The sequence below is a fragment of the Lysinibacillus sp. 10T31 genome, assembly GCF_056394365.1.
Genome location: NZ_JBFTHS010000038.1, coordinates 1 through 46,439, shown reverse-complemented (window position 1 = coordinate 46,439; position 46,439 = coordinate 1). Strand labels below are relative to the sequence as shown.

Sequence of the window (46,439 nt, the reverse complement as noted above, 5' to 3'; positions counted from 1 at the left end):
ACAACAAGCGATTGAGGATTATATCCAGTTTTACAATAACGATAGATACCAAGAACGATTAAACGGCTTAAGCCCATTAGAATACAGGGCTAAAGCCGCTTAAAAGCTTTTTATTATTTCCACTGTCTACTTGACAGGGAGCAGTTCAGTCGTTACTTGGAGGGGATAAATAATTCTACGCTCTTTAATTTTCACTGAACTGGGCGATTCCAACGTAGCTGATATCTGAACATTTCCTTTTTCGTGTCCTTATTTAATAATAAAAACTCATCTCCTGCTTGAATCGCATAGTAGTTCTCTAATGTACGAACACCCGGATTTTTTTGCTCAGCATTAACAACACCTATATTTTCTTCCCAAATAATGCGATGGTTTTTCATGTCATATGATAATACGATACTGTCTGCACTTTCTCGCTTCGTTTGTCGATAAGATACAATGGCTGTTTGTTGTTGCAGATCAACATCTAATACAGCCGGCTCTAAATTCTTGTATACTTGTATGGCAGGTTCAGCTAATACATTGCTACTAAATTCTCGAACTTCATCATAATCCTCCAACGCTTGATTGTGCGAGGCAAAATAGCCTGGAATAACAGATTCTATGAAAAATTTTGCAGAAAGGTATTTTTCCGCTTTGTTATCTTCAATTAATTTTTTGCCATCAAAGCGATAAAATTTCCCATCGACACCCTCAAAATAAAGATTATTGTCCAACGAAACTATATTGTGAGAACCTATATCTAAAACATCTATTAACTGTTTATGCTTTTCCGTAAATTCTTTTTCAGAGAGCTTTTCTTTTCCCGTTTGCATATCTAATAATGAAAGTTTCCCGTACTCACCGTCACGATGATGAACAAGAAGTCCCCCCATAAAATTGCCAATCAGTGTCTCTTTACTTGAAGAATATTTGGACCACTGTTTTTCACCTGTTTGCAAATTAATTGCTACAATTTGATGATGTGAAATAATTTGCGTAATCCCATTACTTGTACCGTTATTTTCAGATCCTTCAACCATTTGGACAGCAATTTTCTGTGCATCATCTGTATATATAGGTGATTCGGAATTGATTGGGAAGCTTCGACCAGCTAAACCAAAAACAATCATCAAAAGATTACCTAAAAAAGCGTACAGGATAAAAGTTATAACAAGAGCAAAATTTAGTCGGCGTTTGAACAAAGCATATAATAATAATAAAAGCCCCACGCCAATGACAATGCCTAAAATGATATCGTGGATAAACCAGCCATTAAAACGCCATGAATCTATATACCGTTGAAAAAATTGTCCAATTCTCCTCCTCCTCATCTAAAAAATCCGTAACATCCGCCGGAGGCTTTATCTTCATTCAGTTGATGTTTGGACACCCTGAAAAGAAACCACATCCTCATTCATCTCACCACTTTAAGAGGTAGGAGTCTTCTACTGAATGAAGATATATTGGCTGTCACGTTTAGCTAAAATCAGAATAAAGGACATAGCGACCACACTCTAAGCATTGAAATAAATACCCTTGATGATGCCCATCATTCACTAGTGATTTTGACAACTCCTCAGTAGAAAACCTAGTATAATTTTCAAATTGTTCTGTAATGCCCAACTCCACTAACTCACTCCAGCCAACATAGCCAATAAATGCACAATAATCTGAGCAATGAGCCACCCAATCATTCCCTTGCCAACTTACATAACCAGGCGTTCTACACATTACTTCCTCAGTAAAATCTGAATTGACAACATTCTCATTATTGATTAGATATTGCTGAAAAGAGCCATCGTATTTTTTAGCAGCTGCACCACTATGTATACATGTAGGACAGAGATAATCAACCTCTTCAATAGCATAAATACTTCCAGTATAATAAACATCTACTTCCTGTTCGCAGCAATCACAAGTTACATCTTCTTCCGCTTCAAAGATTTTAGATTTTAATGGGTCTGGCAAATACTTAAATTTAGGTATTATTGTTTTAATTATTTTCGCCTCTCGAATTTTACAAGGATACAAAGGCTTCACACAATTCGGATTATCTATGTAATATTTTATTGATCCAAATTTTTTCTGATCTTTCTTGTTTCCTAAATCCATAACCAAGGTGAAAATCTTATAGGCATCCGAATACATTCTAAGCATACAATAGATGTCTACGAGTATCCTAAAATTACCTTCTGTTTGCTCTTGACGTTTCACTTTTTCCTTAAACTCATGCATTTGATTAATACTGAGTGGATCAGAAGGATTGAACTTTCTTCTTTGTTCATGCCATTCTTTTAAAATAGTCATATATTACCTCCTTCTATAAATTTAATTTTGGTTACATTATAAAAGAATAATCTTTTATGACTTTACAAATCTCCACGTTATATTGCTTATACCATTTTTCTTTTCCGAATTGCTGTGCTACCAGATGTTTTGAATTTTCTTTCCATGCCTGAATGGCCTCTAGTGACTCCCAATAGGATACCGTAATTCCCTTCCCTTCAGCATTTCTAGCACTTTCAACACGAAGAAAACCAGGTTGCTTTTGTGCTAGTTCGTCCATCACTTCTGCCATCTTGGCATAGCCTTCTCCATCCTCGTCTGTTTTTTGTGATGTAAAAATTACGGCATAGTATGTTTTCATAACTATTTACTCCCACCTTTTTATGTATTATTGTAAACGATAAATACTTATACGAAAATCGAAATATGGAATGCAGAAAGGATTGTGACAAATGGGTATTAATCCAAACATGGCTGAAATCGCTTCGCTTCTTGGAGAAACTTCAAGAGCTACGATGCTTGCTAGTATGATGGATGGTCGTTTTCATACTGCCAGTGAATTAGCTTATATGGCAGCCATTAAGCCCCAGACTGCTAGCTTTCATCTTGCAAAGTTAGTAGATGGTAAACTTGTTAAAGTAGAGAAACAAGGTCGTCATCGATATTTTCAATTAGCAGACGAAGAAATTGCTCATTTACTCGAATCCTTCTTAGCGATTTCTCCTCCCCCTGAAGTACGTTCTTTAAAACAATCTAGCCAAATGAAATTATTACAGGGTGCAAGAACTTGCTATGACCATTTAGCTGGTAAACTAGGTGTTCAATTAACAGATTCATTGGTTAACGCGGGTTATTTACAACTGGAGGAAAAACAGTTTCTTATAACCTCTGAAGGCACACAATTTTTCACCAATTTCGGTCTTGATTTAGCCGAATTAAAAAGAAAGCGTCGATCATTTTCCCCTGCATGTTTGGATTGGAGTGAACGACGTTATCATCTAGCTGGTGCTCTTGGTCAAGGGATCCTTGCACATTTATTAAGTTTGGGATGGGTGACTCGTGTCCCGTCTATTCGTGCCATTAAAGTGACTGAAAAAGGACGGGCTGGCTTTAAAGAAGTTTTTCAGCTAGATGTCTAAACTAGCACAGTGCTCTGCCTTCTTTTCGCGGACAGTCTATACTCGACTCTCCGCGGATATTTTTTTAGCGTTCGTTGTAAAATTACGGTTCACTAAGTAAATACCAGCAATAATAAACAGCCCTCCTACAACTAGCGATGGTTTTAGTGGTTCATTTAATAGTATCCAACCTGTTATCACGCCGAAAAAAGGAGCTAAAAACAAAAAGGCACTCGTTTTTCCAGGATCACTATTTTGTAAAAGATAGTACCAGCCAGCAAATTGAACAATTGACGAGAAAATGCTAAGCCATAATAAAATGAATACTGAATGAATATTCACAGTAAAAAATGGTTGTTCTAACACGAAACTTGCCAATAAAAGTAGTAAACCACCAAAAAGCATTTGATAGGCTGATAGCACCCACGTATCAAATAAAACTCCCCACTTTTTAGCTAGTAATGTTGCAATTGCCCAAAAAACAGCTGAAAGAATACCAAAAAGAATGCCGATTTTCCCATCAATTTGCATACCCATTGTAATGGTAACACCAATTAACCCCAAGAAAACACCACACCATTGATACAATCGGTAACGAGCTTTCGTAAATATTGTAGCAAATATGACTACAAGCAACGGATTCGTAAATGTTAGAATAGAGGATTCACTTGCCGTAATTGTCCGTAAGCTTAAAAAAATACAGCCCATTACACCAGCAGTTTGAAATGCTCCAATCGTTAAAATTTTCATCCAGCCTTCTTTTGAAGTCGGATGAGGTCTTTTTAACGCTAACACGACGACAGCCATCATTATTCCTGCCAGTATAAAGCGGAGTGCAGCCAATAACAGTGGAGATGCATAAGGCAATCCCAATTTAACAATGGCAAATGAAGATCCCATTAAAAATGTCGTTAAAACTAACAATGCTGTAAATTTATAAATATTCATTAATTGTCCCCCTATTTCTGTATTTAAGAACATTATAGATTGGAAAAACTTCAACTCTTATCGAAGTATGGAATACATATATTCGAGGAAGGAACTTTTTTCAGTTTCATTTCATTTTTTTATGCTTATACTTAGTTGAATATAGTAAATAGGAGGAAGCTGCCTTGAAAATATTACTAGCAGAAGACGATGCACGATTAAGAAGAAATATCGTTCATATTTTAAAGAAAGAATTTCACCATGTGACAGAAGCGGAGAATGGCCAGGAAGCGCTAGACTATACGCTTACAGAACAATACGATCTTGTTATTTTAGATTGGATGATGCCGTACCTTAGTGGAATTCAAGTGTGCCAACAGCTACGAAACACTGGATTCAATGGTAGTATTTTAATGCTAACAGCGAAGGACGACACAGAGGACATCATTAAAGGTCTTGATAGTGGTGCAGATGATTACATAGTAAAGCCATTTAAAATAGAGGAACTGTTAGCAAGGATTCGCGCATTACTACGAAGAAAAGATAAAGTGATAGAACAGGTCATCCAGATCGATCAATTACAGTTGAATGTAGATTCCCGAGTGTTTTTGTACAATAATGAAGTAATTGATCTTACTAAAAATGAATTTTTACTGTTAGAGTATTTATTTATCAATAAAGGTCGTGTACTAACTAGAGAACAAATTTGTATTTATATATGGGGCTACGATTACGATGTTTCGAATAATTCCTTAGATGCTTTAGTCAAACTTGTACGAAAAAAAATTGATGATAGTCAATCCAAATCACGTATTCAAAATGTCAGAGGTATTGGCTATAAACTGAGGGAAGACTAATGTTTCATAAAACGAAAAAAAAATTATCCTTTTTGTATGCAACGCTTTATTTTTTGTTATTTTCACTATTCGTTATTGTTCTATATTTTTCACTCGTAAAATTAATGGAAAATCAACAAATAAACGAATTAGAAGACTTTTATGTTAGGCAAGAGCACGATTTCTTTGAACATGTACATGCCAACACTAAAACTTTAAGCTATGATCCAAATCGCAGTTTTTTTTACTATATTTATACAAAGGATCATAAGTTTGTCCATGGTGACGAATCTTACAAGGGACTGAAAAATCAGATTGAAAAAGCGTTTGGGAATAGAAATCCAGATGAGGAGCTCATTCAGCATTATGAATGGCAAGAAGAGCATTTTCTACTTCTAAAAAAGCCAATTTTCAATGACGATACAGTAGCAGGTTATATAATCGTTGGTAAATCTGTGACGTCACAGCATCATTTTTTCCAAATGACAAAGTATTTACTAATAGTATTAACTTGTATTTCAACAGTCTTAATTGGTCTGCTAGCCTATTATATGGCTGGTAAAGCGATGGTACCTATTCAATGGTCATTCGATAAACAAAAAAAATTCGTATCCGATGCATCCCATGAATTACGAACACCATTAAGTATTTTTTATAGTTCACTGGAAATCTTAGAATTGGAAGAAGAAAAGCAATTAAGCCCTTTTGGAAAGGAATTAATTGCGGATTTAAAAGATGAGGCTGAAATAATGAAAGAGCTCATAGAGAAACTGCTGTTCTTAGCAAGACACGATCAGCAGCAGGTCTCCATTCAAAAAGAAAGCATACCATTATCAACTTTACTCCAAAAAGTGAGTACGAAATTCCAAAGGGTTATGCCTCCTGACATCCAATTTTCTACTGAAATCCAAGAAAACATCGAGCTGCTTGGTGATGCTTCAAAGATACAAGAGCTGCTCTATATTCTTTTAGACAATGCGATAAGATATACAAATAGTGGAGTAATAACGCTTGCGCTTTTAAAAAATAAAGAATCTGTAAAAATTACTGTTGCTGATAGTGGCGTTGGTATGACTGAGCAGGAATTGCCTTTAGTGTTTGAGCGATTCTACCGAAGTGATGCTGCTCGTCAACGAAATGGCACAGGTTTAGGTCTTTCTATAGCAAAAGCAATAGTGGAGCAACATGATGGGAAAATTTACGCGACAAGTAAAGTAGATCAAGGCACTACATTTCATATTGAATTCCCTATTTAAATATAAAGGAATCGGGGCTTTTAACGACAACCCCGATTCCTTTTAATTATTGTGTGACGGTGAAATATTTACTCTTTTCATGAACTGGCTTATTGTTCTCGCTACCAGCGCTAACATCGTAATTCCCCCAGAAACTATATAAAACATGATAATTAACGTATTTTCTGTATCCGTTCCTATTAACACTCCATGAACAAGTGATAATGCCCATGCTGGTAACACAAGAAAGTGTAGCTTTTTCCATAACGAGCGATTCATTGTTCGAATCCATAAATCCGATGTCATGATTACCATTAAAAATAAATAAAATGCTATTGTTCCAAGTGCCGATGGTAGAGACTGATATTTAGCTGAGAACGGAATTAAAATCCCAGTTATACTATAAGGCTCATAATGATCGATTAACAGCACTAACATATGCGCGATTACGGTAATTAATCCTAGCCATCCCGCATTTTGATGTATATGATAAATTAAATTTTTATGAGATCTGACAAATGATGATTTTCTCAACAAACCAAATATTATAGAAATTGTAAAGTAAAAATACGCTAAAAACCCTAATAATCGAATCCATTCCCACGTACTGATGATCATTTATTTCACCCCCGTCATTCTCCAATTTGCTACTCGCCCTTCTTTAACAATGAAACGGGCACTTTGTTGACAATTATTTTCGAACCATCGCTGCAATTCACCTTCATCCATAAGAAAGCACAGTTTGGCACCAACCTCTGCATCACATAGTGAGGACGTTACGACTGAAGCTTGTAAGACTTCTGTATTGGCGATTTCACCTGTTTGTCCGTTTAATAAATGATGTTTCTTCATGGATCCTTGCATCCAGCTTCGATAAACTCGATTGGATGTAGCGATAGCACCTGTTTTCATTTTAATAGAGCTAATTTCCTTGTCGATATCCCAGGCATCTGCAACGCCAATAGTCCAAGTTTTTTCCCCAGAAGACCACATTTTCATATCCCCTCCCCCGTCTATTAGTCCGAAATCGGGAGATACCTCTTCTTCAAGCCACTTCGCCAATTTTTCAATGGCATACCCTTTGGCAAATCCACCTAAATCAATTTCCTGCTGAGCTACCTTCATTACTTGTTCATCGCCTAGAAATTGAAATGGTTGATTAGCAATAAGAGGTTTGTTCTGAAATACCTTGCTTTTAGCTGCATCAAATGGGAAAGATTGATTGTAGCCATGCTGTTCTAATTGGCGTTTAAGATACGGTGAAAATAAACCGTTAGAAAGTTGATAATATTGATTTGCTTGCATTAAACAATCATACAGTAACGAATTAATGCGTAGCGTTTCTCCAATTTTCAAATCATTTAGTTGTGATAATTCATTATTCGCTTGAAATCTTGACCATTCTTTTGCTACGTATTGAAGCCATTTCTCCGCTTTTTCTTTCCATACAAAATGAACACCTTTTGGCATAGCAATAAAAAATTCTGTGTTCATTATTTGTAAAGTTAGTGTATCCACACGACCAACTCCATTAAGTTCTTTTCGTTTTGCGCTCACTTTTGACAGCAGGTTGACTTGTAATTTCAAAGTTTGTCCAATCCAGCTGTACTAGTTCTTTTTCTTTTTCCGTCATATTTTTCTGATCTACTTCCTGAATATTATTTGTGCGTGTAGTTTCGGCCTCTGTTGGGCTGTTAATTTGGGTTAATATCACTGCAGATAAAAGTATCCCTGACGCCCCTAATACCCATTTTGCCTTTTTCGGATCTTTCATAGTGCTTCCCCCTAATTTGTAATTGGCTGGCATACAAATGTTTGATTATTTTCTTGCCACTCTGCTATATAGCCTAAGCCATTCGTTATTGTACTAATAGGTACATATAATTCTTCATTCATGTAAAATACTTGTGCAGGAGATGGTGTTTTCACATTGTTATCATAAACAACGTTAGTTCCAGCCCGGTAAATTAATTCATTTGCTTCATTTTGGATATATAAAATTTTACTTTCTTTATAAAATGTTGCTTTCGCTCCTAAAACCTGTGCTACAGCTTTTCCAGGTACAAAAAATTCCCCGTCTTTTGGTACAATAAAAAAGCTTTGCTCCTTATTTGTACCCTCTACCTTTAACGTGACTTTTTGAGAGTTTGTAAAAGGTAGCACTTCTTTAACTGCAGCAACTGTTCGTGTCCATATATTCCAAGTACCTTTTGCACTTACAGTGTCTTGAAAGTAGTAAGTTTCACCTTCTTCTTCATCATCATAGTAATATTTCTCATCGTCATCATCATCGTCGTCTTTATAGTCCTTATATTCTTTATACTTTTCATGTTTTTTATCTTCATGTTCGTGATCATCTGCATATACGACTACGTCATTCGTTATAAAACCTGCCAATATGAGAACTACAACAAGACTAATTTTTTTCATTTTCATCTACACTACTCCTTTCCTTTGACTTCATTGTAGGTTTCAAAAATGATACAAGACTGAATTTTTCAAACAAATTTTTACATATAATAAAAAGCCATTTCTACTGACAGATTCCTCTGCTTAGAAATAGCTTAGTTCATAGATTTTTTATTCTTTTATATCCATTATCTTGGTAAAAACTTTTCTACAATTATAAAAATCGGAGTAACATTTGATATACTCTTTACATTCACTTTAAATTACTAAGAACCAATTTTGAAAGGAAAATATGTCTTAAATGAAGGTTAACATTAAAATTATTGAAAAACTTAAAGAAGAATCATGTACATTCAACATTCACAAAGTAACGTCTTTTATCCAAGATATCGTATCAACTCTTGAAAAAAGTTCCGACAACTATTTACTAGCGAAGTCTATATCAAAAAACGAACAAGAAAAAATTCCTTATTCCAATATATTTTATTTAGAATATCTTGAACGAAAAATATTCATTTATACAACGGATACTATTTTTGAAACAAAAAGCCCTTTATATAAATTGGAACATGATCTTCCCAATAACTTCATCAGAATCTCAAAAACGATCATGATCAATATTCATTTTTTAAATAAATTTTCGGTTAAACCTAACGGTAATCTTGAAGCAATTCTCTCGAATGATGAGAAAGTAATTGTGTCAAGAAAATATGTATCTTCGTTGAAAAAGACACTAACAAGATATTCCAAAAGTCCACTTATGTATTGATTTTCACCACATATGTTTAGACGTATTTCTTTATTCCCTCTTTGATGCCATTATGAATAACATCAAAGGAGGCAATAAAGAATGTATAACATTATTAAAGAAGTACTTTTAGGAACGCCGCTATGGGTGTGGGTATTATTATTTATTTTAATAAAACGAGGTATCGCTATTTCCCAGGAAAGGCCAATCAATTTATCTAAAATGTTTTTAGTTCCTTTCCTATTTATGATATGGGGATTTGAAAAAATGATCTCTCAATTTTCACACTTAGAATTTTGTTTGATTAGCTATTTCTTTTTCATATTTCCTGGAACTTTAATTGGTTATTTGTTGTACAAAAAATATCAAATGTTCTTCAAACAGGAATCACTAATCATCAGAAAGAAGTGCTATCTTCCATTAATCATTATTCTAATAAACTTTTTAGTGAAGTATCTCTTAAATGTAACTTTAGGTATTTCACCATTATTTTATAATGACCTTTCATTTAATATCATTTTTTCTGCCATAAACGGACTATCTATCGGACTTTTCTTCGGGGGAATTCTTTATACCTATTATGTACAAAAAGAATTAAACAAACCTATCTTATTTTGAGAGGAAGACATTTCGTTGCAATTAAAAAATAGACTATTTTCAGGTTTAGGCACTGGTGCATTTATTTATATGATAGTTTTACTATCGAGAAAAAATATCGTTTCTTCAGAAGCTGAGATTATTAGTGTGTTCATAATTTCAGCCTGCGCAGGTATTTTTACAATCATTTTTGACATTGAAAAAATGAACTATTTGTTTGCTTTAGTCATCCATTTTATCATGATGTTTCTAGTAGTCTTTTCTATATCTTTCTATAACAAGTGGACCGATCATTTTCTAAGCATAGATTTTCTTGGTGGGTTTTTATTACTCTACTTGTTTGCTTGGATCATAACACTTACTAAGACTAAAAAAGAGGCGAATGAACTCAATACCTTACTAAATCAAATACGAAATTTTTAAAGCATTGGGTCACATTTAGTCAAGTGACCCTTTAATACCCTATCAGCAAACGGATTTATACGTTATTATTTTTCAGCATATTTTTTATTAGGTCAATTAAGCTTCATTAAAACTTCCTTTAATGATTTTTTTCTTATTCGGAACTTTCACCCAATAAGTGAAGCATCGTAATAACAATTCAACGGGCCCCATTTTAAAATACTTTAACCATACTATACTAAAAGTAATTAAAATAGCGTGGATTATGAAGCACACTATTAATGAATTGATAGGTGTAACACCAATTAGGAAGCTAAATACAATTAGTAAGGCACTTTGTGCAAGATAATTTGTTAAAGACATTTGTCCATAAAATTTTAATGGAGATAATATCATTTTTGCCCTATCCCATTGTAAAATAATAAGGAAACTGCTCATCATCATAAAAGCAACTGTATAATCTTCTAGCATTTCAGTTCCTGAAAGAGGAATGTCAATTGACATCTTTATATAAAATAAAGATACGTAAGTACAAATATTAACTATTAAAAAAATCGAAATATACTTTAATTTCCCACGGATATTTTCAAAAAATTTAAATTGCCCCATCGTAAAACCTAGCATCATCAGTGCAAACCATTTACTTATGTTGGACAGTAATTCTAACCATGCTATTCTCTCACCATAAAACGGTTGACAAAAAGCTGTAACTATAGAAAAGGCTATTAGTGTAATAGTTACTATGAAGTTGTTCCATTTACTTCTTTTAAAAAATATTGCCATAAACAGGCCAAGTACTGCATACACCATTAATACATCGTTTATCCCTGGCGGTGCATATAATGTATGAATCAGTCCTAGTACAAATAAAAGACCGATTCTGCGGAAATACAAAAGGTATCTATTGTTTATTTTTTGTTTGGATCGATTCATAAAAAGATAACACCCAAATCCAAATAAGAAGAATAAAATAGGGTAAAATTTCCTGTTGAATATAGAATAAAATACATAGTGTAATTCATTATAATTGGACAAATAACTCATAACCTGAAAGCTATTCACAAGAAGTACCCCCAACAAGGCAAACCCTCGTAAGTAATCCATAGTGTCTATTCTTGCATACGTATTTAGTTTATTCATTCAGCATCTCCTAATAGAAAATTATATTTTTTAGCATTAATACATAAAAAAGCTACTATTTTTTTCATTTTGCCAGCTCCTTATTTTTAATACTTTAAACATAAACGTTATCTCTTGATAAATGAATGACTGTTCTCTTACAATATGACATTTAATCTTACTAAATTGTAAAATTACTGTAGAAGGTCTTTTATGTTTTGATTTGATCAGGAAAAACTGAGGCATGTATTTAAGATTTTGCTTTCCCAAATATCAAAAAAGTCATCCTTTCTAATCAAGTTAAATTAGAAAAGATGACTTTTTTTATGAATCTTTCGTTTTAGATAAACTTTAATGTTTCAAGCAAATAGTCATCGCTAGTAGACATCCCGCTATTTTTCACCCTAAAATAAGTACAGTTTTAAAAGAACTTTCATTCTTCTTGAATCAACATCTTCTTACATTCTAAAATTTTATGAAGGTAATTGTAAATTTTGTATAGGTATTTTTCTCACTTTCAACTTTAATTAAGGCTTGATGCGCTTCAACAATCGCTTTAGTTAACGCCAAGCCAATTCCTGTTGAATCATGTTTTTTAGAACTACTTGCTTTGTAGAATCGATTAAAGATATGCGGCAATTCCTCAACTGCTATCCCCTCTCCGAAATCTTGAATCACAAGCTCCGTATAAATGGGGTTATCTTTGAGTTGAAGTGTAATTTTTTCACCCTGTTTGGAATGCTCAATCGCATTCTTTAGCAAGTTCATCAAAGCTTCTTGCATCCATAATTTATCGTGAACAACTACTATTTCCTCCGGCTCGTCCCAGTCAATTGACAAATCCTTTTCATTGATCATAGTTTCCAAACGATTCAAAACTTCATTAATGGTCTCCACAAAGTTTAAAGGTTCTTTATCAAATGAAATAGCTCTAGCATCAATTTTCGCTACTTTTAACAAGTTTTGAATCAAGACATTCATTCTGCTAATTTGAACTTCATTATTTTGCAATAATTGAACTTGCTGCTGACGGGGTAAGTCTTCATTCAATAACAATTCATTGTAGATGGATATAGTCGAAAGTGGTGTTTTTAATTGATGGGATATGTCTTGTAATATTTGACCTAAAAACTTCTTCTCTTCAAGCAAATCACTCATGCTTTTTCTAATAATATCTTTCATGGAACGCAAAGAAACTACTAGTTTGGCAATATCGCCTTCTTTATTTTCATTTATTGTAGCCGAGTAATCCCCTTCGATTATTTTTTTGGCAGTCGAAGTAAGTTGTTTGATTTTATTGAAGAAAATAGTGTATTGTATGTAATTTGCCAAAAACAATAGACAACCGAAAATAATCAACCCTAAAAAAATTGATTGATTATGGCTAAAAATATGGTTATTTAAAAGCGGAAAAAGCTCTGTCTCCAAATCCTCATATACTCCATATTGTCTAAAGATTTCTCTTCCTTTTTCCTGATACTCATTGGAATCAGATGAATTGCTTGTTAAGACTTTCATAATTTCTGCTTCATTCTCAGGATTTTGTTCAACCAATCTAGCGGTAATTTCTCCCCAGGTTGTAATAGAATCACTTTTTAAATGATCGTAAAATAGTTGATGTGTCATATACTGATAGATTATAAATAGAAAAAATAAAGCGAACATTACGATCATATAGCCTTTTATCTCAGTATTTTTTATCATATTACTGTCTGCACACATCCTTATCCCAACGATATCCTAGTCCTCTTTGGGTAATGATAAACTGTGGATTTTTTGGGTTATCTTCAATTTTGTCTCTTAAACGCATTATATATACAGATAACGTATTTTCATCAAAGAAAACTTCATCACCTTCCGTGATTTTCTGAAGAATTTCATCCCTTTTTAATACTTTGTAAGCATTTTGCATAAAAGTTAACAGAAGTTTATATTCTAAATTCGTTAATGGGACAAGTTCTTGATTTTTATAAACCTTGACTTGATTCATATCAATTTTTATATTCTCAGATGTTAAAATCACTGAAGCTTCTTCTAACTTAGTTTGTTTACGCAATTGCACTTTTACTCTCGACATAAGTTCTCTAACTCGAAAAGGTTTTGTTATATAATCGTCCCCACCAATATCTAGTCCCATTACTACATTTGCTTCTTCATCAAGTGCGGTTAAGAAAATAATAGACATGGCATCGTTTTGTTTTTTAAAGTGCATGCATAGATCGTAGCCATTTCCGTCTGGAAGGTTGATATCTAATATAGCTAATTTAAAAATATTGTGATCAAACTGGTTTTTCGCTTCTTTTACACTTGAGGCTCTAATCACCTCATACCCTTCATTTTTCAATGAAAACTCGATGGCTAAACCAAGAGCCTCATCATCTTCAACCAGCAATATTTTATTCAAATATATCCTCTCCTTCCTCTCACTCTATATTAGCAGTTAGTCCCAAATCAGAATAGCCTGACTATAAATAGCCAGGCCCTTTGTATTATTCTTCCCTTATCGTATCTATAATATTATCTTTATTGATTCTTCTTAACGGTAGCAAAACAGATAAATAACTAATTAACAAAGCGGCAGCAAACGTAATGAAACAAGCTTCATACGGAATCGTCCATGCAACCTTCAAGACACCGGAAGCAGCCAAATAAATAATGTATGAAAGTATACAACCGAAGAAAATGCCCTGCAAGCTTCCAGAAAAACCGTAAATCAATGCTTCATAGATAATCATTTTTTTCAAATCTCTTTGAGACATGCCTATGGATTTTAATGCAGCCAGTTCTTTTCGTCTAATCATGATGCTTATAGTAATCGTATTGAGGATATTTAAACTACCAATTAAAGCTATGACCACAATAAAAGCATAGACAAGAATTTTGACCACGAGAACGGATTCCTTCTTGACTTTATTCTCTTCAAAGTGATTAATGACTGTAATGGAGTGTTTATTTCCAATAGTCTTCTGGATGTCCTCTACAGTCGCGAGAGATTGAGCTGTATCCTTCAATACAATTTTAAAACTTAAGTCCTGTTCGGAAACTTCGGATACATTTTGAATTAACTTTAACTGATCCATAATTTGCAGGTTCTCAGAAAATGCTTGATTGTCATTTGGCAGATAGATTGTCAGATCCGATTTAGTGGAAGGATCGTTCATGAAATTGGATGAAAATGCGATATTCATCAGCGATGAAAAAGTAATAAACAATACACTGCTTATAATAATTGATAAAATGGTAACGAAATAACGATTTTTATTTCTTTTTACTTTTTTCAAGGCCATGCTCAATGGGAAAGATAAAGGCTTTCTCAGAGCGGCATTCTTTTGTTTTTTGATTGCCTCTTTTTTAATTGACAGTCTGCTGCTGATTGCTAGCAATGGAGATATTTTGCCTGCAAAAAAAGCAGGGTAATAACTAGACGCTAAAACAGTTATCAGGGTAAGAAACGAACTGATTAAAATTATCTTCCAATCGACATTGAATGTCGAAATATCCTGACCATTTTCTAATACAATCAAGAAAATAGTTTGGAGAATAGCAAGTGCCAATAAGCTGCATACAATTCCAATTGGTATAGCGATGACAGCCAGCACAATAGCTTCTTTCATAACAATTTGTCTAATTTGCTTTCGCGTAGCGCCGATGCTTCTCAACAAGCCAAACTGCTTCATCCGTTCTACGACACTGATTTGAAAAGCGTTATAAATAACAACAATTGTAGAAATGACAACTATACTGACAACAAGAACAAGAATGGCCAGGAGCGATTGATCCGATTCCGGTTTCAAAGCTCGAATCAATTGAGTATTAATATCAATGTTATTGTCTTCAGTCATTGATTTTAGTACGTCTAAAACCTCGTTAAAGTCTGCTTTCTCATTAATTTCAATTAATATCCTTCCTTCTCCAATAGCAAACTCACTTTTATATGTTAATAATCGGCCCTCTTTATTTTTCTGTGTAAACTCACTATTATTTAGTAAACCAACCAGTTGATATGTTTTTCCATCCAGTTCAAATGAATCACCGATTTGAAGATCTTTTTTAATATAAGGAAGTACCCAGGAATCGACAGCTGCCTCATGGTCATTGGTTGGTAATTTGCCATCAAGAAGGCTATAGGATAAAAATTTCAAGGCGTGATGATCCGCGAAATTCATTTGCACAGAAACATCTCCAACTGGAACGATGTCTCCCCGAGACATTAGACCAAACGATTCAATTTGAGGATTAAATTTGATTTTATTTAATAGCTCTTCATCGTAATTTGAAATACCAACATGAAAAGAAACTCCGCTTAACTTCTTGGCATTCTCAATTTGGGTAAGTTGTGATCCTTTCATAAAGAGGCCAATCGTTGAAATTAACGCTACAGAGAGTATGATTCCAACCAAGGTCAAAATGGTTCGTTTCATATTCTTCTTTAAATACCTGATACCTAATTGCTGATAACTATGAATCAAAATCATTGTCCCCCAGTCTGTATCTCAGTCAGTCGCTGATCAGAAATGATTTTACCGTCTTGTATTGTGATGATCCGATCTGAAGCCGATGCTATCGATAGATCGTGAGTAATCATTACAATGGTTTGATTGTATTTTTTTGCCGTGAATCTTAATAAATCCATAACTTCTTTCGTATTTCGAGTATCCAAATTACCAGTGGGCTCATCAGCAAGAATCAAATGCGGACGATTAATAAGCGCCCTGCCAATTGAAACCCGTTGCTGTTGCCCTCCAGATAGCTCGGAAGGCAAGTGATTCAGACGTTCTTGAAGCCCCAGGATATTAACAATCTCATTTAGATATTCCATATCTATAGATTCACTATCCAATAATGTAGGTAAAGCAATATTTTCCTGGACATTTAATACTGGTATCAAATTAAAGAATTGAAAAATAAACCCGACTTTTCTTCTTCTGAATATGGAAAGCTCATCATCTGTATATTTATAAATATCACTGTCCCCAATGAACACCTTTCCCGAACTTGGGTGATCCAACCCACCTAAAATATGTAGTAGTGTACTTTTTCCAGAACCAGAAGCACCGACAATTGAGACAAACTCACCTTGCTGAATAGAAAGATCAATCCCTTTTAATGCATCTACCCTGTTAGTACCTTCCCCATAACTTTTCACTACATTTTCCATACGTACAACTTCCATATGATCCTTCCTCTCCTCAATCAATTATGCCTCGGAATAATTGTAGCTGAAGCTTTGCTTTCGCTACATAAAACATTTGCCGCTGTCGCTAAAGATAAACAATTCGTCCAGAATCGGCTTTGTGCTCGCACAAAGATACTCCTTTCCGATTCTGTGACATCCGCCGGAGGCTTTAACTTCTTTCTGTAGCTAACGCTTCGCTTTCGCTACACAAAACATTTGTACCTGCCGCTTCGCTTTCGCTACACAAAACATTTGTAGCTGCCGCTTCGCTTTCGCTACCAAAACATTTGTACCTGCCGCTTCGCTTTCGCTACACAAAACATTTGTAGCTGCCGCTTCGCTTTCGCTACCAAAACATTTGTAGCTGCCGCTTCGCTTTCGCTACCAAAACATTTGTACCTGCCGCTTCGCTTTCGGTACAAAAGACAATTGCTGAAAGAAGTTAATCTTGTATGTCTACAAAATTTACTTTGCCTTCGCTATCTGGATAGACGCTCTCTATTTCTTTGAAAACTTGGTTTGTCTTTTCTTTATCTTTATAATCGAATTTACTACCACTATTTAACTGAAACAATGTGAGCATAGACTCAGAATCGGCTAATTCATCATAAGTTTGGTCATTTAGAATAACAAGATCCTTGGGAATATATCCGATCCATGCTTGATGTTTGACATAATGTACAGGTATCATTTGTCCATTCAAATCTATTTGGTGAAATTCCATAACCCCATCGCTAAAAGAATAGAACAAATTCAGTGAACCGGGTAATTCTTTAATTTCCTGAACAGGTTCTGAAATGATAGACGTACTGTTTGGATCTTTTCTTGCTCTAATAATTCCTTTCTGAACTAATTGTTCAGCAGTAGACTTGTTAATAACTACATACTTAAAATTTGATTCACCTTTTTTTGTTACTATGAACTTCATTTTGTAGTCAACTGTTTGTTTAGTTATATCTTTATACAACTGCTTAACTGTATTTACTTCTTTTTCTGTACCGATAACTAATATTCCATTGACTGATTGTGGTGGACCTTCAATAAAACGTTTTACTCCAAATCCTATACCAATAAAAATGGCGATAACTAAAACTAAGCCAATAATTTTTTTCATTTTATTTCTCCTTATTTACTTGATGTCTAAATTATAGACTAGATATTCTTTATATTTGAATGACTGTTGTCTAACTATTTATTCTCTTTTCTTACTCTTTAGTAAGAATAAACATTTTGCAGGAGGAATTAAGATTGAAAGAGCTTTTGTAGATACTAACATCCTTAAGTCACTAAAAAGTATAATTAATATCCAAACATAAAAGGCATAGTTCGTATCATTTTATTCGATAAAGAGTTTCCTTCATCCTTTATTTAAGGGGAAATGCAAAAAACTCCATTTTGAAAAAAATTGAGTCAAAATGGAGTTTTATTAAATTTTTATAGACGGTACGACTTCATTTTCAATTCAAGATGGCGGGTAGAGGTCGTGTAAAAGCAGAAGAGATTAAGGGACACCCCCCTTTATCACAAGGAAAGTGAGTTTTATAAGATGATGCAACAACTTAATCTAATAAATCTAATTTCCCTCTTATATATTTCGCCCGTGCTTCAATATAATCCAATATATACTCTGGTTCCTTATCAAATAAATGGATATCGTCTTTTTTATAAGGATCTTTTTGAATATAAGGTCTTATTAAATTATGCATACCTTGTATTTTCGGTTTCAAATAGTCTACATTAAATTGGTTGTTTAAAATAACTTTTAACAAGTTTTGGTATTGACTTCGAAATGTTTTTACATCGAGAATTCTTGCGGTAAGCGTATTAAATCCTTCGATTCGTAAATAGTCTTCCTCCATCACTTTCCCGTTTACATCCCTTCCCCATGTTGCATCATAATCCCACGGGATGACTTCGAATTGCCTAGTTTCGCAATTTTGGTATAATGCGTAATTATGAACAAAACCATCAAAATTTTGGGTGAAAACAGCGCCAGCCAACCAGCTAAGATACTTATTAATATTGAGGTATTTCACAATTTTATTTTCAAATTCTGCCTTTGAAATGGTATTAATTTCAATAATCATTTTTTGTAAATGAAATTCATCTTGTTCTGTCCCATATTTTAGTTCATAGCCAGCTTTAAGTGATTTCTTTATTCCTTTATCAAGATCACTCATCAACGAAAAGTTAGCATCGCCATCAATCGCATAGAATATAGGTCCTTGCGGTAGTTGTCGATTCTTAAGGAAATACTCATCCACTGATTCTAATTCCAAATAAAGCCCCTCATTTTTCCCATTCAATTTCATATTTACAAATTGGGACTTTGGCGATAAACACCCTATTTCATTGAAAAAATCAAGCGATAGTTTATTTCTTAATTGAGAAGGATCTTTATATTCTGCGTTGATATGAATTTCTTTGGTATTTCTATACGTACTTGGCTTAATAAACGAAATGTGATACGACTTTTTTCGGAAATCCCGGATATGGGAGCCACGATAGGCGATATCAATATCATACTTTCTTTTGTTAATCATTAGCTTGGCAGCGATAGGATCGTCACACCATATATCTTTCCGAAGTTCACTTAAATCTAAAGGATGAATAAAAAGATGATATTCAGGTATTATTATGCCGTTATCCACGCGAATTCTTTCCTTTCATTTTTAAATTATTCGTATTAAAACAAAATGTAAGATTCCACAAAAAGATATAGAGTTTATATTTTCCTTTCGAAAACTATGTGATTGACTCTAACACCTTTAGTGCAACCTCATATATTACGATTAGGGAAAGAAATGTGCAGAGGCATGGGTTTGATTCTTTTTGAAAAAGGAATCTACCTTCTTTCTCTAATAAAGATGAAAGGAGGTTTGGAATATGTTATATATTCAAAAAGCAGTGGAAGTGGCTAACAATTCAGGGTTAGGTCACTTCATGCATCAGGATCCTATTAGTAACGAACGATGCACGAGCAGGAGACGTCGTACTTCGCGAAACCAACGACGCACAAGCAGATTACGTCGTACTTCGCGAATCCAGCGACGCACGAGCAGATTACGTCGTACTTCACGAAACCAACGGCGCACGAGCAGATTACGTCGTACTTCGCGAATCCAGCGACGCACAAGCAGATTACGTCGTACTTCACGAAACCAGCGACGCACGAGCAGATTACGTCGTACTTCACGAAACCAGCGACGCACGAGCAGATTACGTCGTACTTCACGAAACCAACGACGCACGAGCAGATTACGTCGTACTTCACGAAACCAACGACGCACGAGCAGAAACTTTTGGAATGACTTATTTTTTTAAAAACTTCAGGTGATTTTCCGCTCTCTGAAGAGTATGACACTTAATGTTATTCAATGGACTATTTAGTCGTCTGTATAAAAAGTTAACTAGTTCTTACTAGTTAACTTTTTATATGTTATTCCTATCGAAGTCCAAGATTGAAAGAAAAGTGAAAGGGACAGCTAGGGGTCCGTCTGATCTTTTCTTTTATGTATTTTTTTCGTGATGAATTGTTATCGTTGTGTATTACATAGCCTCTATCAGAATTGTTTAACCGTCACGGGATCCTTCTATTCCTTTGTATCTAGGAAAACCGAGAAACATTTGATGTCCTATATTAAAATGCAGTGCATTTAACACTTTTCATCTCCATTCTGAGGATTTAGTAAAGGATATGTTTAATTAATGAAGAGGCTTAGACTAAGACCCATATTTGAGATCTTTGAATGGTTTGCATGTAATGATTTTGGAATGTTCCGAAAATCGCTACCTATATAACTACTCTCCAATTGGCATCTAGAATCAAGTATTCATTACCATGTCTGTTGTTATGTAACTAAAAATGTATGCGATTTCGATTATAGTTGAAAATTCTTCCTGAACGCAGGTGCATCATTCCTGTAATAAATAAAACTAAAGAAGATATGCATATAGAAGAAATAAATATTAAGATTGTGAATTATTACACTTAAACTCCCATGAAAAAACTTTTTCTGTGGTGAAGTGCTTATTTTTGCAAGTTGCTTTAGGCAATACACAACAAAAGAGCCTGAGTCGATTCAACCTCAGGCGCTTAACATAAATAAAAGAGTTTTAATACATAGCATCTGTCTTTGCGAATTTATCTAGAACCAAATTTAGAATCCTTTTAATGATAAAAAGCTGTGGCAATTTCAAGTGCTTTTAGTGGCTCTTTGATTGAATCCAGCGTATAGACAAGTTTTCCGTCCTGCCAAACAATTGTATTTCCTGATTTATAAACATCTAAGCGCGCAAAACCATTTTGTTTTGGAATAGGAAGCATATGTGTTTCTAAAAATTGGACTGCCTGTTTAGCAAGCTTCACACCTGCTTCTGGATTGTCTGTTCGTGTATGTGTCGCTAATGCCCATCTTCCCTCATTCCAACCAGTCCATAACGAACCCACTCCAGCATCCTGATAACCTTTAATGTTATAGCCAAGATCAACCTCTTGACCACCATTTTGACTAAAGTTCTGATATGAAATTTGCTCATTTGCTTCTTTAGCATTCGGATATTGTTTTACTACTAGTCTTGCAATAATCGTAGCTGTCTGTGAATTGTTAAGCTTCTTATCATTGATTGGCAAAACCTCTTTACTTTCAAAAAATAATACTTCAACTTGATTAGCTTCTTTCTTCGTTGTTGCCGTTAAAAATGTACCATTTGTTATCGGAAGCCCTTTTGGTAAAATTATAGGTAAATTAGTTTTAAGCTGGTCCTTAATATCTTTTAATGCCCCAGCCTGTGTATTAGATGCTACTGTGTCTCCCATATTTGTTTTGGGCGGTTTCTGCTGATTTTCTTGTGATTGAGGTTCTTCATCTTGTGGCTTGTTTGGCACATTAGATTGTTGTTCTTCTTGTGACTTGTTCGGCACAGGTTCTTCTTTATCAGTGCAAGCACTTAATATACTAAAACTTAAAAGCATGAAGGTGAAAAGTACTTTTTTCATGGCATTGGCTCCCTTTATTTTTTTCCTATCCTTAATCAACTGTAACTTTTTGTTATTTAAGCCCATTAATTCAGGCATATCGTAATCCTTATCCTTTGCGGTAAGAAAATCCATTTATCTTTCATTTTCAAGCCACGAAGAGCAGCTTTGACATTGATTAATCGGTAAAATCCCGAAGTTGTTAGAATTCATTACAATTCACATATCTACCTCCTAAAATTACGATTCGGTTAGTAGACGAGAATTCACAAAAATAGTTTCATCGTTTTTCAAAAAAATCCAATATAAGGTATTGATTGCTACCATAAAGTTATTGAGTTCTTTAGTTACTGAAAGAAGTTAAAACTAAACCTATCATTTTTTCATTTGATTTCCCCTCTTATACCTTGATGTCTGAATTATAAACGAGTTTTCCTTTACAGGTGAATGACAATTGTCTAACTATTTATTATTCTATTCTTACTTTTTCGTGAGAATAGAGATTTACGGCTTGCCTTTAGAATTAACTAAATTTCTCCATGATCAGTTAGCGAGCAGTTGAAGTCGTTAGGTACATAAGCAAGGTTGTAAAAAACATAGTGAAAGCGCCTAAGGTAATCCTCTTAGAAAAAGTCGATCCTTGCTCCATGTAAACAATTCATATTGAACTATTCAAATAACCATTAGGATTTTATGACTCTATCCTGTTACAATATCATCTTAGTTTCTCCCTCCCTAAACAAAAAGGTCGCAACCGTGTAGAGAATGTCTCCCTTCACCATGTTGCGACCTTGAAAGTACTTTATTTAATCAATGAAAATAGAAATGCGTTCACCCTTTGACAATTTTTCACTAGGTTTAATGATTTGATCATTTAATTGAATCGTTCCATTTTCAATTTTCTTTATGATCTGTGCTCGACTCCAATCCTCAATTTGGATTGCAAGCACTTTATCAATTCGATGTTTTCCAATCACATCATCTAATACAATGTGTATCACCTTTATCCCTTGTTCTACTAAGCTGATCATCGGAATCGTTGATAATATTGAAGATTCTTCTTTCTGCTCTTCAACTTCAGCAACATGCTCTGAGAACGTTTTATAAATAGTTAACTTCTTGTTCCACGTATGATTTTTTTCGCATTTATAAATTGCATATTGGTATATATTTTTTCCGTTTGCGTTATGCCTTCGTACATTTGTGTCCGTAAAAACAGATAATTTCCCACACATTTTGCAGTGCTTCTTGACAGTTCGTTCTGGTATTTGAGAAAGCTTCCAGCGGAAAGTAATATTTAACATTAATCCTTCACCTCTTAAGATAAAGGTACGCAAGCATCTATTTGGATATCTCGCAGTACAATGTAAAATTTATTGTATAAATAAAAAAGGAGATCCTATACAAGGACCTCCTGACGCATTGAGACTACAGGGTTGCTCGGTTCCTTCGTAATGATAAAAATGGGCATACTTCCCCCTTGAAAAAAAACATTGTTTTTTTGAGGGCAATGCTATCCAATTTATTGAATCATTACAAAGTAAATGTTGGCATACGTGTTCTCCTGTATCCTTTCCATCCAAATAGAGTTATTCCAACATTATCACATACTTACATTTAAATGCAATTCAATTATTTGCCACGCCATGAACAAATCATACCACTTTGAAAAAAGGGTGATTTTTCTTGATACATAAGAAAAATCACCCTTTTCTAGTGAAATTCGTTGTTGCCTAGATAAGCACTTTATAAAAGGAGTAACCCATCCTAACAAAAAAAATTTAAAATTGGATAATTACCTCATTCTCTTTCTACAACTATACAAATGATAGACATATAAAGGTTATTATGGAGGCTGTGGTGGCAATAGCGGCAATGTGACGATAGTAAGCACCTAACATTTTATTCTTATTAATGTAAACCTATTTGAACATTTTTCTAAGACATCCTAAGATAAATATCGCAATTCATTTTGACAACTTTACATATTATAAATTATAGAAGGGAGGGTCATTAAAATGTCTGGTTATTATGGTAGTGGCAATGGCTCAGCATTTGCGCTAATTGTTGTTCTATTCATTCTTCTAATTATTGTCGGCGCTAGTTTCATGAGAACTTATTAATACCAATACCGCCTCCGATGCTCATAACTATTAGGAAAATACAAACTTATCCTTCCCTCCAAAAACATAACAAGGGTCACAATCCACCGGTGACCCTTTTAATATTTCCTCTATCTATGTCATACTCAACTTTTAAAGGCGTCATAAAAAGCCACACCATTGATATGCTACAAAATACTATTCTTCCTATTTATAATTAGAAAGAATAGTATTTTTATTTATCTATTAGTAATTACACACTAATGCCGCGGATTTAAGCATATTATTATGCTTATTAATTACTTTTCATTATTTCTGTTCTTTTTTTATAATCTACTGAAAGCTTAATTGACTGGGCTTAAGAAAATGCCGAAATTGTTACAATAGCTATTGTAACTCCTAATGCGCCTATCCAGGTAACTGAAGATAGTACGTCTCTCACAACAAAATACCTCTGAACCAGCAGCCATTGCCAATTGGTTGACTGATTATTCTAAGATTTAGTAGCTAACTCAAAGTACCAAAACACATAAAAGCCTAGCAAATTATGCTAGGCAGCCACCATTTATTCTTCCTCTTCAAGCAAGATAACGCTTTCCAAATTATTGACAAATCTCCTTAATACTTTTGCTAATTCATTATTTATTTCACCGGCCTGATACCATTCATTTATAAGATTTCTTTGTGCTTCAATGGCTATTAGAGCTAAGTATTCTTTTTGTTCTTCTTGCTCTGAAGAATCCATTTTATAAGATGAATATTGCAAGTGACGATAATAGATTTCCACTTTTTGCGCAATATCTGAAGAATATTCATTCGTTTCTTGAACATGCTTGATAATTGATGATGTCACATAATCTTTTAAATCTTTCTTTACTTTATTAATTTGTTCTACAACATTGGCTGGTAGTTTGCTCATCTTCCGTTCACGTAAAAAATGACGTAAACGACGTTTTAACAAAGTAATTGTTCGATTATTTAACATATCTTTTCTTTCTTTAAGAATATAATCAATTTCCTGTTGAATTGATTCGTTTAATCCAAGTTCAGTCATATATTGCTTCGTATAAATTATTTCTAATTCCATCCCAATTTTTCTAGCTTCCAACATTTGTTGCCTGTATGCTTGAAATGCTTCCTCTGACTGTTTTCGCTCAACATTCATTAACATTGCGTTATATTGATTCATTAACTTTAGAGCTATAGCAGCATTTTCTTCAACTGTTTCACGTTGAATACTACGAATCGCATGTTTTAACATTTCTCTTTTTTCATTCATTATATTTGGCTGATGGGCTTTTTCTTGATCATTTAATAAAGGTAAAAATATGGTTGCTATTATCAAGGTGAATAAAATAACACCTGCAGCTAAAAAGATAAGTAATTGACGACCTGGAAATAATTCTCCTTGATTTGTTACTAGCGGTAATGATAATATACCTACCATCGTGATCGTACCTCGAACGCCAACTAGTGTTGTCACAATATGATCTTTAATGGTCACTGTTTCTTCGTTCTTAAATATTTTTTTATCTACTATATGAAAGAACATCACCCATACAAAACGGATGACTAACACCATCAAACCAATTCCTAGCACATATAAAATCAGGATACTATTGTGAATTTCCTCGCTTACTAGTATAGAATTTGTGGCAGAAGGTAACATCAGCCCTAACAAAAGGAAAATAACACCATTCAATGTAAAAGTCAAAATTGACCAAACATGTTCTGTAACAACTTGTTCTTGTGCAATGAAGTTTTCGGTCTTTTCTTTAACAATTGCCGCAATAATTCCACCTGTTACAACTGTAATTACCCCTGATGCATGAAACACTTCTTCTGCTATTAAATATAAAATAAATGGTGTTAGAACTTGTAGCAAGACATAAAATGTTGAATCCACTATTCCTATATGGCGAAGATGAAGTCGTATCCAAAATATTGCTAATGCACCTAAAATCCCTATAAGTAAACCAACAAAAAACATATAAAGAAAATCACTTGTTGCTGTTTTCAATGAAAAATAACCGGTTACAATCGCCGCTACTGAATATTTAAACGCGATTAACCCCGATGCATCATTGATTAAAGATTCCCCGCGAACTAAATTCATTATACGATCTGGAATATGAACTCTTTTGGCGATGCCATTTACCGCCACTGGGTCAGTAGGCGATAAAATAGCCATTAAAGCAAAGGCAGCCGCTAAAGGAATCGACGGAATCATCCAGTGCACAAAGAGTCCACCAACAATAGTCGTTAATAATACTAATACAATAGCGTTGCCTAAAATCGGTAATCGCATTTTCCATAATTGTTCACGAGGAAAATGTGCGCCATCATGATAAAGTAACGGTGCAATAAATAATAGCAAAAACCATTCCGATTCAATTTCAATGGTAAAATCCTTTGCTACTAAAGAAACTAGAATTCCAACTGCAATTTGAATTAGAGCAATCGGGATGAAAGAAATATAATGTGCCAGGACATTTGTCACTAATAATAATACAAGTAGAATTAATATCGATATTAAGAGCTCCATGTACGACCTCCTTTTTCTAAGAAATATTGTTTTTTAAGGTCAACCCAATTTTACTCTACTAATTGTAAATAAATAAGGTTTCCTGTTCAATGAAATGTAGCCTTTTCACAGTTAGTATTTGTTCACTGACTCATTTTACCCCTTATTTCATCAACAAGTGAAAGATTACACGGGTGGGACACTAACAGGCGCCGGTTTTATATGGCTGGGTTTAAGCCTGCTGAATCCCTACAAGAGTTTTGAAGCAACTAGAAATACTGCTGTCTATCTAAGATAAAATTATTCCTATAGAATAATCTCCTTCCAAACAGACCTTGTTTTTATTGGATAATGGAAAGGGATTTTTTTTACATGGGGTATCCCATTACCCCTCCCTATCCAGTGCTTATTATTACAAAATAGAGAGCTCTTGTTTTGTCTGTCATTTGGACGAAGAGTGAACTATAAATAACATGCGGGTACCACTGTTTTGAATTTTTGCAAAAATCAATTTATTGCGTTATACTTTTCCTTAGCAAAAAAAGGAGGTACAGTCCAATGGTAAAAAATTAAAATGAGAAAATCTTAAATTATGTTTTAGTTTTTTACAACAAACATGGAGATTTTCTCTTTCATAGAATTTATATCTAAAGTAGAGGAGAAATAACATGTTAAATAAATTAAGTGATACTATTTATTATTTACCAAATCAAGATGATAACGAACGACCAACATTAGGATTGGTATGTGGTGACCAATCTAGTCTAATTATAGATTCTGGCAATTCAACTCAACATGCTAAAGATTTTTTACTAGAAATCGAGAAACTAAATGTACCACCTATCAAATATTTGGTAATTACACATGCTCATTGGGATCACTTCCTTGGTATGAATGAATTTGAAGCAACTGTTATAGTTAATAGTCGAACAAACGAAATGTTAAAAGAATGGCAAAGTTATAGGTTTGATGATAATTCACTGCAAAACTATGTGAAAACTAATCAGATGAGTGCTAAGTGTATGGAGATTATACAAGCTGATATACCTAACAGAGGTAGTTTTAAATTGAATTCTCCAGATGTAATTTTTGAAAATACATTAACTATTGATTTAGGTAATAAAGTTTGCCTAATTGAAAGAATCAGAAGTACTCATACAGACGACTCTACAATTATTTATATTCCTGACGAAAAAGTTGTTTTTTTAGGTGATTCTGCATATTGTACAACTACAAATTCCCTATTTCATTTCAAACAATCATTGTTATTGCCTATGATTAATGACATTAAAAAATATGATGCTGAAATGTTCTTACTTGGTCATGAATCGATCTGTGATTCTACTGAAATGACTATATATTGGGAAGAGTTAACAACAGCAAGTCGAGCTGTAAAATCCACCTCACTAGAAAATGCTATAAAGTGCTTTAAAGTAGAAAATAAAAGATACCCCAATGATAATGAATTATTTTTCTTAAAAGCATTTGTTAATGACCGTATAATTCAATCACAATAATTGATTAATAGCCACTTCCTTCAGCCTTTTGGTATGCCAGTTTCCTCACCATACTGAATTGTTACTGATTTGATACCTTTGTCACCCATTCCTTTTATTGTTGTTTTAAAATAAAGTTTGTTCAAAAAACCTCATAATCCAGTATTTTACGATAAATAAAAGAATCCATTTTGAAAAAAGATTGTTCAAAATGGATTCTTCACTTACATATTAATTTTTCAAATTTAACTACATAGATATAGTTTTGGTTGCAATTGTTTGTTGAAATGCCTGATCATGCTCAACAATAACCATTGTGGGATTAAATTCTTGAATAAGCTCTTCAATTTGCATGCGCGAATAAATATCAATAAAATTTAACGGTTCATCCCAAATATATAAATGAGCTTTTTCACATAAACTCTTGGCTATTAGCAACTTTTTCTTTTGTCCACCAGAATAATGAGCTATATCTTTCTCGAATTGAATTCGCTCAAAATCCATTTTACGTAGGATGGATTTAAATAACGTTTCATCAATCTCATGCTCTTCAATAAAATCAGATAACAGTCCCTTCAAATGAGAAGTATCTTGTTGAACATAGGAAATAATAAGGCCAGAGCCTAAATTCATTGAGCCTGTATGTTGTATCGGATTTCCTAGAATTAGTTTAAGGATACTACTTTTTCCGCTTCCATTCTTTCCATCAAGTACAATTCGGTCACCTTGTTCCACTTTAAAGCTTATAGGTTTATTCACTATTTGGTCATCGTACTTAACTGACACATCCGCCAAAACAACCAATTCATTTGAATGAAATTCCAATGGTTTTAATTTTAACGACTCCGTTTTTTCCACATTTTTTAGCAGTTTTGACTTTTCCTCAATAGCTTTTTGTTGCCTTGATTCTAGGTTCTTTGCTCTCTTCATCATCTTTGCCGCTTTATGTCCTACAAAACCTTTGTCTAACTTCGAACCTGAATTCGTTGTTCCATTTTTGGAAGCTTCCACTTGACTTGACCAACCTGATGTACGCTTTGAAGACTGTTTTAATCTCCCTATGTCTTTTTGTAGCCGCTCATTAGTTGCCTCTTCATGTTCTTGCTGTCTATCAAAATTTAACTTCCAAGAAGAATAGTTACCACTTTGAACTTCAATATTTGCCCTATTTATAGATAGGATATGGTCAACGCATCCATCTAAAAAGATTCTGTCATGTGAAATTAATATAAACCCTTTTTTCTTCCTTAAATATTCAGAGACCATCTTTCGTGCTTCCGTATCTAGATGGTTGGTTGGCTCATCAATTAATAGAAATTGACCCTCCGTCATAAAAAGTGCAGCAAGCAACACCTTTGTTTGTTCTCCATTTGACAATGTTTTAAAAGGTCGATACATGGCCTCGGCATCAACATCTAGATAGGATATTTCACGAAGAATTTCCCAATCTTCTGCTTGGGGGCAAATTTCTTCCATGATTTCATGAGTATACTTGTTCTTATCCGAAACTGGATAAGGGAAATAATTAAATTCCACCGAAGAATTGATTTTCCCACTATACTCATAATTCCCTAATAATAAATTAAAGAATGTTGTTTTTCCTCGTCCATTTCTACCGATAAATCCAAGTTTCCAATCCGTATCTATTTGAAAGTTTACATTTTCAAAAATATTGTCAAAGCTACTTGGATAAGAAAAAGTTAAATTTTGAACTTGTATCATTGACATGATAATTCCTCCTTTGTATATCAATACTTTTTACTTTTTATACAAAGTCGGCATATCCATCCATTCTAAATTTCTCCGTATAAGTTTGATGGATATTAACGACTTGTACGGAGTAATACATGCGTAACAATAGTGTCTGAATCGCTCATTTTTCACACTCCTTTATTAAATCAATTATGCCTCGGCATAATTGCGTCCGGAATCGGCTTTGTGCTAGCACAAAGAACTCCTTTCCGATTCCGTGACATCCGCCGGAGGCTTTAACTTCTTTCAGCGGATGTTTGGACACTCGCTGAAAGAAGTTAAATTAAGGTACAGATTAAAAAATTGGACCTTAACCATGAGAGAATAAAAAATCCTCCCAATTTGTAAATTGGAAGGATTAGTCTTTCGCTTATAGTAAATAAGCTCTATTTTGCCATTGGAACCATGACAAAGAAAGTGTAAACTGATTTATAAAAATGGACAGACTAATCCTATATTTTGTAGTTTGAAGTTTTTCATTTCAAATAAAAATACAGATTAGTTAATCATTGTCCATTCATCAGTCCTCTCATCATTGTAATTGTATATTAACAAATTTTTTCCTGGAATACAATTCAAGCATCATCTTCACCTCAAATTACTTCAATTGACTTACGGATAATTCAAAGTCATTTTTTATACTTGGTATAATACCACTAAATGCTCAAAGTATTCAGTAATCGAATTGATTCAATGTTCTAAACACTCACTAACTCAGATATCCTTTATTAACTATAAATATAAGCATAGGGATCTGTGATGTAATTATAGGTATACTTATAGGCGTAAACAGATATATGTAATATTTATCATTACCTATACATTGAAATTACAGCGTTTAACAATTTCGCCTATTTTAAATTATAAAGTCTAAATTTAGAAACATGTAGTATAAAAAGGTAATTTAGTATAAATTACAACATTTAAGGTAGGTAGGTCAATCATATGGAGTTAAGTGAATCTTACAAGTTTATAGCAAAAGAAATTAGAGAGGTTGATGGCAATAATAAAGTGATATCGATAATGATCCATGACCAAAAAACAAATATTCAAGTACCTCACCCGATTACAGAGTTTTAATTGTAAAATATGCATATCATGGCAAATCATTAAACTCACAATTAGTACCTGCTCATGTAGTATGGCGTTTTCTAAACTATATCTTTAAATCTATAGATAAAAAAGACAAGCTGTTTATGCAACGTAAAGAACCTAAATCTATATCGTGGTAGTAATATCAAGAAATGGTTTATCAAGGAACATAATTAAATTGTATGAAGGTGTGCTCACTAACTTTTTTGTATTTTTAAGCGAAAACAAATATATCAATGAAAAGATAAAGATTGAATATAACTACATAGCTGACTTTTTTAAGAACAGGCTGAAAAATAATAATTAAAAAATTACTAGTAACTAATTACGTGCTGCATAAGATCGGATATACAGAGAATTAAATATTTTACTAAATTGCAAAAAAAAGCTATTTAATAAAAGGGATGATTATTGAAGATAAAAGCCTAATTCAACACTAATCAAAGAGGGAATTAGGTTTTTAATCTGCAATAACTTAAATATTGTTACTTTCCGGTTAAGGACAATATAACCAGTCTGGGGATTATTTTTATTCTTTAAGAAAAAATGTTCTATCGCTTTTACAACGTAAAATACATAGGTTTCAAAACATACTTTTCTCCCTTTAATAAACAATTACCGCACTACTTTATCCATTTTTTTAAGCATCTTGTCCTAGAGAAAAAAATCCTCCACTCTTTTTCATACACCTAATTTGTTACTAACAAACTACTCTACATTTAAATTTTCTCTTTCCTTTAAAATTGAGTACCCATATTTCTCATCATATAGCGATTCTATAAATCCATATTGGAAAATATTATGATTATAGGAAGAGTGTTTCCTTAAAATCCCATCAATAAAACACCTCATTATTATTTGTTCATCAATGTTATTCTTGAAATAATTTTCTATAAGCTCTAATGATGGAAGTAAATCGTAAAGATATCTACACTGATCAAAAACAAAAATATCTGAGTACATCCAAGTATTTTTTCCATCTGCTTTATACTTCACAGAGTAATGTTGGTCTGAATTAGATATATACGGAAATGAATATTGACCAATTAATAACTCAGCTATTAAGTTTTTCATAGGAATATCTAATGTTAATCTAATTTCCCTATCAAAAAAATCTATGTCATTCATAACTTTTAACAACTGTTCACTGTAGATTTCTTTAAAAAATGTATTAAATCCAGAATAATATTCCTCAAAGGATTTCAAATGTGTACATACCAATATAGAATTAAATATTCTATTTTTATTTTCCAATAAAAATTTATTTATAGGATGATTTAGGGGTAGATTTTCTTGAATAAGTAATGCCCAAGTTAATAAAGGATACGATTGGGGCGAAAGCATATAATGCGGTATAATGTTTAGTAAATCTTCCGGCTGCGTTGTTTTATCTACTTTTTTCTTTTTTAGTAAATCTTCGAATTTATTATCTTTAAAAAGTTTTGAGTTTAACGCTTTAAATGTTGTTATTTTACTAAATGGAACTATTTCTGAAGCTAATGAAGACACAAACCTTCTTATAAAATCACTATAATATTCAGGTATCCTTTGAGCAATAAATCGAGAGTACCCTTCAATATCAATTAATCTGGAATCAATATCTGAAAATAATTCATGAGTTGATTGTGGACATTCTTCGTATCTACTTGTATACCAGCATGCTAATAGTTTTCCCCACTCCTCCCATAGTTTTTCATTTGGCTCTGAAAAATTTGTTATCAGAACAGATAACTCCGTCAATCTTCTATTGGCAAATAACTTTTCCAGAACAAGCAAAGGATTGTATTCATTCGAAAAAATAGGTGTACATGCATCATAATAAATTATGTCAAATTGTTCAGGGCATAATTCAAAAAAGTCCTTTAGAGATCCTTTGTGAATTTTTATATAATAGTTATTTTCTTTTAAATTTTCTAGTGCTTGTCTATGAGTTTGGTTATCCCCCTCAATTGCCCAAATATTAGATGCTCTGACTCCATTTTCTAACAGTATTTTCAAGTCATTAGCTGGTTCAGGTCCAGATAAATAAAGTACTTTTAAATCCATTTTATCTTTCTCCTGATATCTAGAATTTATAATTTGCTTGCTTTTAATTTTTAAATCTTTACAAAAATCATCAGGCAACTCTAAATCTTGTCTTTTTAAGTAAAGGTTAATCAATTCAATAAAATGCTCAATCATTTTCTCCGTATCTTTTTCACCTACTAAAACACTATCCCTTCTTTTAATAGTTAAGCGTTCAATAGCACCTATTATTAATTTATTCCGAGCTTCATTTTTTTCTTTTTGAGTATATATACCTGAATCCATATATTCACCACGTCCTGAAATTTTGGTAATAATTACATAGCTTTATTATACCAACTTAAAAAGTATATGAACACTTTAATAATTCAAACCGTTCAGTTTGTTTGGCTATTTGATATAATATTGCCTTTTATCACAGCAATAAACTTATATTAGATTTTCATATTATTCACCATTTTTGCCAATAAAAAAAGAGCAAGTAATTTTATACCTGCCCTTACTATACCGGAATTGTTGTTTTCATAGCTTATTATGACTTGTATCTTTTTTTATCTAATTCGTTAATAAGCACTACAAAACGTTTAAATTTTATATTGTTCTCCAATAGAAATACGATCATCGTTATTATAAAAACTTTTGAACAGTTCCGAACACATCAATAATTGCGCCTCAACAAAATCATTATAATACCTTTTATCAACATCATCTAATTTAAAATGCTCGTCAATGCTATACTTAAATACTTCTGTATAAATTTTAAAAAGTAGTATTAAATTATAGATTTCTGTTTTGCTTTTTTTACCAGAACGTTCTAGAATGTTAACTCGATTACCATTTAAAGAAAGGTATTTATTAATCATTTTTGGTGCAAGATGTGCTTCCTTTGAAAAATTATCATATAATTTACCATATTCTACATTTATCTTTTCTTTTAGATACTTGGTATTCCTAGTTGTTTTATTTTTCATTATGTCTTCTTCACATTTCTCATCAATAACAAAACATGCCCAACATAGCTGCTCATAAATAAGTCTATATATGGGGATAACTTCTACAAAAAAACCGTACCTTAATAAGATAATAGCACTTTTAAAACTTTCTTTTAACCTAAATAGGGATGTATAAAATAAAGATTCACCAAATGTGGTTTTATAATTATTTTTATCTAATATTTGAAATAAATCATGCAAAATAAATGCTGTTGTTTCTACGGCATTAGAAATTGAAAAAGTAATAACATCATGTGTCTCTACATTTTTTTCATCTGAATGCCCGTCTAAATCTAATTCTGCTACTATATCCTCGAAATCCTCCTCTGGAGTTATGTGCTTAAATATAGCGGCTGTTATATTTTGTCTTAAATCTGCCGAAGCATTAATCGGTAATCCATAAGGAATACCTTCTAATGTATATGGAATAATATCAGCAATATTATCCCTTTTATTATATTTGCCATCTTTCAGATCTTCTAGAAAATCTCTTTTCAATTTCCTTCCCCTTTCTTGTTTCTTCTAAAGTAACCCCTCTAACGTTCTAACATCGACTCTTTTCAAATATTCTTAATGCGGTCAATATTCCTCTTCGACAGAGAAACGAATCTGTTTGTTTTTCATTTTTGATAATAAAAACGATTTTGACCAATTATTAGACTCCATCGTGTTTTCTACATTCGTATTTTCTTCTGGCTCTGCTTCGGTTTCTTGTTCCTGCTCTGCCTCTTCCTCTGTTTCTTGTTCCGGCTCTGCCTCTTCCTCTGTTTCTTGCTCTGGCTCTGCCTCTTCCTCTGTTTCTTGCTCTGGCTCTGGCTCTGCCTCTTCCTCTGTTTCTTGCTCTGGCTCTGCCTCTGCCTCTGTTTCTTCTGCTATTTGGAATTGTATACTTTCATAAATTGAATCTTTAAAATCTTCTTCTAGATTAATTTGATATTCAGAAATTATTTCCTCTAACAACACTCTTAAATCCCTATTCGAACCTGTAGAGTATTGTTTAATACAAAGACTACTAAGAATATTTTTAACTTCTATCTTAACTACAGAATAATCTGGTGTAATAAATGAAATATTGTGTTGTAGTAACTGTTTGAAAAAATCATCGTTACTTAAAATGCTTGAATCCTTATCTAACCAATTATTTACACAACACTCATATAGAAAAATCCAATTTTCATCATATAAATCGTTATTTGAAATAAAACTCTTATAGTTGCTAAAATCCGCAGATGTATGAATTAAATTTTTATCATTTAGTACCATCACTAAAATATTTACTAAAGAATTTTCATATTTACATAACTTATCTGTAGTTTCCTTATCTATGCTTATCATAAGTTTATTTGCAAAACTTAAAGCCCAAATTATTTCATAATCATTATTTAACTCTATATTTTCATTCATTATTGAATGTACAAATAAACTTAAATTGTCCAGGTCCATTTCATAACCCTTATACTTATAACTTTCAATAATTTCAAATACAGTTGGAATTACAGTAGAATCAACTAATGCTGTTTGTAATAATAAGGATTGAAAAATACTCCAGTTTTCTTTATAAACTATTCTATTCCTTAAGACTTTTAGAGCATACTTACTTATTCCTTTATCACTTATTTCTATTTGATATTTATAAATTTGATTAAAATATTCTTTCAAATCATTTTTTTCTAGAAGTATTTGGATATCCCTTTTTTTACTATTCTTAAATTTAAAATTTTTGAAAAAGTATACCCAGGCAGTATCTATTTCTAATGGCAATTTTATTATTCTTGTTTTTTCAACATTTGTATCTAAATTATAATCTTTCAATAGCTTCGTCATAATACTGAATGCTCTATTTGCTTCTTCTAAAGTACTAAAGTAATATTCCATATCATCTGTATATCTAAATCCTGGAACATCTTTTCCCATTAATATTTGAAAGTCTTCATCTATAGAAGTACCGATGATTTCTTGAATAATGGCTGAAGTCAATGGGCCAATTGGAATTCCCATTGTCTGACCATCTTGCATGTTTCTAACTTCTTGATCAATTTTATTCCCTAAGTAAGTCATATCTTTAGAATTTGCCTTAGCAACCGATTTAGTATGTAATGCCCAAGGAATCGAATGAGTATATATACTTGGATAATACCTATTAATATCTATAGATAAGATATATCTATTAAAAGATAAGTTTTCTAATCTGATATCTTGTTTTTTATTAAAACTATATTTATTTTTTAATTTACCGTTTGAAAATTCTACCCTTGTTAAAGAAACTTTAGATTTTTCATAGTGTATTTCTAATTCACTCCAATTTTCTTCTATTACTTTAGATAGCTTTATGTAATGTAACGGGTGAGGAATAGCAGCAATTCTTCTAAACTCATTTTTTTTTGGTATAGAATACTGAACTAACTTACTCCACTTATTTACACCTTGTTTAGACAATTTACTTTTACTTACATCTATTTGTTCTAGTGCATCAGCTAAGCTATTACTATTAAATTCAGATGGTAATTCCTTGCTAAAAAAACCATCTTTCATTATTATCTGTGAAATTTCCCCTTCCATAAAACACACCACCAATTTATGTATATAATGTATCTTATCATATAAAAAGCACATATACTCTAGCAAAAATAAATAGACTTTTAACCTCATTCAACAGAACAAGTCCTTCATATCAATAAAAATGATTTGATAGTCTTTCGGCTGCCGCTTGTCAACATGTCAATTCTCAATAGCACTACCAAGTTTCTTCTCTATATTTTCTTCTATTGCTAGTCACATTATTACCTTGCTCATGTTTTACTTTTATTATTACCTTGCTCATGTTTTACTTTTATTATTACTTTATCACTAATTATTTAATAAATATTTGGAAATGGATAAAAGCATACATAAAAGTTGAGTTAAAAGGGCGGTTTTTAAAGACTTTTCATTGCCTTTTATATCAATACAAATATTTGGTTTAATTGTTATGATAGTTGGTGTTTTTTTAATTAGGGTGTTTTAAGTCGCCTATCAATATGTTCTTGTGGAAACAACGAATAAGTTCAATTGTTTTTTAACTATTAGTGACGCTCCTAACATTATGCAGTACTAAGGGCGAAAGTCAAATATTGTTTCCCCTTTTTAGTAGCGTAAATAGTGATTCTGGCGAATAAAAAAGTCACTCGTTTTTTTTATCCTTATTATAGTTATAACTATTGTGATTTTCCTTCTACTTTACCTGTAACCCGCCCTTTCTCCTACACTTGACTTAGAAGATTCTGGATACTATTATAAAATAAAATCCAAACGGTATAAAATGTAAAAAAAGTATCGGTACATGGAAATGTTATCATTTGGATTAACAAACTTTTTTAGCCGTGTTTCATTTGCAAGTTTGTACAGAGTTCGAGTTAAACTGAAATAATTTGAATTTTTGTGGGTGATAATATCAAAATTTCAATAGAAGAAATAAGCCAAGAATTAGAAGAAGAGATTCTTATTAGGTGTCATGAGGTTAATGAAGAAATAAAAGAAATCATAAACAAGCTGAAAACTGAAAACCCTCTTTTACTCGGACATCAAAATGATAGTATTCACCGCGTTAAGCTTAGTGATATTTATTATTTCGAGGCAGTCGAGGGAAAAGTGTTTATTTACTGCAGGGATAACGTTTTTGAGGTAAAGCAAAAACTTTACGAGTTAGAGGAATTATGCAAAGGAAAAAACTGTTTTCGCGCATCGAAATCAACAATTTTGAACATCACGAAAATTTCATCTGTTTATCCGACTATAAGTGGTCGATTCGAAGCGGTTCTGGATAACGGAGAACGTACTGTTATATCAAGGCAGTATGTGCCTGTCCTTAAAAATATGCTTGGTTTGTAAAGAGGGATACATATGAATATTTTTGAATTTGTACAAAAGATAATTAAGAATTTCTTTATCATCTTCGCATCTATAATCATGATGATTACTATATTGCGACAAATGTATGATCCTGACATGGCCATTGATTTAAAGTCAATTTATATCATTTTGGCATTTTCCTTTTTAAGTGCATTAACGGGGTTTATTTTATATTCTCCGAACGATCTAAGCGAGAATAAAATGCGTATAAGGATTATTATTCATTTCTTCACTTTGGAGATTTTATTGATTGTCCTTGCTAGCGCTATTAATCTTGTAAATAGTGCATCCGGTGTAATCATTCTTGCACTGCAAATTGCCGTAATTTATATCATAGTTCGTCTACTGTCATGGCAAAATGATAAAAAAGACGCAAAAAAAATCAATGAAAAACTAAAGGCATTTAAGAAAGACTTTGGTGAGTAGTCAAGAAAATTAATAAACAGTAGTTGTCTGCAACAATTATTTTACGGTAAGCATTAGAGCTTACCGTTTTTTTGCATCTTATTGGCTTGTGAATACAACTTACTGTTTTTCCATATACATCCTTCCTTCCGTTTATTATGATGATTTCATAAAAACCAATGAGGTGGAGGAACGACTATGGGAATTTTACTATTATTAATTGCTTTAATTTTTGAGATTACTTTTGCAATCTACTGCATAGTAACTAAGCAAAACCATAAAAAAATAAAGAATTGGATTAGGATTACTGTATTTATAGTATTTTTAATCCTCTCTGTTTCATCAGTGATTGTCTGGAGTTTTCGCTGGGTAATGCTTGCTATACTACTTATCTTATTAGCCGTAAATGGGACGGTTTCTCTTCTCCTTAAGAAAACGAATAGCAAACAATACAAAGCTTCTACAATCGTGTGGAGGTCCATAATGATGATATTGGCATTTGTATTTGTCCTTTCACCTGTCATTATTTTTCCACAGCATCCATCACCAAAAGTGACAGGAGAATATGAAGTCGCAACCACTACTGACACATATATTGACAAGAATCGTATTGAGGAATTTACTGACAATGGGGACAACAGAAGTGTCAATGTGGAATTTTGGTATCCCCAAAACGCAGATGGAACATACCCTCTATTAGTGTTCTCACACGGAGCATATGGTATCAAGACAAGCAACAGATCTACTTATACTGAGCTGGCAAGCCACGGATATGTAGTCGTTTCCATCGACCATCCCTATCACTCCTTCTTTACTCGTTCAGAGGATGGAACAGTAACTATGATCAATTCAGATTTTAGAAATGAATTCGAAAATACGAATAAAGGTGTTTACTCGAATGAAGAACGGTACAATATCATTCAAAAATGGATGAAACTGCGGACAGACGATATGAATTTTGTCATTGATACAATCCTTAAAAAAGCTAAAAATGACAATACCCCTCTATATCAACATATCAATACAGAGAAAATCGGTGTGTTCGGGCACTCAATGGGCGGTGCTGCAAGTGTGTGGCTAGGCAGAGAGCGTAATGATATACGTGCAGTTGTAAATATTGATGCTCCGTTCTTTAGTGAGCTTGTTTATAAGAAAGACATAGATGATTTTGTAGCTAGTAGCAAAGACTTTACGACTCCACTTCTGAACATTTATTCTGACGATGTTTGGAGACAGCTCGAAAATAATTCCCTTTATATAGCAAACAACCCCAATAATGAACACTTCAAAGAAGCATATACTGTTCATTTTCAAGGAGCAAAACATTTAAGTTTGACCGATTTATCGCTTTTCTCTCCAATACTGACTAATATTCTACAAGGAGGAAAAGCCGACATTGATAAATATTACTGCATTGAAACTGAAAATGAACTGATTCTTAAATTTTTCGACTTTGAATTAAAAGGAGTCGGCCATTTTACTCCCAAAGAGACATATTGAACGAAGTTTCTACCGTAACTTGCACTTTGTCGTCTCTTTATTAAGAAGACGGTAACACCTCCTGTCAAATACTTGTATAAATTTAATAGAAGACTGGAAGCCTATTAACTCTAGAGCAATGTTTAATGGGCTTCCTCTATCAAATTACTCGAATTAGTGTCTTGTATAATGCTCTATCTTTTCTAGACAAAATAACAACTGGGATAAGTACTAAGGATAAATAGTCCTCCTAGAATCATAGAATCGCTTGTGCGAATGCTTATCCTGGCAAGGTGAAGGTTGGTGAAGATCAAGAAGAAAAAATGTTCGATAAAGCTGCATTGAAAGAGTTTTTAGAACCAGTTGCACAATGGACCGAGCAACACAATATACCAAACAACCGAATTATTGCTGAAGAGTTTGGAATTAACAGAATGGTTGGCGGAGCCGATCAATATGTAAAGGATTTAATTGATATTTTCGATGATTATGGCTGGCACTGGGCATTTTATGCATTTCGTGAAGATACGTGGGAAGGTATGGATTTTGAATTAGGAAGTCAACCAGTCAAGGGGGCATATTGGAAAGCTAAGGAAGAAGGCAAACTACCAGATAGAAAAGATATAGAAGTGGATAATTCGATTTGGGATGCATTGAAAAAAGGACTGAACAAATGACCTTGTTCGATACACTTAGTTCAGAATAAAATAATATTATCGTAGTACAAACACAATAGTTTGTACTACTTTTTTATTCTAGAAATAAGTGGACAAGGTATTCCTTAAACCTATAAAAGTTTTTTCATATTATTCTTTTGTCAAATGACTGTAACATTCCTCTTTTAAAATACAAGTAATAAATTCATTTTAAAAGAGGTTATATAATGAAAAGAATCAGCAAATATAGAAAAGCCAACGTGTCAATAATTATACTAGTAGTTAGTTTAGTTTTACTTTCTGTTTTTTTTATAAGACTATTTCAAAAAGAAAATAAAGAAATTCATTTTATAGATGAAATTGCTCCTATAGCTGTAGAATTAAACCGACAAACAGGTGGAGTGCTTCCGAGTATAACAATTGCGCAGGCTATATTAGAATCGAATTATGGCAAAAGCGAATTGGCAATAAAAGCAAATAATTTATTTGGGATAAAAGGTAGCTATAAAGGCAATTCAGTAAAAATGACAACTATGGAATATAAAAACAATAAAAGTTATACAATAGAAACTGAATTTAGAGCTTATCCAGATTTGAAAAGTGCATTTATTGACCATACTAAATTAATTTTAGAAGGGACGAGTTGGAATGAGCATCAATATTATGATGTTCTTGCTGCAACGAATTATCAGGAAGCAGCCCATGCTTTGAAAAAAAATCACTATTCCACAGATCCTATGTATCCTGAAAAACTAATTTCTATTATAGAACAGTATAATTTAGGGAAATATGACAATTAGGAGATAAATATAATGAATGTACTTATCGCTGATGATGAACTAGATATGTTAAAGATTTTACAAAGTTATTTCAAAAAGGAAGGATTTACGGTATTTACGGCTACAAATGGATCAGAGGCCCTTGATATTTTCTATAATCAAAAAATTGATTTGGCCATTTTGGATTGGATGATGCCAGGAAAAGATGGGATTACTGTTTGCCGCGAAATGAAGAAGACTCAAAAAATTAAAGTATTAATACTAACGGCTAGAGATACAGGAGAAGATGAATTTATTGCCCTATCTGATGGCGCTGATGATTATGTAAATAAACCATTTTATCCAAAAGTTTTATTAATGAGGGCGAAAAAATTGTTGCAAATGGAATCCATTCAACGAATAAACGATGTTTCATTTGATATTTCAAGCAAACGTGTATGGAGATTTGGAAAAGAATTAATTTTAACAAAGACCGAATTCGAGCTTTTACGTATATTTAGTCAAAATAGAAGACAAATATTAACGAGAGATCAACTACTTGATTTAATATGGGGAATGGACTACGAGGGTGATCCACGGACGGTAGATACACATATTCGGCGTCTACGTGAAAAAATTGGAGAGGATATTATCCAAACGCATCGAGGAGTTGGATATAGTACAAGAGAATGAAATCAAAAATTGGAACAAAATTAACTATTTATATAACTCTTGTTGTTATCATCACCTTTAGCATCTCACTTGCGGTAAGTCAGTTTTTTCTACCAAAATATTATCTTCATCAATTGAACCAAAAAGTAAATAATGCTTTTTCAGTATATCAGGAATTTGAGGATAAGAGTTTGGTTGAGGATCAATTTGATGTAACTATTCTTTCAGTATCGCTAAAAGATAATATTAATGTCCTAAATGAAAATTTAAAACAGCAACTTGCAAGAGAACATATTGCACTTAATAAATTTTGGGTTTCCGAAGAAGTATTACAAAAAGTTAATGAGGATAAAATTGTAGGCAAGCTTTATAATCAAGGAAAACAAAAGTCCAGTTTTATCGCACATTATTCAAAAGATGATAATCAGTTAATAATGATTGGAGCCTCAATGGCTAATTTTATTGATATAGCTTATTTTATTAATCGTTTTAACATATTCTTTTTGATAGTCAGTATCTTACTGATTATTATTATTACTGCCTTTTTATCTCGAAAACTCACAAGACCGTTAAATGAACTCAAAAATGTTGCAAAAGAAATTGGCGAGTTGGATTTTAAACAGGCTGAAATTCGGACTGGAGATGAAATCGAGGACCTTGCAAGAAGTATTAATAAAATGAGTAAGGCACTTGAAAAAGCGCAACAAGATTTATCTAAAAGGAACATTGACTTAAAGCAATTTATGATAGGTTTAACCCATGAGCTTAAAACTCCTTTAGCATTAGTTAGAGTATATTCAAGTGGAATTGAAGATGGTATGGATGATGGAACTTATCTTGCAACCATTAACAAGCAAGTTGATAGAATGGAAAAAATAATTATAGATATGCTTTATTTCGCCAAAACAGAAGAAAACGATTCTAATAAAACAACCTTTGATTTAATTATGTTGATTAATGAAATACTGAATAACTATCGACATATACAAGGAGAAAAACACATTTATTTTAAAACTGAAGTTACTGAATATATACTGACGGCTGAACAAGATAAAGTACAATTCATATTTGAAAATATGATTAGTAATGCAGTCAAATACTCTTCTGGAAATAAAATTCAGATCTGCTTTGGTCAAGACAGTGTATTTGAAATTAGTAATGAAACCACGCTTACAGACATTTCCAGAATATGGCAGCCTTTTTATGTTGGAGAAAGTTCTCGTGACAAGAACTTTTCAGGTACTGGACTTGGACTTGCAACAGTTAAAAGCCTTGCTGAACAATTAGGATATTCAGTTCAAGCAAGGCTATCTAACGGTAAAATCAATTTTGAAATTAATTTTGCTAATCATGATTGTTTTGATGCGTATTAAATCATGCTGTTGCCAATTACAAGATTAAGTTAATGTGCCTTCAAAATCAATTTTACCTAGGCATAATTGTGTCCGGAATCGGCTTTTTGCTTAGGCCTGCGTGAGGGCCGACACGATGTCGGTCATTTCGGTAATGCCACAGGACGTGGCGTTTTTACCGATGCAGGCCAGTTAGCCATTATCGCATGTAGCTACAGGGAAAGAAATTAAAATATGTAAAATCAATTGCTATGAATATATTCTAATGAATAAATTTCATCATATCCCTCTCTTTCATAGCAATTGATTATTTGTACACATTATTTTGATGAATTACCAGTTGAAGAGTTGATGGCTGTATTTTGTAATGATTGATTCATTTGTTGTGAAGATTGGTTTGCTTGCTGTGAAGATTGGTTCATTTGTTGTAAAGGCTGAGACATTCGCTGCGATGCTTGTGCCATTTGTTGCACTGGCTGCATCATTTGTTGAGCATTCTGTAGATTTAATTTGTTTGAAATATTTTTTGTGAATTGTTGAAGAGTACCATTTTGCAACCCTCTAGCTACACTCAAAATAGCAGCTCCAATTACGCCCCATGCAAGGAATTTCACTAATGAAAACCTCCTTTCTTAATTAAAGTATTTGGAAACAAATTTAGTATTGTACAAACAGGCTGATACTATAATGAACATTTTTTGGATTATTAATGTTTCAATACTTTACATAACTCGAGCATCTATGGCGGTTGTTCTTCTTTCTACTATTCCATTCTCATTAAATGTTCATTTTACGAAGTAGGTGTTGAAGTACACTACCAGCCGTTTTAGAAAAATATAACATTTGCTTAGTTTCATCAGCCTCAATATAAAGGTCGCTACCATTCTGTTCAGACTGGTAACGACCTTTTTGCTCAAAATCATGTTGCTCAACTTACGATCCCCAGGGTCGTGTGGAGCCAGTCGAAGATGGTCTGGTGAAGCAAACGCATTGCGCCCATATGGCAGTGCTCTCCAGCACCATCAGCGTTCCGCATCACGACATGCTTGTGCGGACCTTTTAGCTCAGACGCAAGCTTGCTTGCCTGCCCCTTGAACACAAGATCGTTCTCTCCCTCAAGAATTAGAGCGGGGGACTTGATTTTGTGCATGTCTTCAGTGGTGAGGGTAAACTGCTCGCTCTTACGGATGTATTCAGGTTCATTTGAAGTGCCAAACACCCACACACCGTTCTGCAGTGCCCAGCGAGCATAAGTGTCGTGTTTCTTAATCCATTCGAGTACGGGTATCGCCTGCTCATCGTGTCCGGCTTTGATCCACTCTACGAGGAATTCTGGAAGCGGAGGATACGTAGCGAAAAAGCTAGTCACACCGTCGTCAAGTACGATCGCTGCCGGACGATGATCAAAAGCCGCTGTCCGAGCGCACAGATATCCGCCCATGCTATACCCAAACAGCACAATATTGGACTTGTCGACCTCAGGACGTGTCTCAGCGTAATCCATGACAGGACCGAGTACTGCTTCCCAGTCCGGACGGTAGGGCACTTTCTTCTCGCGTATCATGCGACCCGTACCAGGACCGTCATACAGGATCACGTTAAAACCGCGCCGTAACGCTGCTGCGCCAATGACGTAGTAGCCTTCCTCTGTCGTCGAGTCAAATCCATTGGTGTATATGAGAGTCGGCCGGGGCTTCCCGCTGTCGTCCACGAGGAGTAGATATCCAGGGAGCTTATCTTCGCCGTAAGGGATGGATATCTCCTCGAATGGGCCATCCATCAGTTTGCCTGCCTTCACAAACGCCTCACGAGAAAGACCGAACAGCTCGGGAACGTGTGGATCGTTTAGGGGATCTTTGCGACGGTAAAATTCAGCACTACGATAGTAGGCCGAAGCGCGTAAGAATGCCTCCCGTGCGCTAATCTTGTCTCCATACTCGAAGGAATATTTACCGCGTTCATAAATACTGTCTGCGATAGCTTTCCACTCTCTCATCCATGCTTCTTCATCACCCTCTGGGATTGCCGCAGCGGTCAATAACACTTCGTTGAGATCAGCGCCGTTGTCAACTGCGAATCCAGCGGCACGCAATGTTTCGAAATTAAATGATGTATCTTTGAAAAAAAAATTCTTAACAAAAGCTTCCTTTTGACAATCAATTTCCTTTTTAGAGGATGGTTCATACATCGAAGCATTTATTGGGGCTGTATACGCTGGAGATACTCCTGATGATGCATACCTCCCAGCATTTACTGGAGCTGTATATGCTGGGGATACTGCGGATGGTGTATACATTTGAAGTGTTGGTTTCATAAAGATAACTGGGTATCCATAATACCAATATTGGTTGAGATATTGGTCATACATGTTCTCCCCTACTTTCCAAATATTTTTCTCAGGTAACTCAATCAATTATGCCTCGGCATAATTGCGTCCGGAATCGACTTTGTGCTTTGGCCTGCGTGAGGGCCGACACGATGTAGGTCATTTCGGTAATGCCACAGGACGTGGCGTTTTTACCGATGTAGGTCAGTTAGCCTTAATCGCATGTATGCGATTAAGGGCTAACATCCTTTATTAACTCCTTGCCGATTTCAGTGACATCCACCGGAGGCTTTAACTTGTTTCAGCGGATGTTTGAACACCTACTGAAAAGTAAGCTTAAATCCGCTTCATCTCACAACTATAGAAGTGGGAAACTTCGTACCTGTCGCTATGCTTTCTGTACAATAGAAATTTGCTAAAAGAAGTTAAGGAATAGGTTAATATCATGCACAGTCTATGAAATTGGGATAGAAAAGTGTTAGGTAGGTGCCTACTCTTTAATAAAAAACAGCTCAACCTTAAAATAAGTTTGTAAAATACTTTGTGAAAATTTCAAGCCGAAATACTCTATTTTTCTTATTTAATCTTTTCGAGTGTAGCTATAAGTAAAGTTTAATCAAAAACACCTCATAAACCTTTATTTTACGATAAATAAAAAGAACCCATTTTAAAAAAAGTTTGATCAACATGGATTCTTATCAGCAGATATAAGTTTCGGTTTTATAAAAAAGATTGATTACTTTCTACCTAATCTTACTCAACAATCGCTCCGATTGGATATGAATTTAACTAGTACCTAACATTTGTTCATGATAGTGTATACCGATTTTTATCAATTATGCCTCGGCATAATTGCCTTCGGAGGATTTAACTTCTTTCAAAAGAAGTTAATCTTTTTCTAACGCATTCTATGATAGATATCGCAACCCCTATTAACTTTTCTTTCATTGAAAACTCCAAAAACATACTAACATTAGTAGTACAAACCAAGGCCATGGTTTGTGCTACTATTTTTTTATAGTAGAAGTGAAGAAAAGCCGACCAGCCTCTGGGACCATTTGTGAGTCCGTATATAAAACCGGCTAACTTCATGCCCTTATATGAATC

Annotated in this window: 43 protein-coding genes; 17 read left to right on the top strand and 26 right to left on the bottom strand. The window is 33.5% G+C overall.

Annotated features, from left to right (window positions below; genetic code table 11):
- A partial coding sequence (locus AC1DCY_RS19675) for an IS3 family transposase (RefSeq protein WP_477349455.1) occupies positions 1-103 on the top strand: 103 nt, incomplete at its 5' end.
- An 88-nt stretch (positions 104-191) separates the two neighbouring features.
- Here AC1DCY_RS19675 and AC1DCY_RS19670 read toward each other — a convergent pair.
- The 3 genes from AC1DCY_RS19670 to AC1DCY_RS19660 all read right to left on the bottom strand — a co-directional run bounded on the left by AC1DCY_RS19670 (position 192) and on the right by AC1DCY_RS19660 (position 2,629).
- Positions 192-1,313 (bottom strand): PA2928 family protein, encoded by a 1,122-nt coding sequence (locus AC1DCY_RS19670; RefSeq protein WP_477352923.1) that lies wholly within the window; start codon positions 1,311-1,313, stop codon positions 192-194.
- Positions 1,314-1,458: 145 nt separating this feature from the next.
- Positions 1,459-2,289 (bottom strand): CbrC family protein, encoded by an 831-nt coding sequence (locus tag AC1DCY_RS19665; protein ID WP_477352921.1) that lies wholly within the window; start codon positions 2,287-2,289, stop codon positions 1,459-1,461.
- A 31-nt stretch (positions 2,290-2,320) separates the two neighbouring features.
- Entirely contained in the window at positions 2,321-2,629 is a 309-nt protein-coding gene (locus AC1DCY_RS19660; RefSeq protein ID WP_477352919.1) for an antibiotic biosynthesis monooxygenase family protein, read from the bottom strand.
- A 91-nt stretch (positions 2,630-2,720) separates the two neighbouring features.
- On the opposite strand from AC1DCY_RS19660, the gene AC1DCY_RS19655 reads away from it, so the two are divergent.
- On the top strand, positions 2,721-3,407 hold the full coding sequence (locus AC1DCY_RS19655; protein WP_477352917.1) for an ArsR/SmtB family transcription factor: 687 nt from the start codon (positions 2,721-2,723) through the stop codon (positions 3,405-3,407).
- 36 nt (positions 3,408-3,443) lie between these two features.
- Here the strand turns inward: AC1DCY_RS19655 and AC1DCY_RS19650 are convergent, their stop codons facing one another.
- Positions 3,444-4,334, bottom strand: coding sequence for a DMT family transporter (locus AC1DCY_RS19650; RefSeq protein WP_477352916.1), 891 nt, complete (start codon positions 4,332-4,334; stop codon positions 3,444-3,446).
- A 164-nt stretch (positions 4,335-4,498) separates the two neighbouring features.
- Between AC1DCY_RS19650 and AC1DCY_RS19645 the strand changes: the two genes are divergently transcribed.
- Both AC1DCY_RS19645 and AC1DCY_RS19640 read left to right on the top strand, forming a co-directional pair.
- Entirely contained in the window at positions 4,499-5,170 is a 672-nt protein-coding gene (locus tag AC1DCY_RS19645) for a response regulator transcription factor (RefSeq protein ID WP_477352914.1), read from the top strand.
- Positions 5,170-6,405 (top strand): sensor histidine kinase, encoded by a 1,236-nt coding sequence (locus tag AC1DCY_RS19640; protein WP_477352912.1) that lies wholly within the window; start codon positions 5,170-5,172, stop codon positions 6,403-6,405. Before AC1DCY_RS19645 ends, AC1DCY_RS19640 begins: the two co-directional genes overlap by 1 nt.
- 42 nt (positions 6,406-6,447) lie before the next feature.
- On the opposite strand, the gene AC1DCY_RS19635 is transcribed toward AC1DCY_RS19640, so the two are convergent.
- The 4 genes from AC1DCY_RS19635 to AC1DCY_RS19620 are packed head-to-tail and all read right to left on the bottom strand — an operon-like array spanning position 6,448 to position 8,820.
- Positions 6,448-7,002, bottom strand: coding sequence for a ferric reductase-like transmembrane domain-containing protein (locus tag AC1DCY_RS19635; protein WP_477352910.1), 555 nt, complete (start codon positions 7,000-7,002; stop codon positions 6,448-6,450).
- Positions 7,003-7,902 carry an FAD:protein FMN transferase gene (locus tag AC1DCY_RS19630; RefSeq protein ID WP_477352908.1) on the bottom strand — a complete coding sequence of 300 codons (900 nt, stop codon included), beginning with the start codon at positions 7,900-7,902 and terminating at the stop codon, positions 7,003-7,005.
- 13 nt (positions 7,903-7,915) lie between these two features.
- Positions 7,916-8,158 (bottom strand): hypothetical protein, encoded by a 243-nt coding sequence (locus tag AC1DCY_RS19625; RefSeq protein WP_477352906.1) that lies wholly within the window; start codon positions 8,156-8,158, stop codon positions 7,916-7,918.
- 11 nt (positions 8,159-8,169) lie between these two features.
- Positions 8,170-8,820, bottom strand: a complete 651-nt coding sequence (locus AC1DCY_RS19620; protein WP_477352904.1) for a stalk domain-containing protein — start codon at positions 8,818-8,820, stop codon at positions 8,170-8,172.
- Positions 8,821-9,094: 274 nt separating this feature from the next.
- Between AC1DCY_RS19620 and AC1DCY_RS19615 the strand changes: the two genes are divergently transcribed.
- The 3 genes from AC1DCY_RS19615 (at position 9,095) to AC1DCY_RS19605 (ending at position 10,561) form a co-directional block, all read left to right on the top strand.
- The gene (locus AC1DCY_RS19615; protein WP_477352902.1) at positions 9,095-9,562 is read left to right on the top strand and encodes a LytTR family DNA-binding domain-containing protein; all 468 of its coding nucleotides are present in this window, start codon (positions 9,095-9,097) and stop codon (positions 9,560-9,562) included.
- Positions 9,563-9,643: 81 nt separating this feature from the next.
- On the top strand, positions 9,644-10,159 hold the full coding sequence (locus AC1DCY_RS19610) for a hypothetical protein (RefSeq protein ID WP_477352900.1): 516 nt from the start codon (positions 9,644-9,646) through the stop codon (positions 10,157-10,159).
- A gap of 15 nt (positions 10,160-10,174) precedes the next feature.
- A complete protein-coding gene (locus AC1DCY_RS19605) occupies positions 10,175-10,561 on the top strand; it encodes a DUF3021 family protein (protein WP_477352898.1) in 387 nt (128 codons plus the stop codon).
- 96 nt (positions 10,562-10,657) lie between these two features.
- On the opposite strand, the gene AC1DCY_RS19600 is transcribed toward AC1DCY_RS19605, so the two are convergent.
- The 8 genes from AC1DCY_RS19600 to AC1DCY_RS19565 form a co-directional block, all read right to left on the bottom strand.
- A complete protein-coding gene (locus AC1DCY_RS19600; RefSeq protein WP_477352896.1) occupies positions 10,658-11,473 on the bottom strand; it encodes a DUF418 domain-containing protein in 816 nt (271 codons plus the stop codon).
- A gap of 651 nt (positions 11,474-12,124) precedes the next feature.
- A complete protein-coding gene (locus tag AC1DCY_RS19595; protein WP_477352894.1) occupies positions 12,125-13,363 on the bottom strand; it encodes a sensor histidine kinase in 1,239 nt (412 codons plus the stop codon).
- 1 nt (position 13,364) lies between these two features.
- The gene (locus tag AC1DCY_RS19590) at positions 13,365-14,063 is read right to left on the bottom strand and encodes a response regulator transcription factor (RefSeq protein WP_477352892.1); all 699 of its coding nucleotides are present in this window, start codon (positions 14,061-14,063) and stop codon (positions 13,365-13,367) included.
- A gap of 85 nt (positions 14,064-14,148) precedes the next feature.
- A complete protein-coding gene (locus AC1DCY_RS19585; RefSeq protein ID WP_477352890.1) occupies positions 14,149-16,128 on the bottom strand; it encodes an ABC transporter permease in 1,980 nt (659 codons plus the stop codon).
- A 2-nt stretch (positions 16,129-16,130) separates the two neighbouring features.
- Positions 16,131-16,832: an ABC transporter ATP-binding protein gene (locus AC1DCY_RS19580; RefSeq protein ID WP_477352888.1), complete on the bottom strand. Its 702-nt coding sequence runs from the start codon at positions 16,830-16,832 to the stop codon at positions 16,131-16,133.
- 278 nt (positions 16,833-17,110) lie between these two features.
- A complete protein-coding gene (locus AC1DCY_RS19575; RefSeq protein ID WP_477352886.1) occupies positions 17,111-17,257 on the bottom strand; it encodes a hypothetical protein in 147 nt (48 codons plus the stop codon).
- A 20-nt stretch (positions 17,258-17,277) separates the two neighbouring features.
- On the bottom strand, positions 17,278-17,949 hold the full coding sequence (locus AC1DCY_RS19570; protein WP_477352884.1) for a lipoprotein BA_5634 family protein: 672 nt from the start codon (positions 17,947-17,949) through the stop codon (positions 17,278-17,280).
- Positions 17,950-18,394: 445 nt separating this feature from the next.
- A complete protein-coding gene (locus AC1DCY_RS19565) occupies positions 18,395-19,486 on the bottom strand; it encodes a CotH kinase family protein (RefSeq protein ID WP_477352882.1) in 1,092 nt (363 codons plus the stop codon).
- Positions 19,487-19,721: 235 nt separating this feature from the next.
- Between AC1DCY_RS19565 and AC1DCY_RS19560 the strand changes: the two genes are divergently transcribed.
- Entirely contained in the window at positions 19,722-20,159 is a 438-nt protein-coding gene (locus AC1DCY_RS19560; RefSeq protein WP_477352880.1) for a CotG/ExsB N-terminal domain-containing protein, read from the top strand.
- An 847-nt stretch (positions 20,160-21,006) separates the two neighbouring features.
- Here AC1DCY_RS19560 and AC1DCY_RS19555 read toward each other — a convergent pair.
- The gene (locus tag AC1DCY_RS19555; protein WP_477352879.1) at positions 21,007-21,834 is read right to left on the bottom strand and encodes a hypothetical protein; all 828 of its coding nucleotides are present in this window, start codon (positions 21,832-21,834) and stop codon (positions 21,007-21,009) included.
- 785 nt (positions 21,835-22,619) lie between these two features.
- Entirely contained in the window at positions 22,620-23,117 is a 498-nt protein-coding gene (locus tag AC1DCY_RS19550; RefSeq protein WP_477352877.1) for a S4 domain-containing protein, read from the bottom strand.
- Between the two features lie 714 nt (positions 23,118-23,831).
- Here AC1DCY_RS19550 and AC1DCY_RS19545 point away from each other — a divergent pair.
- A complete protein-coding gene (locus AC1DCY_RS19545) occupies positions 23,832-23,936 on the top strand; it encodes a YjcZ family sporulation protein (RefSeq protein WP_477352875.1) in 105 nt (34 codons plus the stop codon).
- 544 nt (positions 23,937-24,480) lie between these two features.
- Here the strand turns inward: AC1DCY_RS19545 and AC1DCY_RS19540 are convergent.
- A complete protein-coding gene (locus AC1DCY_RS19540) occupies positions 24,481-26,460 on the bottom strand; it encodes a cation:proton antiporter (protein WP_477352872.1) in 1,980 nt (659 codons plus the stop codon).
- Between the two features lie 647 nt (positions 26,461-27,107).
- Here AC1DCY_RS19540 and AC1DCY_RS19535 point away from each other — a divergent pair.
- Positions 27,108-27,956, top strand: a complete 849-nt coding sequence (locus AC1DCY_RS19535) for an MBL fold metallo-hydrolase (protein ID WP_477352870.1) — start codon at positions 27,108-27,110, stop codon at positions 27,954-27,956.
- A 228-nt stretch (positions 27,957-28,184) separates the two neighbouring features.
- On the opposite strand, the gene AC1DCY_RS19530 is transcribed toward AC1DCY_RS19535, so the two are convergent.
- The 4 genes from AC1DCY_RS19530 to AC1DCY_RS19515 all read right to left on the bottom strand — a co-directional run bounded on the left by AC1DCY_RS19530 (position 28,185) and on the right by AC1DCY_RS19515 (position 36,355).
- A complete protein-coding gene (locus AC1DCY_RS19530) occupies positions 28,185-29,663 on the bottom strand; it encodes an Lsa family ABC-F type ribosomal protection protein (RefSeq protein ID WP_477352868.1) in 1,479 nt (492 codons plus the stop codon).
- 1,824 nt (positions 29,664-31,487) lie between these two features.
- The gene (locus AC1DCY_RS19525) at positions 31,488-33,089 is read right to left on the bottom strand and encodes a hypothetical protein (RefSeq protein ID WP_477352867.1); all 1,602 of its coding nucleotides are present in this window, start codon (positions 33,087-33,089) and stop codon (positions 31,488-31,490) included.
- A 299-nt stretch (positions 33,090-33,388) separates the two neighbouring features.
- Positions 33,389-34,294: a hypothetical protein gene (locus tag AC1DCY_RS19520; RefSeq protein ID WP_477352865.1), complete on the bottom strand. Its 906-nt coding sequence runs from the start codon at positions 34,292-34,294 to the stop codon at positions 33,389-33,391.
- 81 nt (positions 34,295-34,375) lie between these two features.
- Positions 34,376-36,355: an RNA-directed DNA polymerase gene (locus AC1DCY_RS19515; RefSeq protein WP_477352863.1), complete on the bottom strand. Its 1,980-nt coding sequence runs from the start codon at positions 36,353-36,355 to the stop codon at positions 34,376-34,378.
- Positions 36,356-37,213: 858 nt separating this feature from the next.
- Between AC1DCY_RS19515 and AC1DCY_RS19510 the strand changes: the two genes are divergently transcribed.
- The 7 genes from AC1DCY_RS19510 (at position 37,214) to AC1DCY_RS19480 (ending at position 43,027) form a co-directional block, all read left to right on the top strand.
- A complete protein-coding gene (locus AC1DCY_RS19510) occupies positions 37,214-37,663 on the top strand; it encodes a LytTR family DNA-binding domain-containing protein (RefSeq protein WP_477352861.1) in 450 nt (149 codons plus the stop codon).
- Positions 37,664-37,675: 12 nt separating this feature from the next.
- Positions 37,676-38,110, top strand: coding sequence for a DUF3021 family protein (locus AC1DCY_RS19505; protein ID WP_477352860.1), 435 nt, complete (start codon positions 37,676-37,678; stop codon positions 38,108-38,110).
- Positions 38,111-38,287: 177 nt separating this feature from the next.
- The gene (locus AC1DCY_RS19500) at positions 38,288-39,589 is read left to right on the top strand and encodes an alpha/beta hydrolase family protein (RefSeq protein WP_477352859.1); all 1,302 of its coding nucleotides are present in this window, start codon (positions 38,288-38,290) and stop codon (positions 39,587-39,589) included.
- Positions 39,590-39,861: 272 nt separating this feature from the next.
- Positions 39,862-40,245: a hypothetical protein gene (locus tag AC1DCY_RS19495; protein ID WP_477352857.1), complete on the top strand. Its 384-nt coding sequence runs from the start codon at positions 39,862-39,864 to the stop codon at positions 40,243-40,245.
- A 206-nt stretch (positions 40,246-40,451) separates the two neighbouring features.
- Entirely contained in the window at positions 40,452-41,024 is a 573-nt protein-coding gene (locus tag AC1DCY_RS19490; RefSeq protein ID WP_477352855.1) for a glycoside hydrolase family 73 protein, read from the top strand.
- A 12-nt stretch (positions 41,025-41,036) separates the two neighbouring features.
- A complete protein-coding gene (locus AC1DCY_RS19485) occupies positions 41,037-41,675 on the top strand; it encodes a response regulator transcription factor (protein WP_477352853.1) in 639 nt (212 codons plus the stop codon).
- Positions 41,672-43,027: a sensor histidine kinase gene (locus AC1DCY_RS19480; protein WP_477352851.1), complete on the top strand. Its 1,356-nt coding sequence runs from the start codon at positions 41,672-41,674 to the stop codon at positions 43,025-43,027. The genes AC1DCY_RS19485 and AC1DCY_RS19480 overlap by 4 nt, the downstream gene beginning before the upstream one ends.
- 299 nt (positions 43,028-43,326) lie before the next feature.
- On the opposite strand, the gene AC1DCY_RS19475 is transcribed toward AC1DCY_RS19480, so the two are convergent.
- The 3 genes from AC1DCY_RS19475 to AC1DCY_RS19465 form a co-directional block, all read right to left on the bottom strand.
- Positions 43,327-43,620: a hypothetical protein gene (locus AC1DCY_RS19475; RefSeq protein WP_477352849.1), complete on the bottom strand. Its 294-nt coding sequence runs from the start codon at positions 43,618-43,620 to the stop codon at positions 43,327-43,329.
- Between the two features lie 314 nt (positions 43,621-43,934).
- Positions 43,935-45,419: an alpha/beta hydrolase family protein gene (locus AC1DCY_RS19470; RefSeq protein ID WP_477352847.1), complete on the bottom strand. Its 1,485-nt coding sequence runs from the start codon at positions 45,417-45,419 to the stop codon at positions 43,935-43,937.
- 780 nt (positions 45,420-46,199) lie between these two features.
- The coding region (locus AC1DCY_RS19465; RefSeq protein WP_477352846.1) for a hypothetical protein at positions 46,200-46,439 on the bottom strand (240 nt) is incomplete at its 5' end.

Excerpts from the sequence above, each read along its gene's own strand:
- AC1DCY_RS19485 (WP_477352853.1), top strand. The coding sequence starts at position 41,037 with ATGAATGTACTTATCGCTGATGATGAACTAGATATGTTAAAGATTTTA.
- AC1DCY_RS19595 (WP_477352894.1), bottom strand. The coding sequence starts at position 13,363 with ATGATAAAAAATACTGAGATAAAAGGCTATATGATCGTAATGTTCGCT.
- AC1DCY_RS19525 (WP_477352867.1), bottom strand. The coding sequence starts at position 33,089 with ATGGATTCAGGTATATATACTCAAAAAGAAAAAAATGAAGCTCGGAAT.
- AC1DCY_RS19550 (WP_477352877.1), bottom strand. The coding sequence starts at position 23,117 with ATGTTAAATATTACTTTCCGCTGGAAGCTTTCTCAAATACCAGAACGA.
- AC1DCY_RS19540 (WP_477352872.1), bottom strand. The coding sequence starts at position 26,460 with ATGGAGCTCTTAATATCGATATTAATTCTACTTGTATTATTATTAGTG.
- AC1DCY_RS19615 (WP_477352902.1), top strand. The coding sequence starts at position 9,095 with ATGAAGGTTAACATTAAAATTATTGAAAAACTTAAAGAAGAATCATGT.
- AC1DCY_RS19635 (WP_477352910.1), bottom strand. The coding sequence starts at position 7,002 with ATGATCATCAGTACGTGGGAATGGATTCGATTATTAGGGTTTTTAGCG.
- AC1DCY_RS19650 (WP_477352916.1), bottom strand. The coding sequence starts at position 4,334 with ATGAATATTTATAAATTTACAGCATTGTTAGTTTTAACGACATTTTTA.
- AC1DCY_RS19625 (WP_477352906.1), bottom strand. The coding sequence starts at position 8,158 with ATGAAAGATCCGAAAAAGGCAAAATGGGTATTAGGGGCGTCAGGGATA.
- AC1DCY_RS19655 (WP_477352917.1), top strand. The coding sequence starts at position 2,721 with ATGGGTATTAATCCAAACATGGCTGAAATCGCTTCGCTTCTTGGAGAA.
- AC1DCY_RS19535 (WP_477352870.1), top strand. The coding sequence starts at position 27,108 with ATGTTAAATAAATTAAGTGATACTATTTATTATTTACCAAATCAAGAT.
- AC1DCY_RS19580 (WP_477352888.1), bottom strand. The coding sequence starts at position 16,832 with ATGGAAGTTGTACGTATGGAAAATGTAGTGAAAAGTTATGGGGAAGGT.
- AC1DCY_RS19610 (WP_477352900.1), top strand. The coding sequence starts at position 9,644 with ATGTATAACATTATTAAAGAAGTACTTTTAGGAACGCCGCTATGGGTG.
- AC1DCY_RS19555 (WP_477352879.1), bottom strand. The coding sequence starts at position 21,834 with ATGAAAAAAGTACTTTTCACCTTCATGCTTTTAAGTTTTAGTATATTA.
- AC1DCY_RS19620 (WP_477352904.1), bottom strand. The coding sequence starts at position 8,820 with ATGAAAATGAAAAAAATTAGTCTTGTTGTAGTTCTCATATTGGCAGGT.
- AC1DCY_RS19560 (WP_477352880.1), top strand. The coding sequence starts at position 19,722 with ATGTTATATATTCAAAAAGCAGTGGAAGTGGCTAACAATTCAGGGTTA.
- AC1DCY_RS19480 (WP_477352851.1), top strand. The coding sequence starts at position 41,672 with ATGAAATCAAAAATTGGAACAAAATTAACTATTTATATAACTCTTGTT.
- AC1DCY_RS19660 (WP_477352919.1), bottom strand. The coding sequence starts at position 2,629 with ATGAAAACATACTATGCCGTAATTTTTACATCACAAAAAACAGACGAG.
- AC1DCY_RS19670 (WP_477352923.1), bottom strand. The coding sequence starts at position 1,313 with ATGAGGAGGAGGAGAATTGGACAATTTTTTCAACGGTATATAGATTCA.
- AC1DCY_RS19490 (WP_477352855.1), top strand. The coding sequence starts at position 40,452 with ATGAAAAGAATCAGCAAATATAGAAAAGCCAACGTGTCAATAATTATA.
- AC1DCY_RS19515 (WP_477352863.1), bottom strand. The coding sequence starts at position 36,355 with ATGGAAGGGGAAATTTCACAGATAATAATGAAAGATGGTTTTTTTAGC.
- AC1DCY_RS19570 (WP_477352884.1), bottom strand. The coding sequence starts at position 17,949 with ATGAAAAAAATTATTGGCTTAGTTTTAGTTATCGCCATTTTTATTGGT.
- AC1DCY_RS19640 (WP_477352912.1), top strand. The coding sequence starts at position 5,170 with ATGTTTCATAAAACGAAAAAAAAATTATCCTTTTTGTATGCAACGCTT.
- AC1DCY_RS19505 (WP_477352860.1), top strand. The coding sequence starts at position 37,676 with ATGAATATTTTTGAATTTGTACAAAAGATAATTAAGAATTTCTTTATC.
- AC1DCY_RS19530 (WP_477352868.1), bottom strand. The coding sequence starts at position 29,663 with ATGTCAATGATACAAGTTCAAAATTTAACTTTTTCTTATCCAAGTAGC.
- AC1DCY_RS19665 (WP_477352921.1), bottom strand. The coding sequence starts at position 2,289 with ATGACTATTTTAAAAGAATGGCATGAACAAAGAAGAAAGTTCAATCCT.
- AC1DCY_RS19500 (WP_477352859.1), top strand. The coding sequence starts at position 38,288 with ATGGGAATTTTACTATTATTAATTGCTTTAATTTTTGAGATTACTTTT.
- AC1DCY_RS19545 (WP_477352875.1), top strand. The coding sequence starts at position 23,832 with ATGTCTGGTTATTATGGTAGTGGCAATGGCTCAGCATTTGCGCTAATT.
- AC1DCY_RS19600 (WP_477352896.1), bottom strand. The coding sequence starts at position 11,473 with ATGAATCGATCCAAACAAAAAATAAACAATAGATACCTTTTGTATTTC.